The 57,322-nt window shown below is 64.9% G+C and carries 53 protein-coding genes, 1 tRNA gene and 1 other RNA gene (2 of these 55 cut by a window edge); 26 read left to right on the top strand and 29 right to left on the bottom strand.

The annotated features are described in order from the left end of the window. Positions 1–43, top strand: the 3' portion of a protein-coding gene (locus ACVWY6_RS05935) for an FKBP-type peptidyl-prolyl cis-trans isomerase (protein ID WP_457536654.1). Its footprint begins 548 nt before the window's first position; only the last 43 of its 591 coding nucleotides appear in the window; the start codon falls outside the window, past its left edge; it ends in the stop codon at positions 41–43. A gap of 47 nt (positions 44–90) precedes the next feature. On the opposite strand, the gene ACVWY6_RS05930 is transcribed toward ACVWY6_RS05935, so the two are convergent. The 4 genes from ACVWY6_RS05930 to ACVWY6_RS05915 all read right to left on the bottom strand — a co-directional run bounded on the left by ACVWY6_RS05930 (position 91) and on the right by ACVWY6_RS05915 (position 7,104). After that, a complete protein-coding gene (locus tag ACVWY6_RS05930) occupies positions 91–1,074 on the bottom strand; it encodes an endonuclease/exonuclease/phosphatase family protein (RefSeq protein ID WP_457536653.1) in 984 nt (327 codons plus the stop codon). Then, positions 1,071–4,121, bottom strand: a complete 3,051-nt coding sequence (locus ACVWY6_RS05925; protein WP_084248398.1) for a bifunctional [glutamine synthetase] adenylyltransferase/[glutamine synthetase]-adenylyl-L-tyrosine phosphorylase — start codon at positions 4,119–4,121, stop codon at positions 1,071–1,073. The genes ACVWY6_RS05930 and ACVWY6_RS05925 overlap by 4 nt, the downstream gene beginning before the upstream one ends. A gap of 30 nt (positions 4,122–4,151) precedes the next feature. Beyond that, positions 4,152–5,495: a type I glutamate--ammonia ligase gene (gene glnA, locus ACVWY6_RS05920; RefSeq protein WP_023953813.1), complete on the bottom strand. Its 1,344-nt coding sequence runs from the start codon at positions 5,493–5,495 to the stop codon at positions 4,152–4,154. An 85-nt stretch (positions 5,496–5,580) separates the two neighbouring features. Next, positions 5,581–7,104, bottom strand: a complete 1,524-nt coding sequence (locus tag ACVWY6_RS05915) for an alpha/beta hydrolase (protein WP_457536914.1) — start codon at positions 7,102–7,104, stop codon at positions 5,581–5,583. A 304-nt stretch (positions 7,105–7,408) separates the two neighbouring features. Here ACVWY6_RS05915 and panB point away from each other — a divergent pair, with 304 nt between their 5' ends. From panB to ACVWY6_RS05900, 3 genes are all read left to right on the top strand, one after another. Next, a complete protein-coding gene (gene panB / locus ACVWY6_RS05910) occupies positions 7,409–8,278 on the top strand; it encodes a 3-methyl-2-oxobutanoate hydroxymethyltransferase (RefSeq protein WP_457536650.1) in 870 nt (289 codons plus the stop codon). A 63-nt stretch (positions 8,279–8,341) separates the two neighbouring features. After that, entirely contained in the window at positions 8,342–9,328 is a 987-nt protein-coding gene (pip, locus tag ACVWY6_RS05905) for a prolyl aminopeptidase (protein ID WP_457536648.1), read from the top strand. Further along, positions 9,325–10,848 (top strand): CYTH and CHAD domain-containing protein, encoded by a 1,524-nt coding sequence (locus ACVWY6_RS05900; protein ID WP_457536646.1) that lies wholly within the window; start codon positions 9,325–9,327, stop codon positions 10,846–10,848. The genes pip and ACVWY6_RS05900 overlap by 4 nt, the downstream gene beginning before the upstream one ends. Positions 10,849–10,863: 15 nt before the next feature. Here ACVWY6_RS05900 and ACVWY6_RS05895 read toward each other — a convergent pair whose 3' ends face one another. Further along, positions 10,864–12,276: an RNB domain-containing ribonuclease gene (locus tag ACVWY6_RS05895; RefSeq protein WP_457536644.1), complete on the bottom strand. Its 1,413-nt coding sequence runs from the start codon at positions 12,274–12,276 to the stop codon at positions 10,864–10,866. Positions 12,277–12,340: 64 nt separating this feature from the next. Continuing rightward, positions 12,341–12,752: RNase P RNA component class A (rnpB, locus tag ACVWY6_RS05890), an RNA gene on the bottom strand. A gap of 71 nt (positions 12,753–12,823) precedes the next feature. On the opposite strand from rnpB, the gene ACVWY6_RS05885 reads away from it, so the two are divergent. Beyond that, the gene (locus tag ACVWY6_RS05885) at positions 12,824–14,071 is read left to right on the top strand and encodes an SLC13 family permease (RefSeq protein ID WP_457536642.1); all 1,248 of its coding nucleotides are present in this window, start codon (positions 12,824–12,826) and stop codon (positions 14,069–14,071) included. 90 nt (positions 14,072–14,161) lie between these two features. Here the strand turns inward: ACVWY6_RS05885 and ACVWY6_RS05880 are convergent, their stop codons facing one another. Further along, complete coding sequence (locus ACVWY6_RS05880; RefSeq protein WP_457536640.1) at positions 14,162–15,046, bottom strand: LysR family transcriptional regulator; 885 nt, start codon at positions 15,044–15,046, stop codon at positions 14,162–14,164. Between the two features lie 133 nt (positions 15,047–15,179). Between ACVWY6_RS05880 and ACVWY6_RS05875 the strand changes: the two genes are divergently transcribed. Next, on the top strand, positions 15,180–16,493 hold the full coding sequence (locus ACVWY6_RS05875; protein ID WP_457536638.1) for an NAD(P)/FAD-dependent oxidoreductase: 1,314 nt from the start codon (positions 15,180–15,182) through the stop codon (positions 16,491–16,493). Position 16,494: 1 nt separating this feature from the next. Here the strand turns inward: ACVWY6_RS05875 and ACVWY6_RS05870 are convergent, their stop codons facing one another. The 4 genes from ACVWY6_RS05870 to cobC form a co-directional block, all read right to left on the bottom strand. Continuing rightward, on the bottom strand, positions 16,495–17,610 hold the full coding sequence (locus tag ACVWY6_RS05870) for a bifunctional RNase H/acid phosphatase (RefSeq protein ID WP_457536636.1): 1,116 nt from the start codon (positions 17,608–17,610) through the stop codon (positions 16,495–16,497). Positions 17,611–17,682: 72 nt separating this feature from the next. Continuing rightward, positions 17,683–18,429 (bottom strand): zinc ribbon domain-containing protein, encoded by a 747-nt coding sequence (locus tag ACVWY6_RS05865; RefSeq protein WP_457536634.1) that lies wholly within the window; start codon positions 18,427–18,429, stop codon positions 17,683–17,685. A gap of 79 nt (positions 18,430–18,508) precedes the next feature. After that, positions 18,509–19,639 (bottom strand): Nif3-like dinuclear metal center hexameric protein, encoded by a 1,131-nt coding sequence (locus tag ACVWY6_RS05860; protein ID WP_457536632.1) that lies wholly within the window; start codon positions 19,637–19,639, stop codon positions 18,509–18,511. Continuing rightward, entirely contained in the window at positions 19,639–20,706 is a 1,068-nt protein-coding gene (gene cobC / locus ACVWY6_RS05855; protein ID WP_457536630.1) for an Rv2231c family pyridoxal phosphate-dependent protein CobC, read from the bottom strand. The genes ACVWY6_RS05860 and cobC overlap by 1 nt, the downstream gene beginning before the upstream one ends. A gap of 30 nt (positions 20,707–20,736) precedes the next feature. Between cobC and ACVWY6_RS05850 the strand changes: the two genes are divergently transcribed. After that, entirely contained in the window at positions 20,737–21,441 is a 705-nt protein-coding gene (locus tag ACVWY6_RS05850; RefSeq protein ID WP_457536629.1) for an HAD-IA family hydrolase, read from the top strand. Then, positions 21,434–21,898 carry a low molecular weight protein-tyrosine-phosphatase gene (locus ACVWY6_RS05845; RefSeq protein WP_247209434.1) on the top strand — a complete coding sequence of 155 codons (465 nt, stop codon included), beginning with the start codon at positions 21,434–21,436 and terminating at the stop codon, positions 21,896–21,898. Before ACVWY6_RS05850 ends, ACVWY6_RS05845 begins: the two co-directional genes overlap by 8 nt. 18 nt (positions 21,899–21,916) lie before the next feature. Here ACVWY6_RS05845 and ACVWY6_RS05840 read toward each other — a convergent pair whose 3' ends face one another. Next, the gene (locus tag ACVWY6_RS05840) at positions 21,917–22,960 is read right to left on the bottom strand and encodes a zinc-binding metallopeptidase family protein (protein WP_457536627.1); all 1,044 of its coding nucleotides are present in this window, start codon (positions 22,958–22,960) and stop codon (positions 21,917–21,919) included. Between the two features lie 187 nt (positions 22,961–23,147). On the opposite strand from ACVWY6_RS05840, the gene ACVWY6_RS05835 reads away from it, so the two are divergent. Beyond that, entirely contained in the window at positions 23,148–24,053 is a 906-nt protein-coding gene (locus tag ACVWY6_RS05835; RefSeq protein ID WP_457536626.1) for an SURF1 family cytochrome oxidase biogenesis protein, read from the top strand. Here the strand turns inward: ACVWY6_RS05835 and ACVWY6_RS05830 are convergent. Further along, positions 24,000–24,923: a cobalamin biosynthesis protein gene (locus tag ACVWY6_RS05830; protein ID WP_457536624.1), complete on the bottom strand. Its 924-nt coding sequence runs from the start codon at positions 24,921–24,923 to the stop codon at positions 24,000–24,002. The two genes, ACVWY6_RS05835 and ACVWY6_RS05830, sit on opposite strands and share 54 nt — an antisense overlap. A gap of 149 nt (positions 24,924–25,072) precedes the next feature. Here ACVWY6_RS05830 and ACVWY6_RS05825 point away from each other — a divergent pair, with 149 nt between their 5' ends. Then, a complete protein-coding gene (locus tag ACVWY6_RS05825; RefSeq protein WP_457536622.1) occupies positions 25,073–26,434 on the top strand; it encodes a sulfite reductase subunit alpha in 1,362 nt (453 codons plus the stop codon). Positions 26,435–26,440: 6 nt separating this feature from the next. After that, a complete protein-coding gene (locus ACVWY6_RS05820) occupies positions 26,441–27,283 on the top strand; it encodes a spermidine synthase (RefSeq protein ID WP_457536620.1) in 843 nt (280 codons plus the stop codon). 25 nt (positions 27,284–27,308) lie between these two features. Here ACVWY6_RS05820 and ACVWY6_RS05815 read toward each other — a convergent pair whose 3' ends face one another. Continuing rightward, positions 27,309–27,776, bottom strand: a complete 468-nt coding sequence (locus tag ACVWY6_RS05815) for a MerR family transcriptional regulator (RefSeq protein ID WP_457536618.1) — start codon at positions 27,774–27,776, stop codon at positions 27,309–27,311. A 9-nt stretch (positions 27,777–27,785) separates the two neighbouring features. Continuing rightward, complete coding sequence (locus ACVWY6_RS05810; RefSeq protein ID WP_457536617.1) at positions 27,786–28,643, bottom strand: SDR family NAD(P)-dependent oxidoreductase; 858 nt, start codon at positions 28,641–28,643, stop codon at positions 27,786–27,788. 126 nt (positions 28,644–28,769) lie between these two features. On the opposite strand from ACVWY6_RS05810, the gene ACVWY6_RS05805 reads away from it, so the two are divergent. Both ACVWY6_RS05805 and ACVWY6_RS05800 read left to right on the top strand, forming a co-directional pair. Next, positions 28,770–29,222 (top strand): DUF4262 domain-containing protein, encoded by a 453-nt coding sequence (locus ACVWY6_RS05805; protein ID WP_457536615.1) that lies wholly within the window; start codon positions 28,770–28,772, stop codon positions 29,220–29,222. 71 nt (positions 29,223–29,293) lie between these two features. Further along, positions 29,294–30,550 carry a VWA domain-containing protein gene (locus tag ACVWY6_RS05800; RefSeq protein WP_457536613.1) on the top strand — a complete coding sequence of 419 codons (1,257 nt, stop codon included), beginning with the start codon at positions 29,294–29,296 and terminating at the stop codon, positions 30,548–30,550. Positions 30,551–30,626: 76 nt separating this feature from the next. Here ACVWY6_RS05800 and ACVWY6_RS05795 read toward each other — a convergent pair whose 3' ends face one another. Then, positions 30,627–31,394: an ABC transporter permease gene (locus tag ACVWY6_RS05795; protein WP_023953851.1), complete on the bottom strand. Its 768-nt coding sequence runs from the start codon at positions 31,392–31,394 to the stop codon at positions 30,627–30,629. 44 nt (positions 31,395–31,438) lie between these two features. Continuing rightward, positions 31,439–32,422: an ABC transporter ATP-binding protein gene (locus tag ACVWY6_RS05790; RefSeq protein ID WP_062799616.1), complete on the bottom strand. Its 984-nt coding sequence runs from the start codon at positions 32,420–32,422 to the stop codon at positions 31,439–31,441. A gap of 99 nt (positions 32,423–32,521) precedes the next feature. Between ACVWY6_RS05790 and ACVWY6_RS05785 the strand changes: the two genes are divergently transcribed. After that, complete coding sequence (locus ACVWY6_RS05785) at positions 32,522–33,487, top strand: helix-turn-helix transcriptional regulator (RefSeq protein ID WP_062799619.1); 966 nt, start codon at positions 32,522–32,524, stop codon at positions 33,485–33,487. On the opposite strand, the gene ACVWY6_RS05780 is transcribed toward ACVWY6_RS05785, so the two are convergent. From ACVWY6_RS05780 to ACVWY6_RS05765, 4 genes are all read right to left on the bottom strand, one after another. Next, positions 33,484–34,206, bottom strand: coding sequence for an HAD family hydrolase (locus ACVWY6_RS05780; RefSeq protein ID WP_023953857.1), 723 nt, complete (start codon positions 34,204–34,206; stop codon positions 33,484–33,486). The two genes, ACVWY6_RS05785 and ACVWY6_RS05780, sit on opposite strands and share 4 nt — an antisense overlap. A 3-nt stretch (positions 34,207–34,209) precedes the next feature. Continuing rightward, positions 34,210–35,727 carry a catalase gene (locus ACVWY6_RS05775; RefSeq protein WP_457536611.1) on the bottom strand — a complete coding sequence of 506 codons (1,518 nt, stop codon included), beginning with the start codon at positions 35,725–35,727 and terminating at the stop codon, positions 34,210–34,212. Positions 35,728–35,880: 153 nt separating this feature from the next. Then, positions 35,881–36,699, bottom strand: coding sequence for a potassium channel family protein (locus ACVWY6_RS05770; RefSeq protein ID WP_457536609.1), 819 nt, complete (start codon positions 36,697–36,699; stop codon positions 35,881–35,883). A gap of 153 nt (positions 36,700–36,852) precedes the next feature. Continuing rightward, positions 36,853–38,259 (bottom strand): cation:dicarboxylate symporter family transporter, encoded by a 1,407-nt coding sequence (locus ACVWY6_RS05765; protein ID WP_116914825.1) that lies wholly within the window; start codon positions 38,257–38,259, stop codon positions 36,853–36,855. 111 nt (positions 38,260–38,370) lie between these two features. Here ACVWY6_RS05765 and ACVWY6_RS05760 point away from each other — a divergent pair, with 111 nt between their 5' ends. Further along, a complete protein-coding gene (locus ACVWY6_RS05760) occupies positions 38,371–39,933 on the top strand; it encodes a sensor histidine kinase (protein ID WP_457536607.1) in 1,563 nt (520 codons plus the stop codon). After that, positions 39,930–40,622, top strand: coding sequence for a response regulator (locus ACVWY6_RS05755; protein ID WP_457536605.1), 693 nt, complete (start codon positions 39,930–39,932; stop codon positions 40,620–40,622). The genes ACVWY6_RS05760 and ACVWY6_RS05755 overlap by 4 nt, the downstream gene beginning before the upstream one ends. Positions 40,623–40,626: 4 nt before the next feature. On the opposite strand, the gene ACVWY6_RS05750 is transcribed toward ACVWY6_RS05755, so the two are convergent. Further along, complete coding sequence (locus ACVWY6_RS05750) at positions 40,627–40,887, bottom strand: excalibur calcium-binding domain-containing protein (RefSeq protein WP_245968969.1); 261 nt, start codon at positions 40,885–40,887, stop codon at positions 40,627–40,629. Positions 40,888–41,443: 556 nt separating this feature from the next. On the opposite strand from ACVWY6_RS05750, the gene ACVWY6_RS05745 reads away from it, so the two are divergent. After that, a complete protein-coding gene (locus ACVWY6_RS05745) occupies positions 41,444–41,701 on the top strand; it encodes a hypothetical protein (RefSeq protein ID WP_062799631.1) in 258 nt (85 codons plus the stop codon). A gap of 102 nt (positions 41,702–41,803) precedes the next feature. Next, positions 41,804–42,037: a three-helix bundle dimerization domain-containing protein gene (locus ACVWY6_RS05740; protein WP_062799633.1), complete on the top strand. Its 234-nt coding sequence runs from the start codon at positions 41,804–41,806 to the stop codon at positions 42,035–42,037. A gap of 32 nt (positions 42,038–42,069) precedes the next feature. Here ACVWY6_RS05740 and ACVWY6_RS05735 read toward each other — a convergent pair whose 3' ends face one another. Beyond that, positions 42,070–42,237: a hypothetical protein gene (locus ACVWY6_RS05735; RefSeq protein ID WP_157366799.1), complete on the bottom strand. Its 168-nt coding sequence runs from the start codon at positions 42,235–42,237 to the stop codon at positions 42,070–42,072. 592 nt (positions 42,238–42,829) lie between these two features. On the opposite strand from ACVWY6_RS05735, the gene ACVWY6_RS05730 reads away from it, so the two are divergent. Then, positions 42,830–43,309 (top strand): nucleoside deaminase, encoded by a 480-nt coding sequence (locus tag ACVWY6_RS05730; RefSeq protein WP_457536602.1) that lies wholly within the window; start codon positions 42,830–42,832, stop codon positions 43,307–43,309. Between the two features lie 48 nt (positions 43,310–43,357). Here the strand turns inward: ACVWY6_RS05730 and ACVWY6_RS05725 are convergent, their stop codons facing one another. After that, positions 43,358–44,095 carry a GntR family transcriptional regulator gene (locus ACVWY6_RS05725; RefSeq protein WP_200866332.1) on the bottom strand — a complete coding sequence of 246 codons (738 nt, stop codon included), beginning with the start codon at positions 44,093–44,095 and terminating at the stop codon, positions 43,358–43,360. A gap of 169 nt (positions 44,096–44,264) precedes the next feature. Here ACVWY6_RS05725 and ACVWY6_RS05720 point away from each other — a divergent pair, with 169 nt between their 5' ends. The 5 genes from ACVWY6_RS05720 to ACVWY6_RS05700 are packed head-to-tail and all read left to right on the top strand — an operon-like array spanning position 44,265 to position 49,866. Continuing rightward, positions 44,265–45,263 (top strand): BMP family ABC transporter substrate-binding protein, encoded by a 999-nt coding sequence (locus tag ACVWY6_RS05720; RefSeq protein ID WP_062799637.1) that lies wholly within the window; start codon positions 44,265–44,267, stop codon positions 45,261–45,263. Positions 45,264–45,276: 13 nt separating this feature from the next. Further along, positions 45,277–46,797 carry an ABC transporter ATP-binding protein gene (locus ACVWY6_RS05715; protein WP_062799638.1) on the top strand — a complete coding sequence of 507 codons (1,521 nt, stop codon included), beginning with the start codon at positions 45,277–45,279 and terminating at the stop codon, positions 46,795–46,797. Further along, a complete protein-coding gene (locus ACVWY6_RS05710; protein ID WP_062799643.1) occupies positions 46,797–47,936 on the top strand; it encodes an ABC transporter permease in 1,140 nt (379 codons plus the stop codon). Before ACVWY6_RS05715 ends, ACVWY6_RS05710 begins: the two co-directional genes overlap by 1 nt. Then, entirely contained in the window at positions 47,933–48,859 is a 927-nt protein-coding gene (locus ACVWY6_RS05705; RefSeq protein ID WP_457536599.1) for an ABC transporter permease, read from the top strand. The genes ACVWY6_RS05710 and ACVWY6_RS05705 overlap by 4 nt, the downstream gene beginning before the upstream one ends. Before the next feature lie 23 nt (positions 48,860–48,882). Then, positions 48,883–49,866: an ornithine cyclodeaminase family protein gene (locus tag ACVWY6_RS05700; RefSeq protein ID WP_457536597.1), complete on the top strand. Its 984-nt coding sequence runs from the start codon at positions 48,883–48,885 to the stop codon at positions 49,864–49,866. Positions 49,867–50,105: 239 nt separating this feature from the next. On the opposite strand, the gene ACVWY6_RS05695 is transcribed toward ACVWY6_RS05700, so the two are convergent. From ACVWY6_RS05695 to ACVWY6_RS05675, 5 genes are all read right to left on the bottom strand, one after another. Further along, on the bottom strand, positions 50,106–50,954 hold the full coding sequence (locus tag ACVWY6_RS05695) for a DUF4352 domain-containing protein (RefSeq protein ID WP_457536596.1): 849 nt from the start codon (positions 50,952–50,954) through the stop codon (positions 50,106–50,108). Positions 50,955–51,435: 481 nt separating this feature from the next. Beyond that, positions 51,436–51,507, bottom strand: a tRNA-Val gene (locus ACVWY6_RS05690). A gap of 94 nt (positions 51,508–51,601) precedes the next feature. Further along, on the bottom strand, positions 51,602–52,084 hold the full coding sequence (locus ACVWY6_RS05685; protein ID WP_457536594.1) for a peroxiredoxin: 483 nt from the start codon (positions 52,082–52,084) through the stop codon (positions 51,602–51,604). Beyond that, on the bottom strand, positions 52,081–52,503 hold the full coding sequence (locus tag ACVWY6_RS05680) for a DUF3052 domain-containing protein (RefSeq protein ID WP_023953889.1): 423 nt from the start codon (positions 52,501–52,503) through the stop codon (positions 52,081–52,083). The genes ACVWY6_RS05685 and ACVWY6_RS05680 overlap by 4 nt, the downstream gene beginning before the upstream one ends. A gap of 109 nt (positions 52,504–52,612) precedes the next feature. Beyond that, the gene (locus ACVWY6_RS05675; protein ID WP_317714302.1) at positions 52,613–53,146 is read right to left on the bottom strand and encodes a hypothetical protein; all 534 of its coding nucleotides are present in this window, start codon (positions 53,144–53,146) and stop codon (positions 52,613–52,615) included. Between the two features lie 197 nt (positions 53,147–53,343). On the opposite strand from ACVWY6_RS05675, the gene aceE reads away from it, so the two are divergent. Beyond that, positions 53,344–56,115, top strand: a complete 2,772-nt coding sequence (gene aceE, locus ACVWY6_RS05670) for a pyruvate dehydrogenase (acetyl-transferring), homodimeric type (RefSeq protein WP_457536592.1) — start codon at positions 53,344–53,346, stop codon at positions 56,113–56,115. 83 nt (positions 56,116–56,198) lie between these two features. Then, positions 56,199–57,322 carry the 5' portion of a PucR family transcriptional regulator gene (locus ACVWY6_RS05665; RefSeq protein ID WP_023953892.1) on the top strand. It continues 169 nt past the right edge of the window, so only the first 1,124 of its 1,293 coding nucleotides appear in the window; it begins with the start codon at positions 56,199–56,201; its stop codon lies off the right edge, out of view.

The following is a 57,322-nucleotide window of genomic DNA, read 5'->3' as shown; positions in this document are numbered from 1 at the left end:
CACGCTGGTTTTCGCCATCAAGATCATCTCCGCCGAGAGCTGATCAGAGGTTAGAAGCGAGGCCGTGGCCGGCTCGGTACCGAAGAGACGTCAGCTCGGTACCAGTGCGACCACCAGTGCGCGATGGTCAGACTTCGTCACCGAGAAGGTGGACAACGATGTCGCGGTGAATCCGCGCGTCACCACGTGGTCGATGCCGATCAGCGGCGGGTAGCTGCGGTCGTCCGGGTAGGTCAACTGCACGCCCTCGCCCGCCTGCTCGGTCGCATCCCGGAATCCGCGCTCCAGTAGCGACCGGTACTGCGCGTGGTCCCATGTCGCGTTGAAGTCTCCGCTGACGATCACCCGATCTCCGGTGACCCCGTGCAGCGTTTCGCGCAGGCGTTTCATCTCGTCCACCCATCGATCCGGGTCGTAGGGGTAAGGCGGGATCGGATGTACGGCGAAGACGGTGGTGCCGGGCGCGCCCGGAAGGTCCACGTCCGCACGCAGATTTCCCAGCGCGAACCCGTTCAGTTCAGCAGTGTTGCGGAGGGGGTAACGGCTGAATATGCCGGTGCCGGTACCACCTTCGCCGGGTACCACGAACTCGTACGGCATCATGCCGCGTAGATCTGTGCCCTCGAGTGCAGCAAGGGACTCGGGCGTGAGCTCCTCGACGGTGAGCAGCGCCGCCCCGGTCGCCCGGACCCGCGACACCACTTCCCCGGCATCGGCCTTGCCGAGCTTGAGGTTCGCCTGCACCACTGTCACCGACCCGCGAGTGGGTGCATCGGCCGCTTTGAACAGCGGCGCCTGGGTCCAGATGCCCACCCCCAACAGGACAACGGCCAGCACTGTGGAGATCCACCGTCGTGTCACGGCGAGGATGAGGATGGCAGGAACGATGGCAAGCAACATCAGCGGTACGGCACTGGCAGCAGCGATCGCCACCTGCCCACGGCCGGGGAAGAAATGCAGCCACACCGCCGCCAGGGCAACCGCGAACAGCGCCCAGCCGATCACCACGGCAAAGAAGTAGAGGACCTTGAACGCGGCTCCCCGGTCTGCCAGACGCTGCGAGCGCCGCCTCACCCGCCGAATACCTTCAGTACCACGGCTTTTGCCCGCCGGGTCACGCGCAGATAGTTGTCCAAGAACTCCCCCGAGTCGTCATCGTGCCATCCGGCCGCAAAAGCAACCGCGCGCAACGTCTTTCCCGGCGCCGGCAACTGGTCCACTGCCTTACCGCGCACCAGCACCAGCGCGTTGCGTGCCTTTGTCGCCGTCAGCCACGCCTCCTTGAGGAGGTGGACGTCATTCTCCCCGAGCAGTTCCGCCGAGCCGATGGCGTCGAGACATTGCAAGGTGGATGTGTTGTGCAGGGCCGGGATCCGGTGCCCGTGCCGCAACTGCAACAGCTGGACCGTCCACTCGACGTCGGCGAGGCCACCTCGTCCCAGTTTCGTGTGCGTTGCCGGGTCGGCCCCGCGCGGGAGACGTTCGGCATCCACCCGGGCTTTGATACGCCGGATCTCACGGACCGCATCCGAGGACACGCCGCCCTCCGGGTATCGGATCTGGTCGGCCATGTGTAGGAAGGCGACTCCGAGGTCCTCATCGCCGGCGACCTGGTGCGCTCGGAGCAACGCCTGGATCTCCCAGGCCTGCGCCCACTGCTGGTAGTACGTCGCGTAGGCGGCGAGGGTGCGAACCACCGGGCCGTTGCGGCCTTCCGGGCGCAGCCCGGTGTCGACCTCGAGCGGAGGGTCGGCACTCGGCGTCCCGAGGAGTTGGCGCACGCGGTCGGCGATCGAGTTGGCCCACCGGACCGCCTCGGACTCGTCCACGCCCTCCACGGGTTCGCAGACGAAGAGCACGTCGGCGTCTGACCCGTAACCCAGTTCACCGCCACCGAGCCTGCCCATGCCGATCACGGCCATCCGGGCGGGAGCGGGTGATTTCCGTTCGGCGACCGAGGCTTTGGTGACCACCGTCAGCGCGGCATTCAGCACACCGGCCCATACCAGCGACAGCGCTCGGCACACCTGCGGGACGTCGAGCATGCCCAGGATGTCGGCCGAAGCAACCCTGGCCAGTTCGGCTCGCCGGTGTGAGCGCGCCACTGCGATGGCCGATTTCAGGTCACGCTGCCGGACGGCCGAGGCGACCATGCCGCCGACCACGTCCTTGGGATCGACCTCGATGAGCTTGGGACCCAAGGCGCCGTCCGCATACAACCGGATCACATCTGGGGACCGCATCAGCAGCTCGGCTGCGTAGGCCGAAGTGCCCAGCACCGTCATCAACCGTTCGGCGACCACACCCTCGTCGCGGATCAGGCGCAGGAACCAGTCGCGATCGGCCGCTGCGTCGCACAGCCTCCGGTAGTTGAGAAGGCCCGCGTCCGGATCTGGTGTGCGACTGAGCCATTCGAGCAACGTCGGCAGAAGCAGTTCCTGGATCTGACCGCGGCGCCCGGTCTCGGAGACCAGCGCTTTCAGATGCCCCAGCGCGTTCTGCGGTTTGCTGTAGCCGAGCGCGCCCAGACGCCGGATCGCCGATTCGTCCGACAGTCTCAACTCGTCCTTGTCGAAACGTGTGACCGCTTCGAGCAAGGGACGGTAGAAGATCTTCTCGTGCAGGCGGCGAACCCGATGCGACTGTCGTCGGATCTCTTCGCGCAGCACGCCCCCCGCATCGAGGTCGCCGGTGGGTCTGATGTGTGCGGCGCGGGCCAGCCACCGCATGGCCTCCACATCGGTGAACTCGGGAAGCGTATGCGTGCGCTTGAGCCGTTGGAGCTGCAGGCAGTGTTCCAGCAAACGCAAGAACTCGTAGGAGGCAATGAGATTGGCGCCGTCGTCGCGGCCGATGTACCCACCGTCCCGCAACACCGTGAGGGCCTCGACGGTTCCCTTGACCCGAAGCGTTTCGTCGACCCGGCCGTGCACCATCTGCAAGAGCTGAACGGCGAACTCGACATCGCGCAGCCCACCGCGACCGAGTTTGATCTCGCGCTCGCGCATGTCCTCGGGCAGCATCGACTCGACGCGGCGGCGCATCGCCTGCACGTCGATGACGAAGTCTTCGCGCTCAGAGGCCTCCCACACCATCGGGCTCAGCGCGTCCACGTACTGGCGGCACAGTTCCATGTCGCCGGTCATCGGCCGCGCCTTGAGCAGGGCCTGGAACTCCCACGTCTTGGCCCAGCGCTTGTAGTAGGTGACGTGCGCATCGAGGGTTCGGGTGAGAGCGCCCGCCTTGCCTTCCGGCCGTAGCGCGGCATCCACCTCGAAGAAGGCAAGCGATCCCACGCGCATCATCTCGCCGGCGATACGGCTGGTCTGCGCATCGGCGGGCTCGCTGACGAAGATGACATCGACGTCGCTGACGTAATTCAGTTCGCGCGCACCGCATTTGCCCATGGCGATCACACCGATGCGACAGGTCAGCGGGTCGTCACCGCAGATCTCGGCAATGGCGACCGCCAAGGCCGCCGTGAGAGCCGCGTCGGCGAGATCGGCCAAGAAGTTGCTCACATCGCTGAACCACAGGACCGGTTCGTCCTCGACGGTGGGCGCGAGGTCGCGGGCGGCCACCTGCAGCAGCAGGTCGCGATAGGCGAGCCGCAGCGCAACCACTGCTTTCGGGCCTGTCTCGCGTGCCCGGAACAGCAGGTTCCCGTTGTCTTCGTGTCCCGACTCGGGTTGTGCGTCAACGGAATCGAGCATCGACTGCAGAACCTCTGCCGGTTCGGGCAGGTCTTTACGAGTCAGCAATCGCCACGCATGGTTTTCGGCGACGAGGTGGTCTCCCAACGCCGTCGACGAACCCAATACGGCGAACAGACGTCCCCGGAAACCGCGGTCGGTGCGTAACAGTCCGTCGATGTCCGCCCATTCCGGGCCGACGGCCGCGTGCAGCCGGACGAGCGCTCTGAGCGCGATGTCCGCACTCGGCGCGCGCGAAAGCGCCCACAACAGATCGACGCTCTCTTCTGCATCCCAGCCGAGCGTCGCCAGATCCGCAGCCGCTGTTGCTTCCAGCAGTCCGAGTCGGCCGACACTGGGCACTCGAGATCGCGAGGCAGGTGGGTTCACAACACACAACGGTACTGGTCGAGCTGTCGGCGGCACCATCAGCCCACACGGGCCGGCGCCGCCGGAGAGTTACAGGGCCAGGTAGTTCTTCAGTTCGAACGGCGTGACGTGGCTGCGGTACTCGGTCCACTCCGCCCACTTGTTGCGCAGGAAGTACTCGAAGACGTGTTCGCCGACGGCCTCGGCGACCAATTCGGACTTCTCCATCTTCGTGAGAGCCTCGGCCAGACTTCCCGGCAACTCGCGATACCCCATGGCCCGTCGCTCTGCCGGGGTCAGCGCGAACACGTCGTCTTCGGCGTGTTCCGGGAGCTCGTAGCCTTCCTTGATTCCCTTGAGCCCTGCAGCCAGCAATACGGCGAAGGTGAGGTACGGGTTGCATGCGGAGTCGGGGCTGCGGACCTCGATCCGGCGTGAGGAGGCCTTGTTGGGCGTGTACAGCGGCAGGCGGATGAGCGCCGAGCGGTTGGCCGCGCCCCAGCTGGCGGCGGTCGGGGCCTCACCACCGTGGATCAGGCGCTTGTAGCTGTTCACCCACTGGTTCGTGATGGCACTGATCTCGTCGGCGTGGTGCAGGATGCCGGCGATGAACTGTTTTCCGGTGTCCGACAGCTGCATCGGGTCGTCGGGATTGTGGAAGGCGTTGGTGTCGCCCTCGAACAGGCTCATGTGGGTGTGCATCGCCGAGCCGGCGTACTCGCTGAACGGCTTGGGCATGAACGTCGCCCAGACGTTCTCACCGATCGCGACCTCTTTGACGACGTAGCGGAACGTCATCACGTTGTCGGCCATGGACAGGGCGTCGGCGTACCGCAGGTCGATCTCCTGCTGTCCGGGTGCACCCTCATGGTGGGAGAACTCCACCGAGATGCCCATCGACTCGAGGGCTTCGATGGCGTGGCGCCTGAAGTTGGGCGCCGAATCATGTACTGCCTGATCGAAATAGCCACCGCTGTCGGCGGGGATCGGAATCGACCCGTCGACACTGGGCGGGTTCTTGAGCAGGAAGAACTCGATCTCGGGGTGCACGTAGCAACTGAATCCTTGATCGGCGGCCTTGTTCAGCTGCCGACGGAGGACGTGGCGCGAATCTGCCCAGGACGGTTCACCGTCGGGCATCACGATGTCGCAGAACATGCGCGCGGAGTGGTGCCGCCCGGTGCTGGTGGTCCAGGGCAGGATCTGGAACGTGGACGGATCGGGCTTGGCGATCGTGTCGGCCTCGGACACCCGTGAAAAGCCCTCGATGGCCGACCCGTCGAACCCGATGCCCTCGGCGAAAGCGCCTTCGAGCTCGGCAGGCGCGATCGCGACCGACTTCAGATATCCGAGAACGTCGGTGAACCAGAGGCGAACAAAACGAATGTCGCGCTCTTCAAGGGTCCGGAGCACGAATTCTTTTTGGCGATCCATGACATCGGAGCCTAGGAGCGCGGTGTTAAATCGATGTTACAAGCGCGCATCAACCAGAATATCCAGCGGATTTCACCCTGGAATCTCAACATTTGAGGTTTTCTTCCGGAAGTGTGAGATCGACGAAGTATGCCGTGATCGCGTCATCCACACAGTCATCGCCCTGCAATGATGCCGTGTGCTGATCGCCCTCGAATGTGATCAGCCGGGCGCGTAGTTGCCGCGCGAGTTCCACACCCGCCTGGTAGGGAGTCGCCGGGTCGTTGGTGGTGGACACGACGACGGTGGTGGGCAGGTCGGGGACATCGAGTTCATGGGGCGTGCTCGTCGGTGGCACCGGCCAGAACGCGCAGGCGTCACGGGCGCCCCGGCCGGTTCCGCGACCGTCGTCGGCAAACGGCGCCACCCTGCGGGATTCCACATCGAGACGATCGATCTGGGCCTGGTCGGTCAGTGGCGGGTCGTCGACACAACGCACCACCGTGAAGGTGTCCAAGGTGTTGGTGTACGCGCCCGAGGAGTCGCGGCCCTCGTACAGGTCCGCCAGCCGCAGCAACGTACTCCCGGTGCCCTCGGTCAGCTGCGCCAAGCCCTCTCGCAGCGGTTCCCAGAGCGTGTCCGAATACAAGGCCTGGCTCACCCCTGTCATCGCGTCGCCGTAGGTGAGTCGACGGTCTTGCGTCGTCGGGGCCGGCGCGTCGATCAGCGGCCGGGTCAACTGCTGGAACCGTGCCGTGGCCTTCGACGGGTCCGGACCGAGTGCACAGTCGGAGTACCGGGCGCAGTCGGCAGAGAACGCATCAAACGCCGATTGGAAACCTTCTCGCTGCGCCACGGCATCCTCGACCGGGTCGGCCGACGGATCCACTGCTCCGTCGTTGACCATGGCCCGGACCTTGGTCGGGAACTGCTCGGCGTACGTCGCACCGATGCGGGTGCCATAGGAATAGCCCAGATAGTTCAACTGGTCGTCGCCGAGTACCGCACGGAGAACGTCCATGTCCTTGACCACGTCGTCGGTACCGACATGCGCGAGGTACTCCGTACCCAGGCGTTCGGCGCACTTCTGGGCGAACGACCGCGCACGGTCCTCGATCCCGGCGATGCCATCGGGCGTCATGTCGACGAGGGTCTCGGCCCGTTCCGCGTCGCGTTCCTCGTCGGTCAGGCAACGGATCTCCGGCGTCGACTTGCCGATGCCCCGCGGGTCGAACCCGATCAGGTCAAAACGTTCGGAGACGTCGAGACCGCCGAGGAAGTCGGCCTGCGCCGCGATGAACTCGACCGCGGAGGCTCCCGGTCCGCCCGGGTTCAGCAGCAGCGAGCCGATCTTGTTGCCGGACGCCCGCAGCCGGAACATCGCGATCTGTGCCACCTGCCCTTCGGGGTCGGCGTAGTCCACCGGGACCGACACGGTCGCGCAGTCGCTGCGGTCGGCCGGATAGCCGTTCAGCTCCTGGTCGGCGAAGTCGGTGCACGGACCCCAGCGGACCTCTTGTCCGTAGAACCGGTCGAGGTCCGGAGTCGGGGCCACACCGGTGGTGAACGTTGCGTCGGTCGGTGTGCCCGACACACCTTCGGTGCATGCGGCCGTCAGCAACAGCGCCATCAGGATCGTGACCACCGCGACGACTCGTCGCGGCCGGGTCGGCCCATGATCGACAGGCCGGGTCGGCCCATGATCCACGAGCCGGGTCGGCCTCTCATCCATGCTCACCGTCATCATCGTGCCACGCGAACGACGCCGCACAGGCCCGCTGCGAAGTCGGTGAGGTTCCGCCGAGATCACGTCCGTGTGACAAGTTCCACTGCCGACACCATTTCTCCTCGCGCCGCGGAGTGCCACACTGGTGGGGTCATCCACCCACCCGGGTACCCGCGGATGCGGGACTCGAGGCACGAAAGAGACAACGATGTCCGAAAATTCGGTTTATGGCGCTGCTCCCTCCGCTCCAATTTCTGGCGAAGCAGCCACTTCCTCCCCCCGCCGCCGCATCACCCGCGTGCATCACCTGGCCCAGATGAAGTCTGAAGGCGAGAAGTGGTCGATGCTCACCGCGTACGACTACTCCAGTGCCCGGATCTTCGACGATGCCCAGATCCCGGTTCTCCTCGTCGGTGATTCCGCGGCAAACGTCGTCTACGGCTACGACACCACCATCCCCGTCAGCATCGACGAACTGCTCCCCCTGGTCCGCGGGGTCGTGAAGGGTGCGCCGCACGCGCTGGTGGTCGCCGATCTCCCCTTCGGCAGCTACGAGGCCGGGCCGCAGCAGGCCCTGGAGTCCTCGATCCGATTCTTCAAAGAGGGCGGCGCCCATGCCGTCAAACTCGAGGGCGGCGAACGCGTCGCCGACCAGATCGCCACCCTGACCGCGGCAGGCATCCCGGTGATGGCGCACATCGGCTTCACTCCTCAGAGCGTCAACGGCCTCGGCGGTTTCCGCGTTCAGGGCCGTGGTGATGCCGGCGACCAGCTGATCGCCGACGCCATCGCCGTCCAGGAGGCCGGCGCATTCGCTGTGGTGATGGAGATGGTCCCTGCCGACCTCGCGGGACAGATCAGCCGCAAACTCACCATCCCCACCGTGGGCATCGGGGCCGGTAACGAAACCGATGCACAGGTACTCGTATGGCAGGACATGGCCGGCTTCATGCACGGCAAGACCGCCCGGTTCGTCAAGCGCTACGCCGACGTCGGCGGCGAATTGCGCCGTGCCGCAGAGCAGTACGCGGACGAGGTGCGTCGCGGACAGTTCCCCGGACCCGAGCACAGCTACTAGGGCTTTCAGCTCGGTCGGCCGCAAATGCGGGCCCGTCCGCGGGCGGACCGGCATAGTGGTCGGATGCGCGATTTCTATCCGGCCATCGAGCCGTACGCCTCCGGACATCTCGATGTCGGTGACGGGCAACAGATCTACTGGGAGCAGAGCGGCAACCCGGGCGGCAAACCCGTGGTGTTCGTCCACGGCGGTCCGGGCGGCGGTACGTCCCCGAATCAGCGACAGTTCTTCCACCCCGACGCCTATCGGATCGTCTTGTTCGACCAACGGGGATGTGGGCAGTCCCGGCCCCACATCGCCGACGGCGCCGACTTGTCCGTCAACACCACCGGCCACCTGATCGCCGACGTGGAGAAGTTGCGCACGGAGTTGGCGATCGACCGGTGGCAGGTGTTCGGCGGTTCCTGGGGGTCGACGTTGGGACTCGCCTACGCACAGCGGCATCCCGAGCGGGTCACAGAGCTGGTCCTCCGTGGGATCTTCCTGCTGCGCCGCAGCGAGATCGACTGGTATTACAACGGCGGCGCCGCCAACATCTACCCGGATCTGTGGGAGTCGTACCTCGAACCGATTCCCGAGTCGGACCGCGACGGCGACCTGGTCGAGGCCTACCACCGGCTGTTGACAGGCGACGATCGCGCCGCGGCGGTGCGGGCCGCAGTGGCGTGGACGACGTGGGAGAAGTCGACCAGCTACCTACTTCCTCAGCGGGCCAACGCAGACGAGGACGGCGACTCCGAACGCTATGCACTCGCTTTCGCCGGCATCGAGAACCACTACTTCACGCACCGAGGTTTCCTCGACGAGGGGCAACTGCTGCGCGACGCGCATCGGATCGCACACATCCCAGGTGTGATCGTCCAGGGTCGATATGACGTGGTGTGCCCGGCACGAAGCGCCTGGGACCTTCACCGTGCATGGCCGGCGGCCGAGTTGCATATGGTGGACGATGCCGGGCATGCCTCGTTCGAAACGGGTATCCGCCACCACCTGATCGAAGCAACCGACCGCTTTGCCGGTCTCGACCAACAGAAGGGAAGAACCCGGTGAGCGCCGACGAGGTTCTGGAAGTCGAACTCAAGTACGACCTGAATGCCGGAGCGTCCGTACCTGATCTGACCACTCTCGACGTGGTGCATTCGGTGTCCGGACCGGTGGTCGAGCACTTGGACGCAACCTATTACGACACCGAAGCTCTCGATCTGGCCAGCAACAAGATCACCTTGCGCCGGCGGGCCGGAGGCCACGACGAGGGATGGCACCTCAAGCGTCCCGCCCCCGCAAACAGCAATGCCCGCCGCGAGCTACACGCCCCGCTGGACTCGGTGACCGACGCCAGCACCGAAACGCAGACGGACCATTTCGCGGCTGTGGTGCCCCACGCCCTGGCCGACCAGGTCGATGTACACGTCCGAGGTCGGCGCCTGATCCCCATCGCGACGATCGCCACCGTCCGGCACATCACCGAACTGCGCGACGAGGACGACAACGTGCTGGCCGTCCTGTGCGACGACAACGTGACCGCCCAGTCACTGCTTCCCGGCGGACACGCCCAGAGCTGGAACGAGTGGGAACTCGAACTGGTCCACGGCAACGAGAAGCTGCTCAAGAAGGCCGACAAATTGTTGCGCGCCAATGGAGCCCGCACCGCGTCCAGTGCATCGAAACTGGCCAGGACGATCGGGCCGACCCCCACGGGCAAGGCCCACTCCATCGGGAAGAAACCCAGCGCTCTCGAGCTCGTCATCTCTGAGCTGGCCGAGCACCGCGACCACCTGATCGCTCAAGATCCCCTCGTCCGCGAGAATGCGCCCGATTCTGTTCACCAGATGCGGGTGGCGACCAGACGAGCGCGTAGCGTGCTGCAGTCGTTCCCGCATGTGCTGTCCGCTGACACGGCCGAACATCTGGGCGGCGAGCTGAAACATCTCGCAGCAGTTCTCGGCGAAGCCCGGGACGCCGAGGTACAACTCGAACGCAACGAACACCTCCTCGAGAACGAAAAGGCATCGGAGTCGATCGTCACCGCATTGATCGACGACCAACGCGAAACGCACCGCATCGCACTCGAACTGGCCATCGACTTCCTGCGCTCGAAGCGGTATTTCGAGCTGCTCGAAGAGCTCGACCGCACCATCGCCGAGCCCGAAGCCGGTGAGGATGCAGAACTCACCGCCGCCGACGCACTCGACCACGCGGTCAAACGCAGCGCCAAGCGTGTCGAGAAGGCTCAGCGCAAACTCGAGGAACTCACCGACGGCACACCTGAATGGGTGGAGCAACTCCACACCATCCGCAAACGCGCAAAGCAGTTGCGGTACAGCGCCGAATCAGGTGAGCAACTGCAGAGCAACAAACACCGCAAGATCGCCAAGGTCGCCAAGGGTGAACAGAGCGTGCTGGGCGATTTCCACGATGCAGAAGTCAGTCGCGAGCACCTCGCATCGCTGGCATCCGCATCCGCCGTCACCCCGGCTGACGCCTTTGTCTACGGACGCCTCGACGCACGTGAGGAGTCCGCGGCCAAGGCTGCGCTCGCCGAGTACGACAAGATCCGCTCGGCTCGGTGATCGCGTGGCCGACCATCACGGCACGGCGGTGAACACCACCGTCGGTTCGTGAGGGTCGGCCTCGGTCAGTCTCACCTGGATCCGAGTGCCTTCCGGTGGGTCGCCGAGACAGCTGCCGAACACCGCTGGGTCAGAGATGAAGACCTGAGCGTGACGGTTACCCCGCTTCCCGTGCAGGACTGTGGCAGTGAAACTCTCGCCCACCCGGCTCGACAACAGCATCGCCTCGGCGAGATCGAGGCCGGCCCGGTCGGCCTTGCCGGCGACCGAACTCGAACTCCGCATCACATCGGGAAGAGTCGGCAGCGCCGTGCGAACCCATGGAGGAATCGACTCCCCCGACGCGAGCGCCAGGCACACCTCGGTCGCGAAGCGATCGGCAAGCCGGCGCAGCGGCGCCGTCACATGCGCGTACACACCGGCGATACCGCCGTGGCCGGTGACCCTGTCCGGCGGGATCTCCCCCAACATCGCCAGATAATCACTGCCACGCAGAAGAGTGGTCGCATCCGACATCAACGCCAGGGTGCTCGGAGCCGCCGGATCGAGTCCGGCCAAGAACGCTCCCGCCGAAACACCATGTGCCCAGGGCACATCCAGGGCAGAGGCGGATGCACGCAATTTGTCCACGTCTTCCGGACGAGCGTCGGGCAGGGTTCGCAGGAGCCCGGTCTTGGCCTCGAGCATCATCTGGCCGGCGCACATCCCGGTGAGCAGCGACACCTGCGAGTTCCACATGTCGGCGCGGGTGCGGGGTTGCACCACCAGCTGCCAGTCGCCACCCGGCTCACGGACGACCTCTTGTTCGGGCAACCCCAATTCGATGGCGCCGCGGCTGATCGACAGTCTGCTGCGAAGTTCGCCGAAGGCGGGCAGCGCCGCAATCGACGGGTGCAGGCGACCTGTGTCCGCGTCGCGCTGCACTGTTGCGTAGTCCAGACGAGCCACCGAACGCACTGACGCCCGGTGCACGTCCACCGACGTCGGCTCCCCTGCGGAGTCCACGGTGATCCGCCACAGCACCGCGGGCCGCGTCTGATCGGGCAGCAACGACCCGATGTTCTCCGAGAGCGGCCGAGGATGCAACGGCACGTTCCCGTCCGGGAAGTAGACGGTCTGCCCTCGCCGGCGCGTCTCCTGGTCCAACGGCCCCTCGGGAGGGACGAGCGCGGCGACGTCTGCGATGGCGTAGTGCACCACGAAGCAGTCACCGTCGGAAATGATGTGGACTGCCTGATCCAGATCAACCGAACCGGGCGGGTCGATGGTGACCAGTGGGAGGTCGGTGCGATCGATGCGGGAATCGGCGAGCCGATCGGTTGCGTTCTGCGCCTGTTCCTGTGCGGCGGCGCCGAAGTCCTCGGACAAGCCCAGGTCGGTCCGGATGGCGCCGAAGTCTATGTCCGCTGCGCGGAGTCTGCGTTGCACCGCCCAAGACTAACGGCGGGCTCCCCCGGCAACGGCTCTGTCGGGACAAACATTCGGATGTGGGCGAACGAGCCGGCCTGTAAGCCGGATCCTGTACCGGCGACCTTGCGGTCGCCGGTGGCGGCCATCCATCTGGGTACACCGTCGCCGGGTACCTCGAGCGGTCCACCCGCAGGCTCGGGCGAGCCGCCCTCGAACACCTGCGCAGCCGCACCAGTTACCTGATGCGACCTTCGACCTTGCTCCGGGTGGGGTTTACCGAGCCATCACGGTCACCCGTGATGCTGGTGCGCTCTTACCGCACCGTTTCACCCTCACCGGCTTTCGCCGGCGGTCTGTTTTCTGTGGCACTGTCCCGCGAGTCACCTCGGGTTGCTGTTGGCAACCACCCTGCTCTGTGGAGTCCGGACTTTCCTCGACCGCGGGCAGGTCGCTGAGGCAACTGTTCCCGCGATCGCGGCCGCCCGGCCGACTCGTTCGCTCCATCACTGTACGTTCCCTCCTGTCCGATTGGTCCACCCGACCGGGCGCAGGGAACAATCAGCGCGTGGATGTTGCGGCTCTGGTGCTGTTGGTAGCGACGCTGGGGATTGCTGTCTGGCGGCCGCGTGGGCTTCCCGAGGCCGCAGCCGCAGTTCCGGCAGCCGGGCTCGCGATCGCGATCGGCGCGGTGTCCCCCGATCAGGCCTGGGCCGAGATCCGAACCCTGTCACCGACCGTCCTGTTCTTGGCGGCCCTGCTCGTGTTGTCGCACGCGTGTGCCGCACTGGGGATCTTCACCTGGCTCGCCAGGACCATCGCGCGCCGATCGGTTCCTGCCGCAGGCACGCCGGCGCCGAAGTACCGGCTCCTCGGTTTCGTCTTCGTGGCCGGTGCCCTCACCACTGCCGCCCTGAGCCTCGACGCAACCGTGCTGTTGCTGACGCCCGTCCTCCTGTCGATGACCCGGACGCTACGGGTGGCCGCACGTCCGTACAGCTACGCCTCTCTCACCCTGGCGAACTCGGCATCGACGCTGATGCCCGTGTCGAACCTGACCAATCTGCTGGCATTTGCCGCGACAGGCCTGGGTTTCGTCGAGTTCACCTTGCTGATGGCGCTGCCGTGGCTGGTGATCGTGACAGTCGAGTACATACTGTTCTGCTGGTACTTCCGTGACGACCTGAAGACCCTCCCGCGTCCGGAACACACCGAGGAACCCGGTCCGGCCCCCACCGCGGCGCTGGCCGTACTCGCCGCCACGCTGCTGCTGTTCGGGCTGAGTTCGGTGATCGGTATCGAACCGGTGTGGTTTGCCGTCCTCGGTGCCACGGTGATGGCGGCGCTGGCAATTCGCGCACGCAGCACCTCCGTGGTCGAGATAGCGCGGTCGGCAAACGCAGGATTTCTCGCCTTCGTGTTCGCCCTCGGGGTGCTTGTCGTCGGGATCGCCGACGGCGCACTGGGCTCCCGGCTCGCCGATTTCCTCCCCGACGGAACCGGCCTGCTCGACCTGCTGCTCGTCGCAGTCGTGTCAGCAGTGATCGCCAACGTGATCAACAACATTCCCGCAACCCTGCTGATGCTTGCCGCGCTCGGTGCCGGATGCCCGACTCCGCTGGTGCTCGCCATGTTGCTCGGCGTCAACATCGGCCCGACGCTCACCTATCTCGGATCGTTGGCGAACATGTTGTGGTTCAAGCTCGTCCGGGTCGGTGGTCAAACCGTGACGGTCAAGGAATTCACCGCAGTCGGCCTGCTCACCGTTCCCGCCGCCCTCGTCGCCTCCGTGGTGGCGCTCTGGCTGGTGACCTGAAGCTCTGGTCGAGCTCCGCTACGCTTCGTCTCCGGTCTCTTGGGTCGAGCTCCGCTACGCTTCGTCTTCGGTCTCTTGGGTCGAGCTCCGCTACGCTTCGTCTCCGGTTCGCCTGTGTACGGCCTGCAACGTTGCGATCAGATCATCCACGATCTCCGAATGCGCACCGGGCGAACGAACAACAGCAGACACCGGAACCCTCAGTGCGCGTTCGCGGTCCCGCGTGAAGGCGATACCCGCCAGCGGCATCCGTTCGTACAGCACCGTCCATTCGTCGGGGTGGTTCAGCAGTTCCATGGTGGCCGTGTGATCCACCGGCAACGGCGGCGCCTGACGAGGGCGATCCAGTCCATGCCGGTCGAATGCATACCGGATCACGTTGTGCAACAACACCTGATCGCGCGCAGGCGGCAACAACAGCGGATAGGCACCCAGTTCGGCCAACGGGACGTCGCCGGTGCCCGCGAGGGGATGCCGATCCGACATCGCCACCACCAGATCGTCCACCCACAGTCGCTGCACCGCCAGGCCCGGGCGTTCGATGTCGCCTCGGATCAACGCGAGGTCGACGTCACCACCGAGCACCGCCTCGATGCGCTGATCGAAACTCTTGATGATGAACTCGATCTCGACATCGAGATGCTCGGTACGCAGTTGCGCGATCGCGGCCAGCGACTGCTGAGCGAACGACATGTTCGCCGCCATGCGTACGCGGCCACCAGGCGCCCGAGCCGCGGCCGTGATCATCGATTCGATGCCCAGCATCTGCCTGGCGAGCGGGAGCACCTGCGCGCCCAGCTCGGTCAGCCCCACGGCCCGGGTGGACCGTTCGATCAACTTGGACCCCAGCTCGTGCTCGAGCCGGGCAACCTGATGACTGATCGCCGACTGCGAGATGAAGCAGCGCTGCGCCGCCCGGCTGAAGCTCAGCTCCTCGGCGACAGCCACGAAATACGTCAACTGGCGAAGCTCCATGTGAGCAGCATATATGTCGAATCGCGATAAGTCCTATCTTTAGAATTCGTTTGATCAGGGGCTGAAGAGGGATTACTCCTTGATGAGTCGACGCTGTACTTGGCAGATGTCGCACCCAGGAGATAAAAGGATCATGGACGCACCTTTCGCAACGACCAGCACGAATCAGCAACTCGACGCCGACGTCGCCATCGTCGGATCGGGTTTCGGTGGGCTCACCGCAGCGCAGCGGCTCGCCAAGTCGGGTCTTCGGGTGGTCCTCGTCTCGAGCACTCCCGAGCACCTGTTCCAGCCGTTGCTCTACCAGGTCGCCACCGGCGTCCTGAACAGCGAGGAGATCGCCCCGGACGTGGCCGGCATCCTCCGTCGCCACAAGAACATCGAGGTGCGGCTGGGAACGGTGACCGCGGTGGATCCCGATGCCGGGCTCCTCACATTCCGCGGAGAGGGCGCAGCCCAGACCGTCCGGTTCCGCTATCTGATCGCGGCCACAGGTGCCACCCAGTCGTACTTCGGTCGTGACGAGTTCGCACGATATTCCTTTGCGCTCAAGACGATCGACGATGCCACCCGTCTTCGCGCACAGATCCGACGCTGCTTCGAGGAGGCCGCGCGCACGGACGATCCTGACTTGCGTCGCCGGTTGCTCAGCTTCGTGGTGGTGGGCGCCGGCCCCACCGGCGTGGAGGTGGCCGGCCAGATTCGCGAATTGGCCACGCGCTATTACAAGCTCGATGACGTCTCGGTCTACCTCGTCGAGGGCGCGGGGGCCGCGCTCCCCGTGTACGGGGGTTCGCTGTCCGCCTATGCGCAGAAGGCCCTGGAACGTGGCGGTGTCGAGGTGGTACTGAACGCCTTTGTCACCGAGATGGATTCAGAAGGCGTCACCGTCAAGATCGGCGACGGGGCGGCAACGCGCCGCATCGCAGCCGACACCATCGTGTGGTCGGCCGGAGTGCAAGCAAGCGCCTTCGCGGGCGTACTCGCCGAGGTCACCGGAAGCGCGACCGACCGCGCCGGCAGGCTGTTGATCAACCCCGACCTGACGGTCGGTGGCTACGCGAACGTGTTCGCCATCGGCGACATGACGTCGTTGAACGGCTACCCCGGTCAGAGCCCGGTCGCCATGCAGGAGGCGCGCCACGCTGCGGACATCATCAGCCGGAAGAAGCAGCCGGGCACCCCGTTCCAGTACCTCGACAAGGGCAGCATGTCGGTGATCAACCGCTTCAGCGCGGTGGTGGCCATCAACGAGCGAATCCGGTTCGGCGGCTTCATCGCCTGGCTGACGTGGCTGGCAGTGCACCTGTTCTACCTGGTGGGGTTCCGTAACCGGTTCGCGGCCGTCGCCTCGTGGCTCTTCGCCTTCGTGGGCAGCAACCGTCCCGGATTCGACCAGGCCGACCGGATGCCGGCAGAGAAGCAACGTCGCCGCAAGGCCAGTTGAGTCAGATCTCGCCGAGGTGGTTGGTGTCGTTCACCAGTCGCACCGACGCACCGCCGTCGGGATAGAACTCGGCGAGGCTCAGCGACGCCAGATCCAGGTGCAGTCGATAGAGAATCGACGGACCCACATCGAGCGCTGAACGCAGCAACACTTTGATGGGTGTCACATGGGATACCACCAGAACAGTCGACGACTCGTTGCCTGCGACGATCTCTGACCGTGCCTGCAGCACTCGTTCGGTGACGGTGTCGAAACTCTCGCCCCCGGGCGGGGCGACGCCGGTGTCACCGAGCCAGGTCTTGAAGAGCTCGGGATCGCGCTCTGCGGCCTCTCGGAACGTCAGGCCCTCCCACGCCCCGAAGTCGGTCTCGATCAGACCGTCGAGCACCGTGACCGGCAAACCCAATGCGGTAGCGGCTGATTCGGCGGTCTCCCTGGCGCGGCCCAACGGAGAGCTGATCACAGCACTGACGTCCGAGGGGGTCCGTGAGGCCAGCCGCTTGGCGGCCAGTGCTGCTTGTTCGCGGCCCAGCTCGGTCAGTTCGGGATTACCCCTACCCGAGTAGCGACGCTCGACCGACAGCGCTGTCTGCCCGTGCCGTAACAGCAACAGACGTGTGGGAGCACCGCGCGCGCCTGTCCACCCCGGCGACGTCGCCGGAGCTTTTACCGTTCTGCCGGTGTCGGATTCGGGCGACGCGGCAGGCGTCACACCTGCAGCGGCGTCCATCGCTTCGTTCGCCAATCGATCTGCGTGCCCGTTCTGATTGCGCGGTATCCAGACGAACTCGACGTTGTCGAACCGTCCGGTCAGGCTCTTGGCCTCGCGAGCCAGCGGGATCATGTCCGGATGCTTGATCTTCCAGCGGCCCGACATCTGCTCGACAACGAGTTTCGAATCCATCCGCATCGTGACCTCAACGGCCCCGAGCTCGGAAGCAGCTGTGAGCGCCGCGATGAGGCCCCGGTATTCAGCCACGTTGTTGGTGGTCACCCCGAGCGCCTCTTTGCGTTCCGCGAGAACCGCAGAGTGGTCGGCGTCGAAGACGACCGCCCCGTAACCGGCCGGACCGGGATTGCCGCGTGAGCCCCCGTCTGCCTCCGCTATCACCTTCACCGGTCCCTCACCCTTCGTGCCGTCGGTGCACCGTCGTCGCGTGCGATGTCGTCGAGCGCACAGGCGCCGCGGTCATTGCCGGGTCAGACCGGATTCGTTGGTGCGTACCAGGATTGCGCCACACTCGTCGCATCGGACGACCTCGTCGGCCGGGGTGGCGGCGATGCGGCCGAGCAGACCGCGGTCGAACTCCATGCGGCATCCGCCGCAACGTCCGGCCCGGAGCAATCCGGCTCCGACCCGTCCCGCTTTCGTCTGCCGTTCATAGATCGCCATGAGGGCGGCATCGACGTGTTCGAGCATCGCGTCACGTTTGGTCTGCGCCGCAGCTTCTGCCTCCGCGATCTCGGCCAACGCGACCTCGCGGCGGGCCGTGGCGTCGTCGATCAGCCGTTGGGTGTGGGCCGTCATCGCCGACGCGCGCTGCTCGTCCGCGCTGACGGCTTCCTGCTGCTCCATAACCTCGAGCATCTCGTCCTCGAGATTGGACCGACGACGGATCAACCCGGCGACCTCGTGCTCGAGTTCGGTCAGTGCCTTGGCAGGCAGATTGCCTGCCGCCAATTGCTGGTTGTCCTTGGCCTCGCGCATCGACATCGAGTTGATCTCGTTGTCGAGCCGACGCGATTCACGCAGCAGGTCTTCGGCGGCGATCTGGGCGCGGATTGCCTCGTCGCGCTGGGTCTGCAGCTGTTCGTCAAGCCTGCTCAACTCGGCGTTCTCTGGAAGGACTGCCCGCCGATGCGCGATGCGGTGCAATTCGGCATCGATGTCGGCGATGTCCAACATGAGTCGTTGGCTGGCCGGGTCTGCTTTCACCAGTGCCCTTTCGTTTTATGCATGGATGTGCAACCGTACGCGGTCTGCGACGACCCACTCGGTTCAGCTCCCGCCGCCCTCATCCGCCGTGACCCCCTCGATGGACGGTCCACGGATCAGTCGGGTTGGCGAACACGGTGGCCGAGAGCCCCGGCAGCTCGGCACCCAGGAGATCGACAACCTGCTCGCACCAAGGAAACTCGGTGCTCCAGTGGCCGGCGTCGATGAGCGCCGGACCACCCCCGCGCAGATGTTCGTCGACCGGGTGATGGCGTAGATCCCCCGTCACGTAGACGTCCGCTCCGGCGGCCCGCGCGGCCCTGAGCAGCGAGTCGCCCGCTCCACCGCAGACCGCAACGGTCCGGACCGCCTGTTCGGGATCACCGGCGGCGCGTACCCCTGACGTCGACACGGGCAGGGCGTCGGCGACAAGCTTGGTGAACGCGCCCAGCGTCAGCGGTCCGGCGAGCTCACCGACCCGGCCGAGTCCCTCCCCACTGATCCCTGCGGCCGGCTCGATGAGATCGAAGGCCGGTTCCTCGTAGGGATGGGCTGCTCGCAGCGCGCCGAGAACGGCTGCGCGCACCGTTCTGCGTGCAACCATCTCGACACGGTCTTCGGCAACCTGGGTCAGCTCACCGCGTGCACCGACCGCCGGGTCCGCATCTGCGCCGGGAAGGAATTGTCCGGTTCCGGACGTACTCCAGCAGCAGTGGCTGTACTCCCCGATCTCGCCGGCTCCCGCAGCGAACATCGCTTCCCGTACGGAGGCGGCCTCGGCGGCGGGAACGAACACCGACCACTTGTCCATGGCCGCAGCAGGTTTCGGGTCGAGCGGCCGCAGGTCGGTCAGTCCGAGCGCGCCGGCCAACGCATCCGACACTCCCGGGGATGCCGAGTCCGCATTGGTGTGTGCGGTGTACAGCGCGCACCCGTTCCGGATCAGCCGGTGGATGAGCCGGCCCTTGGGGGTATGGGCGCCCACTGTGTCGACGCCACGGAGGAGCAGGGGGTGGTGGGCCACGATGAGGTCGACCCCTCCGGCCACGGCGAGATCGACCACCGCGTCGGTCACGTCCACGCAGCACAGCACCGAACCCACCGTCTCGGCAGGGTCACCACACACCAGACCCACCGAGTCCCAGTCCTCGGCGAGCCGTACCGGGTATGCCCGTTCGAGTACTTCGATCACGTCTGCAAGGGCGGTCATCAGCCCACCTTTCCGATCGCATCGATCAACCCGGAGACAGTGCTCTCGTCGCGGACCGCGAGCCGGAGCATGTTCGGCCCCATCCCGACGAAGTTGGCGCAGCTGCGCACCGCATACCCATGATCGCGCAGCCGTTCTTTGAACGCAGTGCCGTTCGGGACGGCGATCGTGACAAACGACGCCGAAGGCCGTCCCAGCACCTCGACACCTACTCCCTGCAGTGCCGCGATCATCGAGGCGCGATGCGCCTGTACCTCCGCAGCCTGCGCCGACGCGTACGCAGCACCCTCGGGTCCCGCACACACCTCGAGCGCGACCAGCTGCAACGTCCCCAGTGGCCAGTGCGGTCGGGCCCGGGCCAGCCGGCGCAGCAACAGGGGGTCGCCCAAGAGATAGCCGGCACGCAGCCCCGCGAGTGCATATGTCTTCGTGATGCTCCGCAGAACCAGCACACCGTCGAGACGATCACCCGCGAGGCTCTCCGGCTCCCCCGGCACGATGTCGGCGAACGCCTCATCCACCACGACGACGCGACCGGGACGTCGCAGGGCGGCGATCACGGCGCGGGGGTGCAGCACGGACGTGGGATTGGTGGGGTTGCCCAGCACCACCAGGTCGGCGGACTCGGGCACGAGATCGGGGTCGAGGTTCCAGGGTGGCGGGAGCACCACCTGTTCGATCGCGACGTCCGCTGCGCGCAATGCGCGCTCGGGTTCGGTGAACGAGGGTTGCAGAAGAGCCGCCAGCCGGGGCTGCAACTGCGGCAGCAACGCGAAACCCTCGGCGGCCCCGGCCAGCAACAACACCTCGGACGGGTCGCGGCGGTGATGCCTGGCAATGGCCTCCACGGCCCGTCGCTCATCATCGACCCCGGGATAGCGGGCGAGGTCACCGATGCGGGCATTCAGCGCTCGCAGCAGGAAGTCAGGGGTGGTGCCACGCACGTTGACCGCGAAGTCGACGAGTCCGGGCTCGACGTCACGGTCGCCGTGACGAGCAAGGTCCGTGAGCAGCTGCCCCGCAGGAACTCGGTGTTCTCCCCCGGTCGGTGCGCTCGGCGATTTCACAGTTGTCGAGCCTACGGGCAGGATGGACTGGTGAGTTCGCGCATCGACACCAGCCTCCCCGACCCCGCTGATCTGCCCGACCCGGCCGCCGCGTCGACGGTGCTCCTGTTCGACCTCGACGGCACCATCACCGATTCGTTCGCAGGCATCGAGAAGAGTTTCCGCCATGCCCTCGACACCGTGGGCGCACCGCAACCCGATGAGTCGGTGGTGGCCGGGATCGCGGGGCCACCCATGATCGACAGCCTTCGGCGGCTCGACCTCGATGAACCAACCGTCGATGCCGCGATGAAGGCGTACCGCGAGCGGTACGTCAGTGTCGGCTGGCTGGAGAACTCGGTGTTCGACGGTATGGACGGACTCCTCGCCGACCTGTCCGCGTCCGGTCGCAGGCTCGCGGTGGCGACCTCCAAGAATCAGACCACCGCTCGGCGGATCCTCGAGCACTTCGGGCTCGACAAGCACTTCGAGTACATCGCGGGGGCATCCGACGACGGCTCACGGCGCAGCAAATCCGACGTGATCGGGCACGCGCTGGCCTCCCTGGGGATCACCGACGTCTCCGATCACGCGGTGGTGATGATCGGCGACCGTTCGCATGACGTCCACGGTTCGGCCGAGTACGGCATTCCCGCGGTGTTCGTGCGGTGGGGATATGCGGTGTCCGACGAACACACCGACGCGGCGTGGGCTGTGGAATCGGTGGACCAGCTCCGCGAGTTGCTCCATGCCTGAACGCCTGCACGTCACCTTCGTCTGCACCGGAAACATCTGCCGCTCACCCATGGGGCAGAACATCTTCCGGCATGCGCTCGACGAGGCCGGGCTCGCGGAGCAGGTCCGGGTGACCAGTTGCGGTACGGGCCACTGGCATGTCGGCGATCCCGCCGACCTCAGGGCCCGTACCGAATTGACCTCGGCGGGGTACGACGACGACCACACCGCAGCCCAGATCGGACCCGAGCACCTCGGAGCCGACTTGTTGCTGGCGATGGACAGCGGGCATCTGCGTGCACTGCAGGAACAGGGTGTCGGCGAACGAGCACGGCTGCTGCGCAGCTTCGACCCCGACGCCGATGGGCCGGATGTCGCCGACCCGTACTACGGATCGGACGACGGTTTCGCCACCGTTCGTCAGCAGATCGAGGCCGCCGTCCCGGGGCTCCTGGCCTGGGTGCGCGAACGCCACTGACCCCGGGCCCCCGCGGGGTCAGAGCACGGCCGGCGCGATCAGTCCGTGGATGAAGCGCATCTTCGACAACACCTGTCGCGGGAGCACAAACGGGTACAGATCCTGATGTCCCATCGATCGGTTGATCTGGTTGAGCGCCCAGGTCAGTGGGAGCCACAGGTCGATGATCTGGTCGAAACCCACATCGCCGAGCAACACGCTGTCGAGGGTGGCTCCTGCCGGCGCCATCGCGAATGCCGCAGCGGTGTCGAGGGTGTCGCGGATGTGCAGGTAGTGCGCGAACGTCTCGGCCCAGTCCTCGGCGGGGTGCATCGTGGCGTAGGAGGAGACGAAGTTGCGCCGCCAGTCCGTCGGGGGTCCATCGCCGTAGTGGCGGTCGAGTGCCGCCTGGTAGTCCTCGTCCGGGTCTCCGAACAGTTCCTCGAACCGTTCCCGGTGTTCACCTGAGCCGACCAGGACCATTTGGTAGTAGTGCCCGATCTCGTGACGGAAGTGTCCGATCAGGGTGCGATAGGGCTCGTCCATCGACACCCGCAACTGCTCGCGGTGCACATCGTCGCCCTCTGCGAGGTCGAGGGTCACCACCCCGCTGGCATGTCCGGTGATGACCGGGTTCACGGCGCTGGACAGCAGATCGAACGCGAGGCCCGTGTCGGGGTCCACGTCGCGGCCCCGGATGGGAAGCCCCAATTCGTCCAGTTCGAGGATCACCCGGCGTTTGTTGGTCTCGGCAACCCCGAACGCCTCCATCGCGGTGGTGTCGGTGTCGGCGGGCCGCGTTCGGGTGAGCCGGCATGACTCGCACAGAGTCGACGGATTTGGTTCGCCTGCAGGTGTTTTCGCGCCGGCTTCGACTTCCGGGATGATCCAGTTGCAGGAGATGAGCGCGAAGTTGGTGCATCGCACCAGCTTTTGCCCGTCGAGTTCGGTGGTCGCCTCGTCGTCGAGGACGTACATGGTGCGCGTCGGCATGTGGAATCCGAGCGGGCTCTTGCAGTTCAGGCACAACGTGTTCTCGAACGACAGTCGCTGACCACACTTACGGCAGACCAGATCGCGCATGGGTGACGCTCCCCTCGTGGTGATGATGACGGCGTGATGCCGGCCCGTCGCCGGGCGGACCGCAGTTTTTGCACCGTCCCACTGCGTTGAGCGTAGTCGCTGGTCCGGCCGCGTCGGACATGGCCGATCCGGGAATCGGACGCGACACCGTGTCGGACCTGGTGGGTGGACTCGGTACCGTGGTGATGTGCGTGTCCTGCGAAACTTCCTGCGTCCCGGATGGATCGCGCTTGCCATCGTGGTGATCGCGTTCGCCGTCGCGTGCTTCTGGGTGCTGGCCCCGTGGCAGCTGGGTAAGAACTCACGCACCGAGCATCAGAACGACCTCATCAAACGAGCGGAGTCGTCTCAGCCCGTTCCGATCGGCGACCTCTATCAAGATGGTCGTCCGGTCGAGGACGCCGAATGGAGCCGTGTCTCGGTCACCGGCAGGTACCTGCCGGACAAGCAGGCGGTGGTACGGCTGCGCTCCATCGAAGGGTCGCCCGCCTATGAGGTGCTCACCCCGTTCGCGGCCGACTCCGGCGACACCTACCTGGTCAACCGCGGATACGTGAAGCCTGTCCAGGGCACGGCCTTGCCTCCGATCACCCCGCCGCCGTCCGAGCAGGTCACGCTGGTCGCCCGCATCCGTGCGGCGGAGGGAACCAGTCCGGGGCGTGAGCCGCGTACCGAGGCCGGCGCCACACAGGTCTATTCCATCGACCCGGTGGTCCTCGGCCGTGCCGTCGACGTGCCTCTGGCCGCCGGATATCTCCAGCTGACCGGCGACCAGCCCGGCGGACTCGGCGTGATCGATCTCCCCCAGCTCGACTCAGGCCCGTACCTCTCCTATGGGTTGCAATGGCTTGCCTTCGGCGTCATGGCGCCGTTGGGGCTGGGCTACTTCGTGTGGTCGGAGGTCAAGCAGCGGAAAGCTGCGAAGACCGGTGCCCCGATACCCAAGAAGCCACGCGAGCGGGGCCGCCGGACGCGGGAGGCACTGGCAGCGTCGTCCACCGGCGCAGTGGTCCATTCGGAGGCGCGTGGGCCGATCGGCTCAGGACCGACGAGCGCGCCTGACGACAAGCTGTCCGACCGCTACGGTCGCTAAGGCGCCGATCTGCACCCGCCGGGACAACGCCGCGGCCCGGTACAGGTCGCGGCCGGTGGGAGCCCGACCGTCGCCCAACGTCGGGCGGGTCTCGGTTCGGTGCCGGTAGACCGTGACACCACCCAGCTCCACGCCGAGTGCTCCCGCAAACGAGGCCTCGACCACACCCGCATTGGGACTGGGGTGTGCTGATGCGTCCCGACGCACCGCTGTGGCCGCCCCCGCCCGGTCGTCGCCGAGAGCCACCACCAGGAGTGCGGTCAGGCGGGCAGGCAGGAAGTTCGCCGCGTCGTCGAGTCGAGCGCTTGCCCAGCCGAAGTTGGAATACCTGCTGTTGCGATATCCGACCATCGCATCGAGCGTGTTGATCATCCGGTACGCCAGCAGTCCCGGGATCCCGGCGATCGCTCCCCAGACCAGCGGACCCACTGTTGCATCCGAGGTGTTCTCGGCGACGGATTCGAGCGCGGCGCGGGCCATCCCGTCTGCGTCGAGACTGTTCGGGTCACGGCCGCACAGACTGGGTATCAACGCGCGGGCGCCCTCGAGGTCGTCGGACGCCAGCGAGTCGGCCAGACGCTCGCCCACCGACGTCAGGGAGGTACCGCCCAAGGTCGCCCAGGTGATCAGCGCCGTCGGCAGCACCCCGGTGCGGCGGCCCATCATGCCCGCACCGGTGACCACTCCCACGCACGTGACGGTGAACATGGTTCCGGCCCAACGTGAGTCGCGATACAGGACGCTCTCGAGCCTTCCCGCTGCGATACCCATGCCGGCCACGGGGTGATAGCGCGTCGGGTCGCCGAAGATGCGGTCGAGGAGATATCCCGCGGTCAGCCCGAGGGCGCGGTCCCAGCCAGCAGTCACCATGGTGTGCTCATCCTAGGACTTGGTGAGGCGCGCCCAGCCACGAGAGCAAGTGAGGGTACCCTCATTCCTGCTTGGTGCCGCTTCAACGACGCAGCGGTGCCCGGCCCACCCGGGGCACTGGTTCCGACATCACGAACAATGGTGAGCTAATGAGAACTACCAACCTGCCAGACGACCTTGAACATACCGGCGACCAGCGATTGTGGTTGTCGGGTTTCCTGGCCGGTTTCGACGCCGGCTCGACGACGGATGGCGCCGGCGCGGCGGACCGCGACGCAGTTCTGGCCGCCGCCCGAGCGGCACTCGCCGAGCTCGACAGCGGGGTGTCGGCCCCAGAGATACCCGGCGCCGAGGAGATCGCAGACCGCCCGGCCAAGCCGAAAAGGTCGCCGTGGACCCGCAAGAACCCCTATGCCGCCACGCTTGTCGCCAATCGACCACTGCGCGGGTCGGACTCGGCCAAAGACGTCCGTCATGTGGTCTTCGATCTCGGCGACAGCGACATCGACTACGAAGCGGGCGACGGCCTCGGCATCCGGCCGGTCAACGACCCGCACCTGGTGTCGGCGTTGATCACCAGGATCGGAGCAGATCCGCATCAAGTGATCACCACCCGCGCCGGCGAGTTCACCCTGGTGGACGCATTGACACACGAGTACGAGATCTCTCTGCCCACCCGTGACCTGATCGACTTCATGGCCGAACGGTCGCGCGATGCCGAACTCGATCACGTTCTGTCCACCGAGGAACGAGAGGCCCTTGAAGGTTGGTTGTGGGGCAAGGACGTCCTCGACCTGCTCGACCTCGAACCCGCGCTCGAGATATCCGCGACCGAGCTGCTCGAACTCCTCAGACCGCTCACCCATCGGGTGTACTCGATCTCGTCGAGCCCACTGACACACAAGGGCATGGTCCATCTGACCGTGTCCGCGGTTCGGTATCGCTCGGCGCAGCGCGACCGCCGAGGGCAGTGCTCGACCTACCTCGCCGACCGGCTCAAGGCGGGCGACACGGCCGGTGTCTTCTTGTCGAAGAACCGCTCGTTCCGCCTGCCCGACGACGACTCGGTACCGGTGATCATGGTGGGCCCGGGTACAGGCCTTGCCCCGTTCCGCTCCTTCCTCTACGAACGCAAGGCCAGGGGCGCTCGGGGACGCAGCTGGCTCTTTTTCGGGGACCAGTTCCGGGCAACGGACTTCATGTACGAAGACGAGATCGTGCAATTCCGCCGCGACGGCGTCCTCGACCGGCTTGATCTGGCGTTCTCACGGGATCAGGAGCAGAAGGTCTATGTGCAGGACCGGATGCGGGAGAACGGCGCCGACCTGTTCACCTGGCTGGAGGACGGTGCCCACTTCTACGTGTGCGGCGACGCATCGCAGATGGCGAAAGATGTGGATTCCGCTCTTCATGACTTGGTCGCCGAGCACGGCGGGTTCGATGCCGAGACCGCGGAGGACTACGTCAACACCCTCAAGCGGGAAAAGCGGTATCTGCGAGATGTGTACTGACCTCTGATGGGCCGCGCATCGCGACAACCCAAGGCTCGCAACGATTCCGGCGGGCCGCAGCCCGGCGTGTACCCGATCGACACCGGCAGCTGCGAGCTAATTCGTGACCACCTCACCGACGGTTGGATACTGAACGTCAACGGCGTGCAGAGTTCTCACATCAACCTCTCCGACCCCACCCAGCTCGACTTCGAGTACATGCAGTGGATGGCCGCGCTCATCGCTGACCGCTGGCCGGCCTCGAGCCGACTGCGCGTTCTTCACCTCGGCGCCGGCGCGTGCTCGATGGCTCGCCATCTGGCTGCGAACTATCCGCAGGCCCGGCAGGTCGCGGTCGACATCGACGACACACTGGCTCGATTGGTGCGGGAATGGTTCGATCTGCCTCGTGCTCCCCTGCTCCGACTGCGGGTGGGTGACGCCCGCGAGGTCACCGAATCACTCACCGACAACAGCCGGGATCTGATAATTCGTGACGTGTTCTCCGCCGCCGTCACCCCACCGGCGCTGACCACCGCCGAGTTCACCGCTCAGGTTCGTCGGGTGCTGGCCCCTGGCGGTGTCTACATGGTCAATTGTGGTGACACCCGCGACCTTTCACTCGCCCGATCAGAGGCTGCCACCTTGGGCACCTTGTTCGAGCACCTCGCGATCATCGCCGACCCTGCGATGCTCAAGGGCCGTCGTTACGGCAACATCGTGATCGCTGCCGCCGACACCCCGCTCGGCGAGTCACCCGCGGTTGCCCGGACACTCCTCGGCGGCGGCGTTCCGGCGCACATCTGGCTCGACCCGAAGGTTCGTTCCTTCGCCACGGGTGGTCGCGTTCTGCACGATCAGGCCGGGTGACCCCGCCGGCAGCACAAGGGTGTGATCACGGCCCGATGTTGCCACCGTAGGTCGCGATCTTGTACTCGGTGGCCGCCAGCGACAGCTCCAGTTCGCGGATGCGCCGGGTGATCGTGTTGCGTTGCTCCACCATGATCTCGAGGCGCTCGGCAACCGTCCGCTCCCCTTGGTCGGCCAATTCCACATAGTGCTGCAGATCCCGCATCGGCATGCCCGACAAGCGCATTCGGGAGACGAAGACCAGCCGCCGAACGGCGGCGCCATCGTAGGCACGCCGGCCGGCAAGATCTCGTGGCACCGTGACCAGGCCGGCTCGCTCGTAGTAGCGAAGTGTGTGCGCAGACACGCCGAGCAGGTCGGCCACGTCGGCGATGCCCAGCGGGCCGTCCACGTCGCCGGTGTCGACCAGGCCGTGGACCACCTCGACGGTCATCGATTCGTCGCCGCCCTGCAGCGCCTCGAGCGCTCGACTCATCAGATCTCGGGTCGCCATGATCCAACGCTAGACCGGTCGAACCGATTCCGGGGCGCCCGGAAAGTCTGCGCTCTCGGACAGTGCGGCGATCTTGTCGAGTTCCTCGAGACCACGTCGGTGGGCGGTGGCGAGCCGACGTACCGCTTCACGTCCGAGTGGGACCCGCAACGGGGCACTCTCGGCGTCGACCAACGACCGGATGATGTTCGCCGCGCGAGCAGGATCGCCCTCCTGCTTTCCGTCCACGGCCAGCATGTCGGCGCGCACCGCGGCCAGCAGAGGGCCATAGGTCTTCGATGGCGTTGCGCGTTTGAGTACGTCGGGTGCGTTGAAACCGGTTCGGAAGCGGCTCGGCTCGACGATGAGAACTCTGATGCCAAATGGTTCCACCTCGCCGGCCAACGCTTCAGACCACCCTTCGAGCGCGAACTTACCCGCGGAGTAGGACCCGGCACCCGGGAATGACACGCGTCCGCCTTGGCTGCTGATCTGAACGATTGTTCCTTTGCCCTGCTCTCGCATACCGGGCAGTACCGCCCGTACCAGGGCCGCAGGACCGAACAGGTGCTGGTCGAGCATGTCTCGCAATTGCCGGTCGTCGATCTCCTCGGCTGCCCCGATCTGCCCGACTCCACCGTTGTTGACCAATACGTCGATGGCACCGAAGCGCTCCACGGCGCCGGCGACGAGGTGGGCCGCAGACGCGGTGTCGCGCACGTCGTGGCGAACCGCCAGCAGCGCGTCGGGGTAGGTGGTGAGCAGATCGGCGATCCGCTCGGGTCGTCGCATCGCGGCCACCACGTAGTCCCCTGCTGCCAACGCCGCTTCGGTGAGGGCCCGTCCGAGACCCGAGGATGCGCCGGTGATGATCCAGTTCTTTGTCATGGTGGCGACGCTAGGTCTTCGAGCGCACTCGAACGCAACCCTCCGTCAGAAGGCCGACTTGTCAGAGGCCGACGTTAACCTCCCGGCACAACGATCTGCACCAGCCAGACAGCCAAGGAGGACGCCATGCGTCAGCAATCCGATCCGGTCGATTTCGCCCACCGCGCGATTGCCAAACGCTATTGGACGGTCACCGCGGTACGGGCGGCCGTCCAGGTCGGATTCCCGTCGCTCGCCTACACCACCGGGCTGACCTCGCTGGCACACCCCGAGCTGATCATCTACGGACTCGAACCGGGCATCGCCGGATCCATCCTCAACACTGTCGGGCACCGGATCGCACGAGCTGGAGGCAGCCTCACCGCCGGTGAACGCCTGTCGGGTTTTTTCGACAACGACCTGGACCTGGTGGCCATCGAAGCACTGACCACATCGGACCTGCGCGTCGCGAACCGCGTCTACGGCAGTGTGTCGGCGTGGCAACTGGTCTGGCCGGATTCGGCAGGGCTCTACCCGTGGAGTGCCGGCTACGGCATCGCCAAGACCGTGCAGCCCCTGGCGGGCCTGCCTGCTGCATGACCTCGGATCGGATCGGCTGATGGGTCGACATCAGATGCGTGTTCGGCGCACCATCGTCGATACTGAGCGCCATGGTCACCCTGTCGCGAGGCGCAAACACACTCATCTCTTCCGGCGTTCTCACTGTCGCGGTCACCGGAGCGTCGCTCGGCACAGTTGACGTGATGGCGTTTCTTCTCGGCGACAACCACAAGACGCGAACCGATTCGGATTTCATCTTCTTCAACCAGCCGCAGTCGGCCGACGGCGCGGTTGTGCTGTCGGGTGGCACCACCCTGACGGTCGACCTCGCGAGGGTGCCAGCCGACGTCCACACCGTTGCCGTTGCGGTTGCCTGCGACGAGGGGTACTCGTCTCCCCTGTCGGCGCTACCCGCTCTGGCGGCCACTGCGAGCGGGACCGGAGTCCAGATCGAGCTACCCGCAGCCGGGTTGAGTACCGAACGTGCCGCGGTGTTGGGCGAGATCTATCGGCGGGGCGGTGAGTGGAAGATCCGCAATGTCAGCGCCGGATGGGATCGCGGCTTCGCGGATCTGGTTCGGGAACACGGTGTGGAGGTCGATGACGAACCCGCGGCCACATCGCCCGCCCCCGAGGTCCCGGCGGTGAGATCTGTTGCGGGCGAGGAGAAACTATCCCTCGACAAGCGCCAGCGCCTCGACATGCGCAAGCGTGAGGTGCACAAGGTGCTGCTCAGCAAGAACGCGACCGGCGTCCGAGCCCGGGTGATTCTTGTCATCGACAAGACCGGGAGTATGTCCAGGCAATACTCAGGCCGGGTGGTGCACCGCGTGGTCGAACGGATGCTGGCGGTGGCCACCCAGATCGACGACGACGGCCAGTTGGAGCCGTACATGTATGCCCGTGGTTTTGCGCGTGTCCCCGACATCAGTGTGACGAACGTCGAGTCGTGGACCGAGGAGTTCCTCCACTTGTCGGGTGTTCACGGGGGCATCGACTACGACGCGATCGGAGCGTCGAACGATGAACTGCCGATCATGAACGAGATCCTGAACACGGTTGTCCCCGGGCGGCCGGTGCTTGTCCTGTTCTTCACCGACGGCGGTTTCCGGAAAAAGGGACCGATCAGCGAGCTGATGCGTGCCGCGTCGAGCGCTCCGGTGTTCTGGCAGTTCGTCGGGATCGGCCGGGCCAACTACGGAGTCCTCGAACGACTCGACGACATGGAGGGCCGCGTCGTGGACAACGCCGGCTTCTTTGCTCTCGACGACATCGATCAGGTGTCCGATGACGATCTGTACCAGCGTCTGCTCTCGGAATTCCCTGATTGGATGCGGGCCGCCAAGACCGCAGCCATCCTGCCCTAGAGGATGCGAACCGCAATCTGGCCTTGTCACGCACTCCGCCGAGGAGTGCGTGACAAGGCCACATCTCGTGATGGGCTCAGCTGCGCGACGCCGCACTGATCGCCCGCACACCTGCGGCAATTCCGCCGACGGCCACGATGAGAGCCGCGATCACACCGGATAGCACTGTCTTGGTGTCGAAGTCGCCGACGAACAGCGCGCGCTCTGCTTCCACCACGTAGTGCAACGGATTGATGTTCACCAACACCTTCATCCATCCCGGCGCGTCATCGAGCGGGAGCATGGTGCCCGACAGGATCAGCATCGGGAACATCAGCGTCTGCTGTACCGTCCAGAACACCCAGTCCTGTTCGCGCACAGCAAGAGCCAGCGTGTACGACAGGGCTCCGAGTCCGACGCCGAACACACCGAGGATGAGGATTCCGATGGCCGCTCCCCCGAGGTTGATGTCGAAGCCCAACGGCAGACCGACCAGCAAGATGATCACGGCCTGCGCTGCGAGCGGCACCATTTCTTTCAACGCGCGTCCGATCAGCAACGAGCTGCGGCTCAACGGCGTGACGAGCATCCGCTCATGACTGCCCGAGTGGATCTCGTCCATCAGGTTGGAGCCGGTCATCGACGTGCCGAAGATCGCGATCATCGCCAGCACACCCGGAATGAACCAGTTCCACACATTGCCCGAATCACCGGCACCCGGAACATCTTTCAGAAGCGGGCCGAACAGGGCAAGCAGGATCAGCGGCTGCACGAGGCTGAAGATCACGGTGAACGGATCCCGGACCGTCGGCCGCAATTCACGGGTAAGAACGATGGAACTGTCGCGGATGATTGATGTTGTCATCGGTTTCTCCTGAAGACTTGGCAAAGGGTTTGAGGGAAAGGTGTTCAGACGGCTGCGGTTTCGCGCAGGCTTCGTCCGGTGAGTGACAGGAAGACGTCGTCGAGGGTCGGACGCGTCGAAGATGCACTACGTACCGCAACAGCCCTGGCCGCAGCTGCGGTGATCACCTGGGGCAGCACCTTGTCGGCGCCGACAACCTGCAGTTCGACGGACTCGCCGGTCACCTCGGCGCTGCGTACCGCATCGATCGAGGTGGCGATCCGGGCCAGTTCTGCGGCACCGTCGGAGGAGTCGGCGGTGAGGCTGACGCTGTCGCCGGCAAGAGTGTCTTTGAGCGCCGCCGCGGAGTCGTCGGCGATGACCGTGCCCTTGTCGATGACGACCACTCGCTCGGCCATCGCGTCGGCCTCGTCGAGGTAGTGCGTGGTCAGCACGATCGTGGCACCGGTCTCCGCGCGCAACCGCTGGATGTGTGTCCACAGGTTGGCCCGGCTCTGGGGATCCATGCCCGTGGTCGGTTCATCGAGGAAGATCACCGGAGGCCGGTGCACGATGCCGAGCGCGATGTCGAGTCGACGACGCTGACCTCCCGAGAGAGTGCTCACCTTTCGGTTCTCCATCCCCGTGAGGTCGAGGGCCGCGATCAATTCGTCTGCGCGAAGCGAACTCTCGGCTTTGCCGAATCCGTAGCACAGACCCTGGGTGATGAGTTCTTCACGCACGCGCTGGTTGTTGCCGCCACCGTTGCCCTGGCCCACGTAGCCGATCTTGCGCCGGACCGCATCGGGCTCGTCGGCGATGTTGTGGCCGGCCAGCCACGCCGCGCCGGACGTGGGCCGCAACAGCGTGGTGATCATCCGCAGCGTGGTGGACTTACCCGCCCCGTTGGGCCCGAGGAATGCGACGAGTTCCCCCTCCTTCACCGCCAGATCGATGCCCTTGACTGCTTCGACGGTGCTCTTGCCCTGCTTGAAGGTCTTGGTCAGGCCCACCATCTCGATGGCCGGCATGTCGTGTGTCTGAGTCATCTCTGTTGTCCTCCCGGAATGAGTCGCGAACTGCGATGAGGAGAACCTATTACCCATTGCGGACAGTAACGGTCCGCAATATCTGGCATTGTCGAAAACATGTTGGATACCTCAGCGCGACTACTCCGGCTCCTGAGCCTGCTTCAGACCCGTAAGGACTGGTCGGGAGCAGACCTGGCGGCACGGCTCGGCATCACCACCCGCACCGTGCGCCGCGACATCGACCGGCTACGCGAACTGGGGTATCCGGTGGACGCCAGCGTGGGTGTCGGCGGCGGGTACCAACTCGGCGCCGGAGCCGAGATGCCACCGCTGCTCCTCGACGATCACGAGGTGCTGGCGGTGGCACTGAGTCTGGGCGCCGGCGCAGCCAACTCGGTCACCGGCCTCGATGAGGCATCGGTGCGCGCGATGTCCAAGTTGCGTCAGGTGATGCCGTCGCGGCTTCGGCACCGGCTCGATTCGCTGCAGGTCGACGCCACCCCCAACCGAACCCGGGTGGCGGTGGATGCCGGCGTTCTCGCCGATGTCGCGGCGGTCTGTCACCGGCACGAGCGACTCCGGTTCGACTACAAAGCCCGTGACGGAGCAGAGAGCAGGCGTGAAGTGGAGCCCTACCGCCTGGTTCGCAGCGGCGCGCGGTGGTACCTGCTCGCATGGGACCTCGGCCGCGACGACTGGCGTTCGTTTCGCCTAGACCGGCTCACCCCGAAAATCCCGACGGGCCCGCGCTTTTCACCTCGGTCACTGCCCGAAGGCGGCGCCGCGGCATTCATCGCGCGCAGCCTGGGGTCCGTGTACCGCCAGGCCAACGCGCGGGTGCAGATCCACAGTCCCGTCGAAAAGGTCGCCGACATGGTCGACGCCGAGTGGGGCGTGGTGGAATCCGGCGACACCGACAGCTGCGAGGTACAGCTCTACGGCCAGTCTGTCGCGTCGATCGCACGGTGGCTGTACGCGTTCGACGCCGATTTCACAGTTCTGTCGCCCACCGAACTGCGCGACGAATGCGTGTCGCTCGCCGAGTACCACCTTCGGGTCGCCGAGCGTTACCGCAACGCCTAACGCCGGCTTCCGGGCGAGGCGCACAACCCATCGACGGTCTTGGCGAGGTCGTCCGCGAGATGGCGCGCGTCCTGGAACACCCGCTTGGCGCCGGCACCCCGGAGGGCATCACCGCCGATGCCGCCGGTCAGCACGGCCACCGAACGAACACCCACCTTTGTCGCCGCGATGGCATCCCAGGTGGCATCGCCGACCATGACCGCGTTCGAGGCACTCACCCCGGCGCGCTCCACCGCGATCTTCACGACGGTCGCGTCGGGTTTGGCGGTCTCCACGTCTTCCCCGGAGGTCACCGCATCGATGTGGTCCTCGACCTCGAGCAGATCACGCAGGATCTCCAGTTCCTGTTGCGGCGCCGAGGTCGCAAGGACCACAACGTATCCGAGCTCCTTGGCCCGTCTGACGACGTCGCGCCCACCGGGCAAGATGGTCAACGAATCGGACCGACGGAGATAGGCCTCGGTGTGTTTGCTCGACGCCGCATCAGCCAGATCCGACCTCCCCGGTGCGTCCGCGCCCACCCCCGCGATATCCAGGAGTTCGTCAACCAGGAGCGACCCATCCATCCCGATGCGGCGGTGGATCTCCCAGTGGGGAACCGTGAGATCAACCTCGGCCAGCGCCTCATGCCAGGCCGCGACGTGGGCATACACCGAGTCCACGAGGGTACCGTCGATGTCGAACAGGACCGCGAGTTTCCCGTGGTCGATCTCTGCCATGCCCTACGCCTTCTGCTGCATGCCGGCGCGAGCCGGATTGCCCTGGTCCGCGGCCTTGGGATCGGACTCCCCGGCCTTGGACTCCACACCGTCCCGGATCGCCTTGCCGACACCGGGGTCGATGCGCTGCCAGTAATCGAAGGCCCGGCTGAGCACCGGCTCCTCCACTCCGTTCAGCAGATGACCGACAACGTTGTCCACCAGACGATCTCGGGCATCCTGATCCATCACCTCTCGGATGAGCGTGCCCGCCTGACCGAAGTCGTCGTCCTGTGGGTGGTCGACGTATGCGGTGCGCACGATGTCACCATCGGCCGCCCAGCCCGGCTCACCCTGGAAGTCGTTACGCGCGGCAGGACCGCCTTTGGAGTTGGGCGCGTACACGGGATCGGACACGTTGGTGACCCGCATCGCGCCGTCCTTGGAGTAACTGTGCACCGGATACTTCGAGGCGTTGACCGGAATCTGCTTGTAGTTCACGCCGATTCGGTATCGGTGTGCATCCGCGTAGGCAAACGAGCGCGCCAGCAACATGCGGTCCGGACTCAACCCGATCCCGGGGACGAGGTTGTTGGGCTCGAATGCGGCCTGCTCGATCTCGGTGTGATGGTCGGTGGGGTTCCGGTCGAGCTTCATCCGGCCGACCTCGATCAGCGGATAGTCGTCGTGCGGCCAGACCTTGGTCAGATCGAAGGGATTGAACCGATACGACGTTGCGTCGTCGAACGGCATCAGCTGCACCTTCATGGTCCACGTCGGGAAGTCGCCACCGTCGATGGCCTCGTACAGATCACGGGTGTGGTAGTCGGTGTCGGCGGAGGCCATCTGGTCGGCCTCGTCCTGGGTGAACGTCTCGATGCCCTGGTCCGTCTTGAAGTGGTACTTCACCCAGTGCTTGGCACCGGAGCTGTTCACCCAGAGATAGGTGTGGGAGCTGTAACCGTTCATGTGCCGCCAGGTCCGCGGAATCCCGCGGTCACCCATCAGCCAGGTGACCTGGTGCGCCGACTCCGGGGACAGCGTCCAGAAGTCCCATTGCATGTCGTGGTCGCGTAAGTTGTTGTCCGCGCGCCGTTTTTGTGACCGAATGAAGTGCTGGAACTTCAGCGGGTCCTTGATGAAGAAGACCGGCGTGTTGTTGCCGACCATGTCGTAGACACCCTCGCTGGTGTAGAACTTGAGCGCGAAACCGCGGGGGTCCCGCCAGGTATCGGGGCTTCCACGCTCGCCCGCCACGGTGGAGAATCTCGCGGCCATCTCGGTGACGGTGCCCGGCTGGAAGACCGCTGCGCAGGTGTATTCGGACACATCAGCGGTGACCTCGAACGATCCGAACGCGCCACTGCCCTTCGCGTGGGGCTGCCTTTCGGGCACTCGCTCGCGGTTGAACTGGGCCATCTGCTCGATCAAGTAGTGATCGTGCAAAACGATGGGACCACCGGCGCCCACTGTCAGCGAGTGCTCATCGCTGGTGACCGGAGCACCGGAATCCGTTGTCGTGTTGAACCGTTCGTCTGCCATGCGCGCCTCCAGGGCTTGCTGTTCGATCGGTCTGTCGACCCGGGGGCTACAGGCCGACTCTTCGTAGCCTAGCGACTGGCCTACCGCTTTTCATTGCTTCGACGGTCGCCGATCCGCCGATACGCGCTACGACCAGCTGCTTCTCCGCGCGGGTCACGGCCGATGTTCGGCGTCGCCCGAGCCGACGACCGCACCATCGGTCGTCGATCCCGGGTGCGGCTGTGATGTGAGCCGAGCGATGTCGGCCCGCAGGTCGCGGACCTCGTCGTGCAGCGCGTCGATCTGACGCTTGGTGGCCGCGAGATTGGCTTCGTCGGTCTCGTTGACGCGTTCGACGATCCAGGTGGCGATGCTGGCAGTGACGACGCCGATCAGGCTGATGCCACCGATCATCAGACCGACCGCGATCATCCTCCCGGTGAGCGTGGTCGGCGCGTAGTCGCCGTAGCCGATGGTGGTGACCGTGGTGATGGACCACCACAACGCGTCTTCGAAGTTGCGGATGGTGGCGTCGTCGCTACCCCGCTCGGTGTCGAGGATTGCCAGCGACGCGACGAAGATCAGCATCAGGCAGGCAACGACCGTGTACGCCAGCACCCGCCCGCGGATTGCCTGACCGGCAACGCGATGGAGTACGGCAAGTACCGCGAGCAGACGCAGCAGACGTAGCGGGCGCAAGACGGGTAACGCGACGATCAGCAGTTCGGGTAGGTGCCGGACGAACCAGCGGAGTCGCTCACCCGCGAGACCGAGCCGTACGAGATAGTCGATGACAAAGCCGGCCCAGGTGATGAAGATGACCGCCTCGAGGAGGTCCTCCGCCGTTCCACCCGGTTGGGCGAGTACTTCGACGGCGTAGCAGAGCACGAACACGATCCCGGCGATGGCCAGCGGCCACTCGGTCAGATGGATCCACCGGTCCTGCTGTGAGATCGCAGGGCTGTGCGCGCCATCGTCGACCTCTGTGGCCACCTGGTCCCCTCACGTCGCGAACGCCCTCCCGACGGGTGTGACCCCGCGGGGCTGTTCGATTTGCCCATTTCAGCAAACTGTCGACGGTCACCGCATGAAAACAGCTGTGCCGCGGACCAGCGGTCCGCGGCACAGCATTGCCAGAAGTAAAACTCAGGCAGTCACCGGCTTCTTCGTGGTGTCCACCTTCGTGCCCGAGTCGTCGTCTTTGTCCCAGCTGTCGTGGCCGTCGTCGACCATCGTCAGCTCGTCGAACGGATCGTCACCGCGCAGCACGCTGTCGACCTGATCCTTGTCGATCGTCTTGGTCCAGGAACCGACCAGCATGGTTGCCACGGCGTTGCCGGAGAAGTTGGTCACCGCACGCGCTTCGGACATGAACCGGTCGATTCCGACGATGATCCCGACGCCGTCGAGGAGTTCGGGACGGTGGCTCTGCAGACCGCCGGCAAGCGTGGCCAGGCCCGCGCCGCTGACGCCGGCCGCCCCCTTGGAGGCAACGATCATGAAGACCAGCAGCGAGATCTGCTCCCCGAGCGAGAGCGGCTGACCCATGGCATCGGCCACGAACAGCGAGGCCATGGTCAGGTAGATCGCCGTGCCGTCGAGGTTGAACGAATAGCCGGTCGGGACAACAACTCCGACAGTGGTGCGCTCGACACCGAGGTGCTCCATCTTCGCGATCAGCCGCGGCAACGCCGACTCCGACGACGAGGTGGCGAAGATCAGGAGATATTCACGGGCGAGGTAGCGCACCAACTTGAAGATCGAGACGCCTGCGACAAAGCGGAGCAGCAGGCCGAGGATCCCGAAGACGAAGATGACGCAGGTGACATAGAAGCCGAGCATCAACGTCAGCAGTTCGGTGACCGCACTCCAACCGGTTTGGCCGACGACGTTCGCGATCGCGCCGAAAGCGCCGATCGGGGCGAGCCACAGCACCATGGCGAGCACCTTGAACACGATCTTCTGCAGCGTCTCGATGGCTCGCAGTGCGGATTGGCCCGACTTGCCCAGACTCTGGATGGCGAAGCCGACCAGCAGTGCGATGAACAGGGTCTGCAGCACACTGCCTTCGGTCAGCGCCGAGAGCATCGACGTCGGGATGATCGACTGGATGAAGTCCAGCGTGCCGCCCGATTCGTGGGCCTTGTCGGCGAGTTCGGTGCCCTTTCCCATCGCCGAGGGGTCGAGGGTGAGGCCATCACCGGGCTTGAGCAGGTTGCCGACCACGAGTCCGATCGCCAGCGCGACCGTCGACATACCCAGGAAGTAGGCGAAGGCGAGGCCGCCTACCTTTCCGACGGTGGCGGCTGCGCGCACCGACCCGATGCCGAGGACGATGGTGCAGAAGATGACCGGGCTGATCATCATCTTGATCAGGCTGACGAACATCGTGCCGAGGACTCCGAGGTCTTTGCCGACCCCGGGAGCCAGGATGCCGACCAGGACACCGGCGATGACGGCCACGATCACCGCGATGTACAGCCAGTGCGTTCGATCGCGTCGTTTCGGAACGGCAGCGTCCCCGTCGGCCTGACGATCGTGTGTGGTTGTCATGATCGAACTTCCTTCTGACTGGTGACAAGAATGGGTCTGCAAGGATGGTGTTCTACGGGGGTGAGCCAGGTCACTATTTAGTTCATTACGTTCAACCGACGGAGAGGTTTCATGGCCAGGTTGGTGCCCCGTTCACTTGCCGGCCAAACGTTTGTGCTGCAGCTGGTCGTGATCGCGGTGATGGTCCTGGGCGGCAGCGCGCTGGCGATCGTCGACGCGAGACGCGACGGTGACGCCGCGGCGCGGTTGCAGGTCACCGGCATCGCCAGCGCGCTGGCCGAATCTCCGGCGACCGCAGCGGCCATCGAATCCGGAAGCGCGACAGCGGTGCTGCAACCGGTGACCGAACGGGTTCGGGCAGATACCCAGATCGCGTTCATCACGATCATGGCGCCCGACCGGACACGATTCACCCACACGAATCCCGAACTCATCGGCCGGCCGTACATCGGGACCATCGAGCCTGCGTTGCAGGGCCGCACCTTCACCGAGGTCTACACCGGCACTCTCGGTCCGTCGATCCGCGCTGTCGCGCCGGTGCGCTCGTCGTCCGGCGAGGTCGTCGGACTGGTGTCGGCCGGGATCACCCAGCAGACGCTGTTCTCGCGCTGGCAGCAGCAGTTGCCGCAGATCCTGCTGATCGCCGCCGGCGCGTTACTCGTGTCCCTCGTCGGGATCTGGGCGATTCGCCGTCGCCTGCTGCGGCAGACACATGGGTTGGCTCCCACCGAACTGCAGGTGATGTATGAACATCACGACGCCATCCTTCACTCGGTGTCGGAAGGATTGATCGTGCTGGATCGACACGGCGTGGCCCTGGCCAATGACGAAGCCCGGCGCCTGCTGGCACTGTCCTCAGGCGAGGTGGACAAAGAGAACCTGCCCGCATTTCTCCGGTCGTACTCCCCCGGCGCACGCGATGAAGTCCACGTGACGGGTGACCGGGTACTGGTGGTCAACAGGTCTCGCGTCCCCGGCAATCGGTCTCCGGAGACCGAGGTGGTCACCATTCGTGATCGGACCGAATTGCAGGGCGCCCTGGGCGAACTCGACTCGATGAAGGTGTTCACCGAGTCGCTGCGATCGCAGGCTCACGAATCGGCGAACCGCCTGCACACCATCGTGACGCTGGTGGAGATGGGACGCGGCGACGAGGCCGTCCGCTTCGCCACCACCGAATTGGAGTTGTCGCAGAAGTTGGTCGACCGGCTGTCCGAATCGGTCGGTGAACCCGCACTGGCCGCCCTGTTGCTGGGCAAGAGCGCTCAGGCCGATGAACGAGGTATCGAGTTGACGATCACCGACGACACCGTGATTCCCTCGGACAACGAGCACGCTGTGTTGTCGGGCCAAGAACTCGTCACCGTGGTGGGCAACCTTGTCGACAACGCCTTGGATGCATGCGACCGGTCCGACCCCTGGGTGGAGGTGACCGTACGGCAAGATGGCGAACATCTGCTGATCCAGGTCGCCGACAGTGGCCCGGGCATGGACGCCGAGGAATTCAGCAAAGCGAGGCAACGCGGATACTCCACCAAGTCCGGTGGCGAAGCGGGCAGGCGCGGACTGGGTTTGGCGCTCGTGTCCCAGGTTGTCGATCGCCACGAAGGGACCCTCGCTGCCGAGGTGACGTACGGCTCGGTTGTCACCGTCACCTTCGGCCCGCCGGCATGATCAACGTTCTCGTCGTCGAAGACGAACCGCTGATCGCCGAAGCCCACCGCACGTATCTGGGCCGGATCGACGGCTTTTCCGTTGTCGCCGTGGTGCATACGGCGCAGGACGCCATGCGATCGGCCGCAGAGGCCGCGACAACGACAACACCCATCGACCTCGTACTCCTCGATCTGGGACTGCCCGACGCCAGCGGGATCGACCTGGCATCAGCACTGTCAGGGTTACGCCCGGCTCCGGACATCATCGCCATCACGTCCGAACGAGATCTGGAGATGGTGCGAGCCGCCGTGGCCCACGGGGCGCTGGCGTACCTGCTCAAACCGTTCACGTTCGCCGCTTTCCGCGACCGCCTCGAGCGGTACCAGCGTTATCGACAGGCGTTGCCCGCGGGCACCGACGCGGCCAGCCAGATCGAGGTCGACCGGGCGATCGCCGAATTGCGGGGCACCACAGACAAATCCACGGCCCCGAAAGGCGCGGCACCCGGCACCACCGACGAGATAGCCCGCCGGATCCGCGACAGTCCCGAAGGTCTCACCGCCGCCGAGGCCGCCAACGAGGTCGGCGTGTCGCGGGTGACGGCCTGGCGTTATCTCGAACGCCTGGCCGACGAGGGAACCCTCTCTCGCCACGCGGACTACGGCAATGCCGGTCGACCCAAGATCCGTTACCAGTGGCGGCGCTGAGCGGCTATGTCTCGCACGCCACCCCGTCGCCATCGCGGTCGAGGGCGGGCCGATAGCCGGCTTCTCCCTGCATGATCGGAGCAGCACCTGCCGCTTTCACCGCTGTGCAGTTCTCGTAATAGACCGCTCCGGCGTTGCTATCGGGTGCAACGGGCACGTACACCGGTGTCGACGTCCGCGGCATGACAGGCAGTGGCGCCTGAGTCGCAGCGTTCGTGTCCGGAATGCCTCGGGTGACCGGAACCTCCACGATGGAGGTCACCACTGAGGTCACTATTCGGGTCGGCGGTGCCGCGGTCGTCGTGGTCGTGGTCGCGGTGGTGGTTGTCGATGTTGTCTTCGGCGGTGACGTCACCGCAGGTGTCGACGCTTCGGCCACAGTTTTCGGTTTTTCATCAGACTGCTCCTCCGAAGGAGCCACGAGGCCGACGATCATGAGGAGTGCGAAGACAGCAGCAACAATCCACGGCCATTTCCGCTTCTTCTTCGGTGGCTGCCCATATGGAGACCCGCCGGTTGGCCGATCCCAGTTATCGGGCATGGAGAACTGTTGCGTCATGAGAATGAAAACCTTTCGGAAGGGTAATGAAAAGCGCTGCTACCAGCGACTTCCCCACCGGTCCGAGCCATTCACCCACCTATATCGGTGAGCCACCAGTTCGTTACACACACCGCCCGTCTGTGGCTTTTCGAGTTGTTCCTGCTTTCCCCCCGCCTGCTCTTGTCAGCGCTGAGATGTTGCTGTGGCCGGCCATGGCGCGGAGTTTGCCCTCGGCGATCAACGGGTATCTGCCGGATCGAGTCAGATCATGGTCGTAGCTATGAAAGGACAACCGATGGTGTCGGAAACACACGTCCGGGAACTTCTCGAGAGTTCGTTCGAGGATGCGCATCTGATCTTGGAGATGGGTCAGCTGTCGGTCATCGACGGCGCCAGCGCGGAGAAGGATGAGTCGGCGCTGGTGGTCGCCACCGCGCGCGAATTGCGCGAGACTCACGACGTCGCGCACGTCAACGACGAGGAGCTGACATCCATCGCCGCGCTCCTCGACGACCGGATCGCCAAGCTCGGAGCCTGATCGCCGGACGCGTCACAGTGCGCTCGAATAGCGGATGGCGGTAGGGCCAACAGCCCGTGAACAAACTAGAGGGTCCGACGTGCGCGCCGTACGGTCAAAGGTATGAACCCCGAGGATCAAGAGCAGCAGCAGATCGAGCAGATCGCCGACAAACTGGCGGACAAGCACGCGGATGTGCCGACGGAAGCTGTCGCCGAGGTCGTCGAGGACGCGTACCGGAAGTTCGATGGCCAACCGATCCGCGACTTCGTCCCACTTCTCACCGAACGCCGGGCAGAAGAAGAACTCGGCGGAAACCCGATCGCCACGCCTGAGTCCCTCGAAGAATCGAGCTGAGGGCTACTACGTCGAGGAAACGGGAAGCGCCATCACGCGCTTCCCGCGGTTTCCTTTGGCCGACCCGCAGACTGCAGAGCGCGAAGGTCTGCGGCCTCGGCTTCGAGATCTGCGTGACTGATCACGCGCGCCATCACGATGGCGACAAAGATCGAGATCAATACCCAAGCGGCTACGGCGACGCCTATCCATAAGAACACGTCGAAAGTATGGCCCACTATCCCGAATTGGGAAACTGTTCTTTTAGAAGTAATTTCGAATTGATCGTCACGATCATAGTTTATGATTCTGACGATCAAAACCGTCGGATTTCAAAGCCTGTTCGAACAATGTCGAATCCGATTCACGGCCTGTTCCCACCCTGATCGTCCCACCACGACAGCCTTCCTGCAACGTTGCCCCTGGCTGGTGAGCCGCAGACCAGCGGGCTGTCTTGCGTGCGGCACCAGGCCGGTGTGCGGTCCGCAAGACTCCGCGGGGTCACCTTGCCGTAGCTTTCCGGAGCCGCAGCGTGGGGGTGTAGCCGTCGGGTTCGTTCGTCTCGCCCTCGAACATCGCCCGACCCGACCACGTCGAGGGATTCAATTGCGAACCCTTACTAAGCGGGTTGAATTGGTTCTGCGAACGAATTAGTCAGCGACTCAAATTGATCTTCGCCGACAAAGCCGATTGAACAATTCAGTTTTACCATTGTGGCGATTCGAAACAGGCCTGCGGCAATCGCGGGTCCGTTCAGCACCCCCACCGTGGACACACCTGCTCACCGAGCCAGGGTGTCGTACGCTCGCACCTGTGGGCATAACGAACGACGATGTACAGCACCTACGGCGATGCGTGGATCTGGCACGCGAAGCGCTGGCGGCCGGCGATGAACCCTTCGGTTCGGTGCTCGTGAGCGCAGACGGCCGAACACTTTTCGAAGACCGCAACCGCGTCAAAGACGGCGACAACACCAGGCATCCCGAGCTGACGATCGCGTTGTGGGCAGTGGAGAACATGGAGCCGGCCGCGCGGGCCGCGGCCACGGTATACACCTCCGGAGAGCATTGCCCGATGTGCGCCGCGGCGCACGCGTGGGTCGGGCTGGGCCGAATCGCCTATGCGGTGTCGTCGTCTCAATTGTCGGAGTGGCTCGCGGAATGGAATGCTCCGCCCTCACCGGTCGCCGGGCTGCCAATCAACACCGTTGCGCCCCAAGTTCCGGTAGACGGACCGGCTGATGCTCTGGTCGACGAGATGCGGGCCCTGCACGCACAGCGATTCAGCGTTTAGCCGGAACCCTGTCGCGGTCTCCGACAGGCGGCGTGTAGCACCTACCGCTCAAGTCGGTTCAGATCTCGCACGCCGACGTCCCTTCGTGGCCTCCACCGGATCGATCGACCCGCCCGACCACTCGGCGGCCATGGCAAGACTTGCTTGCCGACCCGAATGAACGTGATGGAAGGCTGATTCGGCCGCACGGTCGGCGTCGTGGGCCGCGATGGCGGCAAGAATTTCCTCGTGCTCGTGGCATTGGCGGCCCGGATCCCGGTCTTTTGTCAGATGAAAGAGCCACTGCGTGCGCGCCTCCAGAGGGCGCAGCAGCGACTCCAGCAGAGGGTTCGCGGACAGGTCGACGATCATTTGGTGGAACTTGGCATTGGCCGCTGCGATCGCTGGGCGGTCCCGCTTCAGCGTCGCGGCACGAGCGGCTTCGAGTTGCTCCGACAACCGGGCGAGACCTTCCTCGTCGGCGCGCTCGGCAGCAAGCCGGGCGGCAAGGACTTCGAGACTCTCGCGCACGTCGAACAGATCTCGGACATCGTTCTCGCTGAAGGGCGAGACGATTGCACCTTGTCTCGGCACCAAAACCACCAGTCCGTCCTGCTGCAGCAACTGCAACGCCTCGCGCAGCGGGATACGCGAGACATCAAGTTCTGCGGCGAGATCGCGCTCCACCAGCCTCGACCCCGGCGCCAGCCGCAGATCTACGATCTGGCGCCGAATCTCCTCATACGCGTGCTGGCGCAAAGACTTTCGATCGTTTGCCGAACCCGTCAGCTCTTCTACCGCAGGCATGAACACCAAGTCCTCTCGCGGATTTCGCCTCGTTCAGCCGAGTCTAGCCAGACCCACTTAGCGGTATACCAATAACTAACCGGCTCGTAATCGGATGGAAACACTCAGCCCCCACTCTTCTCGTAACGGTATACCGCTAAAACACAGCGGCCGACGATCAGGAGACACGATGAGATTTCGATCCACAACCGTCCGCGTACCAGTGGCGCTGCTCGCGGCCGGAGCCATTGCGGTAGGAATGTCAGGGTGCGGCACTTCGGGCGCCGACGCCAACGACGGGAGCCTGTCCGTCGGAGTCTTCTTCCCCGGCTCGGTCACCGACACCGGGTTCATGGAGTCGGGCTACCTCGGATACCAGAGGGTCGAGAAGGCACTCGGTGACCAGGTTGACCTCAGTTATGTCGAGCAAGTCGCACCAGCCGACTACCAGCAGGCATTGCAGCGCTTCGCATCTGAGAACGAATTGGTCATCTCGGTCGGCGGCCAGACCGACGCCGACGTGCGTAAGATCGCCCCGCAGTTCCCAGACGTGAAGTTCGTCGAAATCGGTGGACCTTCCGACGCCGAACCGATGGACAATCTCGCCTACTACGATCCGCAGCAGGCCGAAGCCGAATTCCTTTCCGGCGCAGTGGCAGCGGCTTCATCGGCCACCGGAACGGTCGGATTCGTCGGAGGCGTCGAGCTACCGGCCATCGTCAATGCGGCCAAGGCGTTCTCGAACGGGGCTACGTTTGTCCGACCCGATGTCAAGGTTCTCAGCCCCCAATATGTCGGCGACTTCAACGATCCCGCCAAAGCCAAACAGGCTGCGGGCACCGCCTACGCGGGAGGTGCCAACATCCTCGGTCAGATCGTCAACCTCGGCAAACAAGGCATCGAACAAGCTGCACGCGACTCGGGCAATCGTATGGTCGGCGGACCGATTCCCGGAGATTGCGCAAACCCGGTATACGCAGGTTTTGTCCGCACCGACATCGGGACCGAGATCGAATACGCCGTCTCTTCAACGCTCGACGGCTCCTGGGAGGCTGCACAAGTTCCGTTCGGTCTGACAACAGACAAGGGTGGCAGCGACTTCATCCTCTGCTCGCAAGACCCGGCCGCCACCAAGGCGCTGACCGACGCAAAGGCGGCGCTGACATCCGGCTCCGTCACGGCATACTGAAACGGCCGACGCGATGACCCCAGCAACCAGCCCGCTGTTGACGCTCGATCGAATCGGTAAGTCGTATGGCAGTGTTCGCGCGCTCGACGACGTCACCATGGCCGTCGAACGGGGCACGGTGCACTGCATCCTCGGAGAGAACGGTGCAGGCAAGTCGACACTGTGCAACGTCGTGTACGGAACGGTGTCTGCGGACCAGGGCAGTATGACCATCGACGGAACCCCGTACCGCCCTTCGACACCGGCAGCGGCACTCGAGTCCGGCGTCGCCATGGTGCATCAGCACTTCTCACTCATCCCCACGATGACAGTGGAGGACAACCTGTTGTTGGGCCGGCGAGGTTTTCGCCAGCCACACGATGAGGTGGAGCAGGGCCTGGCGCGCATAGCCGATTCGTACGGATTGACCGTGGACCGCACCGCCCGCGTCAGTGACCTTCCGATCGGCGCACGACAGCGGGTGGAGATCGTCAAAGCCCTGCTTCGACGGCCAGACCTCATCCTGCTCGACGAACCGACTGCGGTGCTCGACCCCGGTGAGATCGACTCGCTGATCGAGACCTGCAATGCCCTTGCCGCCGATGGCAAGTCGGTTGTCCTGATCACCCACAAACTCGGAGAGGTCGCCCGCGTGGCCGATGCGGCGACTGTGCTCCGAGGCGGGACGGTCGTCGGCGGAGGCCGGCTGTCGCAGACACCGCTGGACTCCTTGCTCGACCTGATGCTCGGTGGCGCACAACCTGTTGCGTCCGAACGACGCCCGTCATCGCCACCGCATCACGCAGCACCCTGCTTGGAGGTCAGGGGCGTCACGCTGTCCCGCCCAGATGGCAGCACTGCCCTGTCAGACGTCGATTTGACTGTCCACTCAGGAGAGATCGTTGGTATCGCAGGTGTCGAAGGCAATGGCCAGTCGGAGCTGGCGGCAGTGTTGTCCGGGTCCGTCGCCGCTGATCGCGGAACAGTCAGTGTCGACGGGCTCGACATCACCGAACACACTCCGGCGCAGCGCACCCGTGCGGGCATGGGTGTCATTCCCGAAGACCGGCACGCCGAGGGCATGGTCGCCGAACTATCACTTGCCGAGAACTACGCACTCGGCCGATTGAGCGACTACCGGCGCTGGGGCCTACTGGATCGCCGGCGTATGAGAGCTGATGCCGCGCAGGCCATCACGGAGTACTCGATCCGCGCCGATGGTCCCGACATCCCCATCGGATCATTGTCCGGCGGCAACCAGCAGAAGGTTGTGCTGGCCCGGGAATTGTCGACCCCGGGGCTGCGTGTCGTCGTCGCGGCTCAACCCACCCGTGGGCTCGACGTCGGTGCCGTCGCCTTTGTGCTCGACCGTCTTCGGGACGCCGCGGCGTCTGGCGCCGCAGTGTTGGTGATCTCCAGCGAGATCGACGAGCTCGTCACCCTCTGCTCGCGCATTGTCGTCGCCTACCGCGGCACCATCCGCGGGTCTGTCGACTCCGAGTCTTCCTCTGCCACAAACGACATCGGCGAGCTCATGATGGGGGTGGCAGGATGATGCCGACGGCTGTTCTGCTTCGTACCAAACTGCGGCAGGGCGATTGGGCCCACAGTCCTCTTGTGGTCGCCGTCGTTGCCTTGGTGATCGCCGCAGGCATCGGACTGCTGTTGGCCGCAGGCGCTGGGGCCGGGCCCGCCGAGGTCATCGACGCCCTCATCCAGGGAACATTCGGCTCGCCCTTCGCCGTCGGCACCTCGCTGAACAACGCTGCCATCATCATGTTCATCGCGGCGGGCTTCACCGTCGCTTATCGGGCCGGTCTGGTGAACGTCGGAGGCGAAGGCCAGATCTGTCTCGGCGGCATTGCTGCCACTGCGGTGGGCGTGACCATCCCCGACGCCATGCCTCTCTTCCTTGGAGTCACCCTGGCGCTGGTGGCTGCCGTATTGGCCGGCGCAAGTTGGGCGGCCATTGCGGCGTGGCTCTATGTTCGGCGCGGTACCAGCGAGATCATCACCACCCTGCTGCTCAACTTTGTCGGCCTGGCGTTGGTTGTGTTGATGGTCCAGGAGCCGAGCTTGCTCCGGCAGCCGATGACCTCGTCGGAGACGCTCCCGCAGTCGGAGTCGCTGAGCGAAGCGAGCCACCTCCCGCTACTGGGATTGACCAAATCGCCGGCCACCGTGGCCATCGTCATTGCGCTCCTTGCCATCACGGCCGTCGGAGTGGTTTTGCGGCACAGCGCAATCGGACTACGGCTCCGCTCAGTGGGACTGTCACCGACTGCATCGGGTCGACTGGGTGTCCCAGTTGATCGCGTCCGTTTCCTGGGGCTCTCCACCGCAGGTGGATTCTCCGGGCTGGCCGGTGGAATCCTTGTCACGTCCGCCCCGTTCGTCTTGGCCGAAGGGTTCTCGTCAGGCTTCGGTTTCACCGGCCTCGTGGTCGGTTTGCTTGCCCGCGGGTCGATGACAGCAGTTGCCGGGGTGTCGCTGTTCCTGGGATTCCTGGTTGCCGGCGGTATCAATCTGCAGTTGGCCGCGGGAGTTCCGTCCTCCACCGTGACCGTGGTGCAGAGCGTGCTGATCATCTTGATCGCGGGCGCTGCCTTGTGGACCACCCGGTCGAGATCAGTGGCGCCCCCCGAGGCCACTTTGGCACCCGCCATCACAGCCCCCGCAAAGGCGACGTCATGAACATCGACATGCTCACCCAGGTCCTCACCAGCGGAGTGGCGTTCGCGATCCTGCTCATTGTGGCCGCAGCAGGTGAATCGATCAGCGAACGTGCAGGCGTGCTCAACCTCAGCATGGAGGGCATCATGCTCACCGGCGCGTTTGCGAGCGTGCTGGCCTCCGCCACACTTGATTCGGCGATGCTCGGTCTCATCAGCGGCGTGCTTGCGGCGCTCATCTTCGGCATCATTCAGGCGTTGCTGACGGTGCGGTTCCGAGCCGACCAGATCGTTGTCGGAATCGCCGGCAACGCATTGGCTCTGGGGTTGACCACCTACGGTGCCCGCATCTTCCTCGAGGACGGCAAGGGCCAGGGTGTGCCCGGCTTCGACGGCGTCGACATCCCTCTGCTGACCGACATCCCGATCGTTGGTCCGGCCCTGTTCGGCCAATCAGTCCTCGGCTACCTCTGCGTGCTCGTGGTCATCGCGCTGGCGCTGCTGTTCTCCGGCAAGACCATGGCGGGCATTCGCGTGGACGCCGTCGGCGAAGACGCCACATCGGCCGGCTGGACAGGATTGTCCGTCAACAAGATCCGGGCCGCGTGCGTCTTGCTCGCTGCCGCAACAGGCGGTCTCGCGGGATCTCAACTGGCCCTGTCGGAAGTACAGTCGTTCAGCGAGAACATGACTGCCGGCCTCGGGTACCTCGCCGTGGTCGCAGTGATCGCGGGACGCTGGAAGGTGATCGGAATCGTGTGGGCGTGCCTGTTCTTCGGGATCGCCCGATCGCTTCAGTTCGCCTTGCCTGCCGTAGGAGTCGACATCCCTTACGCGATTCTGCTGATGCTGCCGTACGTCATCGCCATCGTCGCGATCAGCGGCGTCGTCGGTGGCCGCCGAGCCCCGTCTTGCCTCACCGTGCCGTACGCCGGCCGTTCCTGAACCTCTCTGCCCCGGAAGGCGACATGACCCTCATCCTCACCCACTCCGACATCGACGCGCTCATCGACCGGACTTCGGTCTACCGCGCCGTGGAGCAGGCTCACGCCGATCTGACATCAGGAACTGCGAGTAACCCCGCTCCCCCTCAGTTGCCGATCGCCGACGGCGGCACCGCGCTCCCGATGGTGGCGTCGTCAGAACCGTTGGGCGCCAGCGTCGTCAAGATGTTGTCGGACATGCCGGCCAATGTCGGCCGCGGGCTCCCGAGTCAGCGATCGACCATCCTGCTGATGTCTGCACAGACCGGCGAGTGCGAAGCAGTACTCGACGGCCGCCTCATCACAGCCATCCGTACTGCTGCGGCGAGCGCGGTGGCGACGGCTCACCTTGCCACGCAACGGAGCTCGATTCTGGGACTCATCGGTGCCGGAACCCTCGCAGTGGAGCACGCCCGCGCCATCTGCCGCATCCGAAACATCGAGAAGGTTTTGGTGTGGTCGCGGTCGGCGTCGACCGTCGACAGCTTCCGCCGTCGGACAGCCGATCTCGACATCCAGATCGAATACGCCGAATTCCCTCGGTCTATTCTCGCCTCCGCCGACATCGTCTGCACACTGACGCCGTCGCGCGAACCGATCGTCGAGGGCGCCTGGTTCCGCCCGGGCCTGCACCTCAACGCCGTCGGCGCTCCTCCCCGCGCGGACCACCGTGAGATCGACGGCCCCGGGATCGGCAGCTGTCGGCTGATCGTCGACAGCATCCCGACCGCACTCACCAAGTCGGGCGATGTCCTGTTGGCGATCGCCGAAGGCCACCTTCAGACGCAGGACGTCGATGTCGAACTCGGTGATGTGATCGCGGACCCCGCCCTCGGTCGGCACAGCGACGACGACATCACCCTTTTCAACTCCGTCGGAATCGGTCTACAGGATCTGGTGACCGCCCGGACGCTGGTTGATGTGGCGATACAACAGGGCGTTGGGGCGAGTCTGCGGTTGAATGCGTGACTGATTGATGTTGATGCTGGTGCGCACAGAGGGGTCCGAACCTCAGGGCCAGATAGACAAAAGGGTCTTTTAGCTGCATAAATGCGCGGCTCTCGACGTTGCCAGAATATTCGGCGATCTGACGAAGCCGCAGGGCGTATTGCGCGGGGCAACAGGGAAACCCTCAGCCGTTCTCCTGCGGGGGCGAAGCAAGTGGAGCTAGTGCAATTGGTGCGCGTTTCAGGTGTGTGGCGCGGTCGCTAACCCGCGCATTCCTGGGTCCATCCTGTGGTGCCGTCGGTGAACATCGTAGTGCCGGTCTGGTAAGTGGGCCCGTTCATGCAGTAGTCAATCTCTTTGCCTGGGAGCGGCGTTGGTTCACCCGTAGGTGCTGCGGTGTATCCGATCGGCGGCTCCTCGCTCACGACGGGAGCCTCGATCGGTGCCTCGTAAGTTGGCTCGGCCGTTACTTCTGGTGTCGCGGCGGTCTCGACCGTGGGCGCGAGCGGACCGGGTGTCTGTGGCGTGATGACAACGAAAGTGGGGTCCTCGGAATCCCTCTTGGTATCGGCAAAGCCGAAAATCCTGACGTCCGCCGATTCAGGTACCTCGAACACGTAAGTCATCGGCGAGGAGAATCCGGGCTGAAGGTTCCCATTACACTCGGGAGTGCCTTGGAGTTTGTACAGTTCGTCGACCGGGTCGAACATCCGGTTGGTCGCGTCAGCGGCGAACACTTCGATGGGCCAACTGCATGTCAGATCCATCGAAACCTGTCCGACATTCTCAACGGTGACGTCCACGCGGACGAACTTTCCGCCCGCCCGAGGAGCAACGTCGCCATAGACGTCATAGCCGCTGTTCTTCCGCATGCTGTTGGTCATCATCGGGATGGTCGGTGGATTGGTTGCGCTGGTCACCGTGAGCTTCACGCCACCGTTGGTAGCAACATCTCCGATCTTGAATGTCTCTACCTTAGGCGCGGTGGTCGTCGTTGCGATCGCTGCGGGCGCTTCGGCCGACGATGAGGCAGGTGCGTCTTTGCCTCCGCTGGAACAGCCCGCAATGAGGAGTGAGAGTGCGGCGACAGCCACCAGCGTGCGCATCATGTTGGAACTTTCTCTATGATCGGGCCGCGACCCGATGGATGTAGGCGCCGCAACCGATTCTCGGAATTGGACTGGAGGCCGGAGTCTCAGAATCATCTATCACTCGGTTGAGTTTCTGGAGATAACGGACCACAACCATCCGAACAGCTCACCGATCGCTGACTTTTCTAATTGTTCGCACGGAGCGAGCCGGGGGCGGCGGCCCGGTGCCGGCGGTGACGGTGAACGTGCCTGGAGACGCTGTGTGGTGGACGACCAACGCCGCGCTGCTCCGCTGGTGTAGCAATCGTCGACGGCTCGCAGGGCTCAGATGGCCGCGCGTGCCAATTCATCGTTATCGCCTTGGCTCGGTCGTGTGGACGCTGGCGTCACGAAGAAGACGTGTGCGCACTACCAGAACAACTCGCTGAGCCAAGCTGCTGAGAGGCCTCGGACGCTTATGACACAACGGGCGAAAACGGGTCCAACCCTCCAAATGCTGTGCGCGCAAAGGGATTCGAACCCCTGACCGCTGGTGTGTAAGACCAGAGCTCTACCGCTGAGCTATACGCGCGGGGCGACCGGTACGAAGGCGAGTTCGCCGGCCGCGACGGCGAGAGAAAACATGGACTCGCCGCCCGTCCGACACCCGAAAGCGTCAGACACCTTCAAGAATCTAGCGCGGCCAGGGCTTTCTCCCAAAGCGACTGGTCACGGACCTGCCCGGCGGCCATCTGCTCGGAGAATGTGATGTGTCCGGTCTTGTCGATGACAAAGGTGCCGCGGTTGGCGTAGCCCTTGTCCTCGTTGAAGACGCCGTACAGCTGAGCAACGCGGCCGTGGGGCCAGAAGTCCGCGAGGATCGGGAACAGATACCCCTGCGCCGCCGACCACACCTTGTGGGTGGGCGATGTACCCACCGACACCGCGATGAACGCCGAGTTGTCGTTTTCGAAGTCCGGCAGCCGGTCGCGCACCATGCTCAGCTCACCTTCACAGGTGCCGGTGAACGCCATCGGGAAGAACACCAGCAGCACGTTCTTCTTACCGAAATAGTTGGACAGGGTGATGTCCTGATTGTTCTGATCACGCAACGTGAAGTCAGGAGCCGCGGTTCCCACCGCGAGCTCCTGATGAACGGAGTCGGTCATGCCTTCTTGCCGGCTCGCGTCTTCGGTTGAACCAGACGAGATCCCAGCCAGTCACCGAAACTCACGGCACTGGTCTGGGTGAGGCCCGCGGTCGGCGCGGCTTCGGCGACCTCACTGGGGTCGACGTAACCGTCGCTTCCGGTCTTCGGCGACAACACCCACACGAACCCGTCGTCGGCGAGCGGCGTGATGGCATCCATCAGGGCGTCGACCAGGTCGCCGTCACCGTCCCGCCACCACAGCACCACCATGTCGACGACCTCGTCGGAGTCGTCGTCCACCATCTCGGCGTCGATGGCATCCTCGATGTCGGCACGCAGGTCGTCGTCGGTGTCCTCGTCCCACCCCAGCTCCTGCACGATCATGCCCGCTGTCACTCCCAGCTTCTGGGCGCGATCACCATCTGAAGCGGCAACCAACGCGACGACCTCCTGTCAGTAGAAAAATAGGCGAACACTGTCCGTGTCCGCTTCGATGACTCAAGCGAACAGGGTAAACCCCCAAGTTGCAAGCCGAATGGCACCTTTTTCAACCGGCAACTTTCCCGCACGCGTCCACAGCCTTGTTCCTGGCGTCGATCCACTTGTCCGCCGGATCGTTGAGGCCGGCCCGATATTCGTTCCTCACCGCGGTCACCAACTCCCGGTTGCGGTCGAGGAAATTCCGTACGAGAGTCTGCACGGGCTGCTCGACGCCGCCCACCAGTTTCGCGGTAATTGCCTGCTCACCGGCGGTGAGCTGGTCGATCACCACCCGACTGCTGTCGCCCATCTGCGAATAGGACTGCACGTCATTGAGTTTGGTGACGAACTCGTTGTAGCCGTTGAGCATGGTCACCACGGTGGTGGTGAATTGCGCGCAGAGGCCGACCGTCAGCGTGCGCGCAGCCTCGGCGGCCCTCGACGATTCTGCGATCCTCGATTGCTCCGCCGCGACCGACACGTCGCTCTGGTAGGCACGCACGTCGCTGGGGTCTACGCCACTGGAACCGTCGACAGTGGTGGCACATCCGGTGAAAAGTGCCCCGGCCACCACAACGCCGACCACCCACCTGGACTTCACAGAGCAGATACTGCCCCATGTACCGCTCGAACATCCAGAGCAACACATGTAGGTTCGGCTAGTTTGCCGTCCTCCGATGCCAACGAACATCACATGCGGCACGATTGAGAGAACGCCGAGGACCTCACCAGGGTCCAGCGCCACATTTGGTTTCTGGCAGTCACCCTGCCGGACGACTCGAGGAGAAGACCAGCGTAGTGACTGACAGCACGAAAGCACCGAAGAACCAGCAGCGGGTTCGCGTCATCCGAGAGGGAGTCGCGTCCTACCTCCCGGACATCGACCCGGATGAGACCACTGAATGGCTGGAGTCCTTCGACGGTCTTCTCGAGAACGCCGGCCCCGGCCGGGCCCGGTACCTGATGCTTCGCCTGCTCGAGCGCGCCGGGGAGAAGCGGGTCTCGATTCCAGCCCTCACCTCCACCGACTACGTCAACACCATTCCCACCGAGAGCGAACCCTGGTTCCCCGGTGACGAAGAAGTCGAACGCCGCTTCCGCGCGTTCATCCGCTGGAATGCCGCGATCATGGTGCACCGCGCACAGCGTCCCGGCGTCGGCGTCGGCGGCCACATCTCCACCTATGCCTCGTCGGCCGCCCTGTACGAGGTCGGTTTCAACCACTTCTTCCGTGGCCAGGACCACGCCGGTGGCGGCGACCAGATCTTCATCCAGGGTCACGCCTCCCCCGGTATCTACGCGCGTGCGTTCCTCGAGGGCCGCATCGACGAGAAGCGGATGGACGGGTTCCGTCAGGAGCACTCCCACGCCGGCGAGGGCGGTGGGCTGCCGTCGTATCCCCACCCTCGGCTGATGCCCGACTTCTGGCAGTTCCCCACCGTGTCCATGGGCCTGGGCCCGATGAACGCGATTTATCAGGCGCGGTTCAACCACTACCTGAACGACCGCGGCATCAAGGACACCAGCGATCAGCACGTATGGGCGTTTCTCGGCGACGGCGAGATGGACGAGCCGGAGTCACGCGGCCTGGCGCACGTCGCCGCAACCGAGGGCCTCGACAACCTGACGTTTGTCGTCAACTGCAACCTGCAGCGCCTCGACGGTCCGGTGCGCGGCAACGGCAAGATCATCCAGGAACTCGAGTCGTTCTTCCGCGGAGCCGGCTGGAACGTCATCAAGGTCGTGTGGGGCCGCGAGTGGGATTCGCTGCTGCACAAGGACCGCGACGGCGCGCTGGTGAACCTGATGAACAGCACCCCCGACGGTGACTTCCAGACCTACAAGGCCAACGACGGTGCCTACGTCCGCGACCACTTCTTCGGCCGCGACCCGCGAACCAAGGAACTCGTCAAAGACCTCAGCGACGCCGACATCTGGAACCTCAAGCGCGGCGGCCACGACTACAAGAAGGTGCACGCGGCCTATGCCTCGGCGCTGGCCCACAAGGGCCAGCCGACGGTGATCCTGGCGCACACCATCAAGGGCTACACACTCGGCAAGCACTTCGAGGGCCGTAATGCCACGCACCAGATGAAGAAGCTGACCCTCGACGATCTCAAGGACTTCCGCGACAGCACGCGCATCCCGATCAGCGACGCCGAGCTCGAAAAGGATCCTTACCTGCCGCCGTACTACCACCCCGGCAACGACGCACCCGAGATCCAGTACATGCTCGATCGTCGTAAGACGCTCGGCGGTTTCCTGCCCGCTCGGCGCACCAAGAGCAAGGTGCTCAAACCGGACACCGCGCCGGCACTGAAACTGGCCGCGAAAGGTTCGGGCAAGCAGCAGGTCGCCACGACCATGGCCGTCGTCCGTATCTTCAAGGAACTGATGCGCGACAAGGAGGTCGGCAAGCGCCTCGTGCCGATCATCCCCGACGAAGCCCGCACCTTCGGCATGGACTCCTGGTTCCCGTCGCTCAAGATCTACAACCGCAACGGTCAGCTCTACACCTCCGTCGACGCGGAGCTGATGCTCGCGTACAAGGAGAGCTCGGTCGGACAGATCCTGCACGAGGGCATCAACGAAGCCGGTTCTACGGCATCGTTCACCGCTGTCGGTACGTCGTATGCAACACACGACGAGCCGATGATCCCGCTGTACATCTTCTATTCGATGTTCGGCTTCCAGCGCACGGGCGATGGACTGTGGGCGGCGGCCGACCAGATGGCACGAGGATTTGTCCTGGGAGCCACCGCCGGTCGCACCACACTCACGGGTGAGGGTCTGCAGCACGCAGACGGCCATTCGCTGCTGCTCGCGGCGTCGAACCCGGCAGTGGTGGCCTATGACCCTGCGTTCGGATACGAGCTCGGGCATATCATCGCCGACGGCCTGCGCCGGATGTACGGAGAAGATCCCGAGAACATCTACTACTACATCACCATCTACAACGAGCCGATCAGTCAGCCGGCGCAGCCCGACAACCTCGACGTCGCCGGACTGCTCAACGGCATCTACCGCTACGCCGAAGCTCCCGAAGGCAAGGAGTACCCGGCGAACATCCTTGTCTCCGGCATCACCATGCCCAGTGCCCTCAAAGCACAGGAGTTGTTGGCCGAGGAATGGAACGTGGGCGCAAACGTCTACTCGGTGACGTCGTGGAACGAGCTGTCCCGTGATGGTGTGGAGTACGAGAAGGCATCGCTCCGCGATCCCGACGGTGAGCACCAGCAGCCGTACGTCACCGAGGCGCTCGCCGAGGCCGCGGGTCCGTTTGTCGCGGCCAGCGATTTCATGCGTGGGGTTCCCGAACTGATCCGCGCCTGGGTCCCGGGCACCTACCTCACCCTCGGTACCGATGGATTCGGTTTCTCCGACACCCGGCCGGCCGCGCGTCGGTTCTTCAACGTCGACGGTGAGTCGATCGCGGTGGGTGTGCTGTCGGCGCTGGCCCGCGATGGCCACATCGAGGCCAAGGTCGCTGCCGAGGCCGCCGCGAAGTACATGATCGACGACGTACTCGCAGCGCCGAAGCAGACGAGCGACCCGGGTCCCGGCGCCTAGGCCGAGTCCCACCCCGCCCGACGAGGGGATCGCCTGCGGGCAGCGTCCGACCTGAAACCGTTCCGCTGACATAGATTGGTCAGATGGACGAGTCACGTGCGGTCGAGCAGCCCGCCGGCGATCTCTTCGGGCCGCGGGGTGCCCATGTGCCCGCCCCGGCCAACGTGCACGACGCACTGCCGGACACACTGCTCCGCCGGGTGAAGCAATACAGCGGCCGGTTGGCCACCGAGGCAGTGCACTCGATGCAGGACCAACTGCCCTATTTCGCCGACCTCGAGGCAGGGCAGCGAGCCGATGTGCAGCTGGTCGTGCAGACCGCGGTGGTCAACTTCGTCGAGTGGCTTCAAGATCCTGAAGGCAACGTGAAGTTCACGGTGCAGGCGTTCCAGGTGGTGCCGCAGGACCTGGCCCGACGGATCAGCTTGCTGCAGACCGTCGAGATGGTCCGGGTGGCCATGGAGTTCTTCGAGAAGTGGCTGCCCCTACTTGCCCGAAACGACGCCCAGCTGCGGGCACTCACCGAGTCGGTGCTGCGCTACGGGCGCGAGATCGGGTTCGCGGCGGCATCCATCTACGCGTCTGCAGCCGAATCGCGCGGTGCCTGGGATTCGAGGCTTGAAGCGCTGGTCGTCGACGCCGTGGTGCGCGGCGACTCCGGACCCACCTTGCTGTCGCGAGCAGCCGCGCTGAACTGGGACACCGAGGCCACCGCAACGGTGCTGGTGGGTATGCCGCCACCCGAGCGCAACGTGTCGGTTCCCCTGGCGGTGCACAACACCGCCCGCCAGCACGACCGCGCGGCGTTGTCCGTCGTCCAGGGCAGCCTTCTGGTCGCCATCGTCAGCGGACCAGTCGCCGTGAGCGAGCCGTTTGTCACCGATCTGCTGAAGCTCTTTGCCGAGGGCCCGGTGGTGATCGGCCCGACAACACCCAATCTGGGGGCCGCGCACGCCAGCGCCATCGACGCACTCGCCGGTATCGAAGCAGTGGCGGGTTGGCCCAGCGCTCCGCGGCCGGTGCATTCCTGGGAGCTGCTGCCGGAGCGGGCACTGCTCGGCGATCAGACCGCGATGACCACCCTCAACGACTCCCTGATCACTCCGCTGACCAAAGGCGGCGACACTTTGACCGTCACGCTGGACGCCTACCTCGACTCCGGAGGGTCGGTGGAGTCCTGTGCCCGTGAACTCTTCGTTCATCCAAA

The sequence above is a fragment of the Williamsia sp. R60 genome (assembly GCF_054063855.1).
This window is presented reverse-complemented; position numbering and strand designations above follow the sequence as displayed.

Coding starts and splice junctions, on each gene's coding strand:
- ACVWY6_RS05925 (WP_084248398.1), bottom strand. CDS start 4,121: ATGGTGCCGCCGACAGCTCGACCAGTACCGTTGTGTGTTGTGAACCCA.
- glnA (WP_023953813.1), bottom strand. CDS start 5,495: ATGGATCGCCAAAAAGAATTCGTGCTCCGGACCCTTGAAGAGCGCGAC.
- ACVWY6_RS05915 (WP_457536914.1), bottom strand. CDS start 7,104: ATGGCGCTGTTGCTGACGGCCGCATGCACCGAAGGTGTGTCGGGCACA.
- panB (WP_457536650.1), top strand. CDS start 7,409: ATGTCCGAAAATTCGGTTTATGGCGCTGCTCCCTCCGCTCCAATTTCT.
- pip (WP_457536648.1), top strand. CDS start 8,342: ATGCGCGATTTCTATCCGGCCATCGAGCCGTACGCCTCCGGACATCTC.
- ACVWY6_RS05880 (WP_457536640.1), bottom strand. CDS start 15,046: ATGGAGCTTCGCCAGTTGACGTATTTCGTGGCTGTCGCCGAGGAGCTG.
- ACVWY6_RS05875 (WP_457536638.1), top strand. CDS start 15,180: ATGGACGCACCTTTCGCAACGACCAGCACGAATCAGCAACTCGACGCC.
- ACVWY6_RS05860 (WP_457536632.1), bottom strand. CDS start 19,639: ATGACCGCCCTTGCAGACGTGATCGAAGTACTCGAACGGGCATACCCG.
- ACVWY6_RS05845 (WP_247209434.1), top strand. CDS start 21,434: ATGCCTGAACGCCTGCACGTCACCTTCGTCTGCACCGGAAACATCTGC.
- ACVWY6_RS05840 (WP_457536627.1), bottom strand. CDS start 22,960: ATGCGCGATCTGGTCTGCCGTAAGTGTGGTCAGCGACTGTCGTTCGAG.
- ACVWY6_RS05830 (WP_457536624.1), bottom strand. CDS start 24,923: ATGGTGACTGCTGGCTGGGACCGCGCCCTCGGGCTGACCGCGGGATAT.
- ACVWY6_RS05825 (WP_457536622.1), top strand. CDS start 25,073: ATGAGAACTACCAACCTGCCAGACGACCTTGAACATACCGGCGACCAG.
- ACVWY6_RS05820 (WP_457536620.1), top strand. CDS start 26,441: ATGGGCCGCGCATCGCGACAACCCAAGGCTCGCAACGATTCCGGCGGG.
- ACVWY6_RS05815 (WP_457536618.1), bottom strand. CDS start 27,776: ATGGCGACCCGAGATCTGATGAGTCGAGCGCTCGAGGCGCTGCAGGGC.
- ACVWY6_RS05810 (WP_457536617.1), bottom strand. CDS start 28,643: ATGACAAAGAACTGGATCATCACCGGCGCATCCTCGGGTCTCGGACGG.
- ACVWY6_RS05805 (WP_457536615.1), top strand. CDS start 28,770: ATGCGTCAGCAATCCGATCCGGTCGATTTCGCCCACCGCGCGATTGCC.
- ACVWY6_RS05800 (WP_457536613.1), top strand. CDS start 29,294: ATGGTCACCCTGTCGCGAGGCGCAAACACACTCATCTCTTCCGGCGTT.
- ACVWY6_RS05795 (WP_023953851.1), bottom strand. CDS start 31,394: ATGACAACATCAATCATCCGCGACAGTTCCATCGTTCTTACCCGTGAA.
- ACVWY6_RS05790 (WP_062799616.1), bottom strand. CDS start 32,422: ATGACTCAGACACACGACATGCCGGCCATCGAGATGGTGGGCCTGACC.
- ACVWY6_RS05785 (WP_062799619.1), top strand. CDS start 32,522: ATGTTGGATACCTCAGCGCGACTACTCCGGCTCCTGAGCCTGCTTCAG.
- ACVWY6_RS05780 (WP_023953857.1), bottom strand. CDS start 34,206: ATGGCAGAGATCGACCACGGGAAACTCGCGGTCCTGTTCGACATCGAC.
- ACVWY6_RS05775 (WP_457536611.1), bottom strand. CDS start 35,727: ATGGCAGACGAACGGTTCAACACGACAACGGATTCCGGTGCTCCGGTC.
- ACVWY6_RS05765 (WP_116914825.1), bottom strand. CDS start 38,259: ATGACAACCACACACGATCGTCAGGCCGACGGGGACGCTGCCGTTCCG.
- ACVWY6_RS05760 (WP_457536607.1), top strand. CDS start 38,371: ATGGCCAGGTTGGTGCCCCGTTCACTTGCCGGCCAAACGTTTGTGCTG.
- ACVWY6_RS05755 (WP_457536605.1), top strand. CDS start 39,930: ATGATCAACGTTCTCGTCGTCGAAGACGAACCGCTGATCGCCGAAGCC.
- ACVWY6_RS05745 (WP_062799631.1), top strand. CDS start 41,444: ATGAAAGGACAACCGATGGTGTCGGAAACACACGTCCGGGAACTTCTC.
- ACVWY6_RS05740 (WP_062799633.1), top strand. CDS start 41,804: ATGAACCCCGAGGATCAAGAGCAGCAGCAGATCGAGCAGATCGCCGAC.
- ACVWY6_RS05725 (WP_200866332.1), bottom strand. CDS start 44,095: ATGCCTGCGGTAGAAGAGCTGACGGGTTCGGCAAACGATCGAAAGTCT.
- ACVWY6_RS05720 (WP_062799637.1), top strand. CDS start 44,265: ATGAGATTTCGATCCACAACCGTCCGCGTACCAGTGGCGCTGCTCGCG.
- ACVWY6_RS05715 (WP_062799638.1), top strand. CDS start 45,277: ATGACCCCAGCAACCAGCCCGCTGTTGACGCTCGATCGAATCGGTAAG.
- ACVWY6_RS05710 (WP_062799643.1), top strand. CDS start 46,797: ATGCCGACGGCTGTTCTGCTTCGTACCAAACTGCGGCAGGGCGATTGG.
- ACVWY6_RS05705 (WP_457536599.1), top strand. CDS start 47,933: ATGAACATCGACATGCTCACCCAGGTCCTCACCAGCGGAGTGGCGTTC.
- ACVWY6_RS05700 (WP_457536597.1), top strand. CDS start 48,883: ATGACCCTCATCCTCACCCACTCCGACATCGACGCGCTCATCGACCGG.
- ACVWY6_RS05695 (WP_457536596.1), bottom strand. CDS start 50,954: ATGATGCGCACGCTGGTGGCTGTCGCCGCACTCTCACTCCTCATTGCG.
- ACVWY6_RS05685 (WP_457536594.1), bottom strand. CDS start 52,084: ATGACCGACTCCGTTCATCAGGAGCTCGCGGTGGGAACCGCGGCTCCT.